Source organism: Streptomyces sp. IBSBF 2435 (genome assembly GCF_036815005.1).
Lineage (GTDB): Bacteria > Actinomycetota > Actinomycetes > Streptomycetales > Streptomycetaceae > Actinacidiphila.
Map to the genome: position 1 here is coordinate 1 of NZ_JAJSYW010000026.1, position 43,484 is coordinate 43,484.

Consider the following 43,484-nt stretch of genomic DNA (forward strand, 5'->3'; position numbering starts at 1 on the left):
CAGGGGTGCGGGTTTCGGGGGACCGCGAACGCTCGCCCCGGGCGCGCACAGCAGACTGGCCGCAGCTGGGAGGGGGCGCTGCGGTCAGTTTGCTGTGCATAGGTGCGCGTGGCCGCGGGGGCGGAGGCGCGGAGAATCGCGCGCGACCGTCGTGTGCCAGCGCAGCCGCACATCTCCACGGGCGCCGAGATGGCGCGCGCGACCCGCCACGACCGTCGCGTGCGAAGGCGCCGCCGCCCCACAGGCGCGGAGACTGCGCGCCCCGCCACAAGGCACCGCCGCGTGACAATGCACCGCGGCCGTGCACCCCGGGCGCGTCGCCCTCGCGTGGCGAGAGCCCGGTTCGCGGCGTAACCTCGGCCCCGAGGGGGCTGAGTACGCGAAAGAGGCGGTGCCGCCAGATGCTCCGCAACATCTCCGGCTCACTCCTCGCGCTCATCGGAGCGGTGCTCGCCGTCCAGAGTCCCTTCCGTGTCTGGTATGGCGGGCGTCACGGGTCCGACATCCGGGTCGACGACCTCTTCACCGGGGTCGGCGTCACCCCGGCAGCCGCGGCCCTGCTCGGCTCCCTCTTCCTTCCGCTGGGCTTCGCCGCCCTGCTCGCCCTGCTGGGCGTACTGCTGCGGTCCCGGTCGGCCGTCGGCGCGGCGGGCGTCCTGGTCCTGGGCGTCACCGTGCTGTGGATGGTCCGCCAGGGCCAGTCCGCCGGATCGCTCACCGCCGGCGGCGACGGCCTCGACATCGGTGTGGCGGCGGCGGTCGGCGGCGGCACCCTGCTGCTGCTCGGAGCGGCCATGATGCCGGGCCGCACGACGCGCCACATCGAGCCGTCCCCGCCGTGGGAGCAGCCGTACAAGAAGCCGTACGCCGACGCCCCGACCGCCGCACCGCCCGAGCCCGGCTACCGCCCGCAGGACGACGACACCCTCACCCTGCGCCCGCTGTCCGACCGGCCCCCGGACTGACCGGGGAGGGCGGGCAGAGGCGCGGCCACGGGCGCGGGGCAGGCGCTACGCCCGGCGGACCGACGCCCCGGTCCCCTTCGTCGCGTCGAGCGCGTACACGCAGCGGTCCTTGGAGCACGCGTAGATGACGCCGTCTGCGCTGACCGGCGAACCGGTGATCTCGCCGCCCGTCTCCAGCCGCCAGCGCAACTGCCCGCCCTGCGCGTCGACGGTGTAGAGGCAGTGGTCCTTGGACCCGAAGTGCACCCGGCCGTCGGCGACCGCGGGCGACCCGACGATCTCGCCCTGTGCCGCGAACCGCCAGCGCGGTGTGCCGCTGACCGCGTCCAGCGTGTAGAGCGCGCTCCCCGCGCCCAGGTGCACGGAGCCGGCCGCCACGACGACCGGCTCGACGGACTGCCGCGGCTCGGTGGCGACCCGCCACCGCTCCCGCCCGCCGGCCGGGTCGAGCGCGTAGACCGTACCGAGGTGGTCGGCCACGTAGAGGCCGCCGCCGGACGTCCCGGGCCCCGGAACGTGCGCGGGCGGCGCGAACATCACGGCCGGTGCGTCGAAATGCCAGCGTTCGGCGCCGCTGCGGGCGTCGAGCGCGAGCACCCTGGTGCCGGCGGTGACATGCACGACGCCGTCCGCGACCACCGGCCTGGTGGGCACCGAGCCGGCCGCGCCGGACTCGCCGACCGGATACGACCACATCTCGGCGCCGGTCAGCGCGTCCACCGCGTGCAGGTGGCCGCCGCCCTGGTAGTAGACGGCCCGGCCGACGACGGTGGGTCCCGAGTCCGGCGACTCGAACTCCGTCTGCGCCCCGCCCCGCTCCCACCGCAGCATCCCGCGGCCCGCGTCCCACGCCTGGACACCGCCGCCGCGGGTCCCGGTGACGACGGTGCCCGCGTCGGCCCGTACCGCGTAGACCCATCCGTCGATCTGTGTACGCCACCGGTCGGCGCCGTCCTTCGCGTCCAGCGCGAACAGGCTCGGGCCGTCCGAGGCGTGGATCCGCCCGCCGTCCACCGCCATCGTCCAGGCGACGTCCCTGGTCTTGAACTCGCGGCGCCCGCTCGCCACGTCCAGCGCGTGCACCTCGAAGGAGGTGACGTACAGCAGCCCGCCGGCCACCACCGGGGTGCCCCACACGTCGTTCGACATCCGGAACCGCCACGGCCGCCACTCCGCGGGCGGCGCCACCGCTCCCTGCGAGGGGACGGGCGCCGGCACCGGATCGCCCGCCCGGTGCGCCCCCGCTCTGCGGCGGACCCACTCGGTGCCGGGTGCGGCCCCGCTCGCCGCCTTGTGCTCGGCGGCCTCTGCGACCCGCAGGCCGGGGCCGATCGGCGCGGACCCGGCGAGGTGCACCGCCTCGCCCGACCGGTCGGCGCCGTGCCGGTTGCGGTTGTTGTCGCCCGGCGCGTGCGCGGGGATCGGCGGCGGCTGCGCCGGGCGGGGCGGCAGCAACCGGTCGGCCTGCGGTGTCCGCGGCCGGCCTGCCGCGTGCGCGCCGCGCCCCCTGTCCACCGCGGCGGGGAGCCGACCGCTGCGGCGCTGCTCTATCAGTGCGACCGCGCCGGGCGGCAGCCAGGCCGACGCGGTCCCGGTGTCGTCGCTGCCGGTCGAGAACAGGTGCGGGGCCAGCTGGGCCTGGAGGTCGGCCGGGGTGGGCCGGCCCTCCGCCTCCATCCGCATGCAGGACTCGATGAGCGGGCGCAGCTCGTCGGGCAGCCCGTTCAGGTCGGGACCCTCGCGCAGCAGCATGAAGACGGTCTCCACCGGGTTCGCACCGTGGAAGGGCGCGTGCCCGGTCGCGGCGAAGACCAGCGTCGAGCCGAGCGAGAAGATGTCGCTCGCGCCGCGCACGCTGCGGGAGTCGCGTGCCTGCTCGGGCGACATGTAGGCGGGGGTGCCGACGGCGACGTTGGTCATCGTCAGCCGGGTGTTGGACACTCCGGAGGCGATGCCGAAGTCGATGACCCGCGGCCCGTCCTCCACCACCAGCACATTGGACGGTTTCATGTCGCGGTGCACGAGGCCCGCGGCGTGGATCGACTGGAGGGCTTCCGCGATACCGGCGGCGAGCCAGCGCACCGCCTGCGCGGGCATCGGCCCGGCCTCGTTGACGATCTCCTCCAGCGACGGCGCCGGAACGTACGCGGTGGCGAGCCAGGGAACAGCGGCCCTCGGGTCGGCGTCCACGACGGCCGCGGTGTAGAAGCCGGAGACCGCGCGGGCGGCCTCCACCTCACGCGTGAAGCGGACCCGGAAGAGCTGGTCCTCGGCGAGCTCGGCGCGTACGGTCTTGATCGCCACCCGGCGGCCGGATGCCGAGCGTGCGAGATAGACCAGCCCCATGCCGCCGGCTCCGAGTCGTCCCAGCACCTCGAAAGGGCCGATTCGTCTCGGGTCGTGCTGCGTCAGCTGCTCCATCACTGCCCTGCCACCTCCCCGTACCCGCGTTGTTGCGGCCGTGCCCCGCGTCCGTACGCCCTGCCCTTCGCGGTCCGTTCCCCGCGCCCACGCCAGGGTACGAACACGATTGTTCCTGGGAAGGGCGCCGGTTGCGAACCCGGGGCCGTCACGACACGCCCAGGGAACGAACTCGTTATCATCCGCCACCTGCTGTGCCGGGAGCGGCACAACGCGCCGGAAAAGAACCGGCGTCCGTCAACTCCCGTCTACGAAACCCCCCTTGCGGCGGGTGTCGATGACCGTGAAACCTGCACCCTGGTCGTCGGTGACCGAGGCCACCCGGCCGAAAGGCGAGTCCGCCGGCTCCCCTGTCACCTGTCCGCCGAGCTCCCGCACCCTCGCCGCGGCGGCGTCGCAGTCGTCCACCGCGAAGTAGACCCGGAAGGTGGAGGGCTGCTCGTCGTGGAGGCCGGCGCCCAGCTTCAACCGGCCGCCGACCCGCTGTTCGGGCTCCGCGGCCGGCGACCACACCTTGTAGTCGAAGTGCTCCCCGTCGCCTATCTGCTCGGCCCGGTAGCCGAACACCGATGCGTAGAAGGGGTCGACGGCCGCCGTGTCCTGCGTGTGGTTCTCCGTCCAGCAGAAGGCGCCGGGCTGCTCGGTGATCTCGAAGCCCAGGTGGCCGTCCGCCTGCCAGATGCCGAAGAAGGAGCCTCCGGGGTCGATGGCGCCCACCATCACCCCGGCCTCCCCTGCCTTGTCGGGACCGAAGACGACCTGTCCGCCCGCCGCACCGATCCTGTCTGCGGCGCCGGTCGCGTCGGCCGACGCGAAGTAGACGCTCCAGGAGGTGGGCATCGCGGGATCCGGTTTGCCCATCAGGGCCGCCGCCCGCTTCTCGTCGCGGAACGCCAGGGTGTAGTGCCCGAAGTCCTCGCCCTGGTCCTCGAAGGTCCAGCCGAACAGCTCCCCGTAGAACCGCCGGCCGGCCGCCAGGTCGGGCAGGGACGCGTCGACCCAGCAGGGCGCGCCTTCGCCGAATGCGGACATGGTCCGGTCCTCCCTCTCGTGTGTGCTCGCCGCCTGCTCGACGGCCGCCTCCGCCGCCGCCGTCAGTGATCTTCCCCACAGCACAGCGGCCTAATTCGAACATATGGTCAATTCTTCCGGGGCGGCCCACTCGTGCACCACAAAAGTCAACAAAAGGTGCACAACAACCAGGCAAACGTCTCAGAAGCAGGTTCCGCTTAGCCGCTGGAAACCCTCATTGACCTGCGACTTCCGTACCACCAGACACCCCCTCCCCATTTGCACGCGGTCAAATCGCGCGCGGGTCACGCGTCGCTAAACTGACGGCATGACAGGACAAGTTCGCACCGTCGACGGACGTGTCGCGGGTCGCCGAGGGCAGGCGACGCGGCAGAAGCTGCTCGACTGCCTGAGCGAAATGCTCAGCACGTCGCCGTACCGGGACGTCAAGGTGATCGACGTCGCACGGATGGCCGGCACCTCGCCCGCCACCTTCTACCAGTACTTCCCCGACGTCGAGGGCGCCGTCCTGGAGCTCGCCGACGAGATGGCGAAGGAGGGTGCGAGCCTGACCGAACTGGTCGCGGGCCGCTCCTGGGTCGGCAAGTCGGGAGCCCAGGCGGCCGACGAACTCGTCGACGGCTTCTTCACCTTCTGGCGGAAGAACGACGCCATCCTTCGCGTCATCGATCTCGGTGCCGCAGAGGGGGATAAACGTTTCTCCAAGATCCGCACCAAGATCCTCACCGCGGTGACCGGCTCGCTCACCGAGTCCATCAAGGAGCTGCAGGGCAGGGGCCGGGTCGACAAGGACGTCAGCGCGCCCGCCATCGCCGGCTCGCTGGTGACCATGCTCGCCGGGGTCGCCGCCCACCAGAAGGGCTTCACCGGCGGCGTCAAGCAGGCCGACCTCAAGCCGAACCTGGCGCTGCTCGTTCATCTCGGTGTGACCGGCAAGAAGCCGCCGAAGTAGCCGCGAGGAGTGCGCCGCGCCCTGCGCGGCACGGGGTCGGAACGCGGCCCGGCACGGCAAGATGTCCCGCACGGCCCCGGATCCGCGGGACCGCGGCGGACGAGAGCCGGGCGTACGACCGGCGCGGCCCGCCACCGGCGGACCGCGCGGCCGCGACCCGCCCTCCGCCGCCGAAGGGGGCCGACCGCCCGTGCTGCGACACATGCTGCTGCCGCTGGCGTCCACCGCCCTGCTCGCGCTGCTGGCCGTACTGTGTCCGGCGCAGGGCTGCGTCCGTACGGCGCCGGGCTGGACCGCACAGGCGGCTGCCCGCTTCTGGACGCCCGAGCGGATGGCCGGCTCGATGCCGGCGTCGGGCCGCCGGCTGTCGCCGGTCGCGAAGGCCGCCGCCGCTTCCGCGGCGTCCGGGCCGCCTGGATCCGCCGTGCATTTCGCCGGGGTACCGACGGTGGGTGTGCTCTTCTCCATCGGCGACGACCTCGCCGCGCACTACTGCACGGCGAGTGTCGTCCACAGCCCCGGCCGCGATCTCATCCTGACCGCGGCACATTGCGAGCCGGGAGCCGACATCGGCTTCGTACCGCAGTACCGTGCCGGAGCGGATCGGCAGCCGCACGGGATCTGGGCGGTCGACAAGGTCTTCACCGACCCGCGCTGGGCGCCGGACGACGCCGCCGCCTCCGACTTCGACGTCGCCTTCGCCCGAGTGCGGCCCGACGGGCACGGGCGGCGCGTCGAGGACGTCACCGGCGCCAACCGCCTGGCCCGTACGCCCGGTTACCACAACCGCGTCACCGTCATCGGCTATCCGCAGCTCAGCAGCGACCCCGACGACCGGGCGATCACCTGCACGACCACCACGGAACGCCTGGACGAGCGGCACCAGCTGCGGCTGGCGTGCGACGGCTTCTTCGACGGCACCTCCGGCAGTCCCTGGCTGCTCGATTACGACGTCCGCACCGGAACCGGCACAGTGATCGGCCTGATCGGCGGCCTCGGCGGCGGCGGCCCCACCGACCGCATCTCGTACAGCCCCGTCTTCGCCGACCCCGTTCTCGCCCTCCTCCGTACTGCCAACCGTGCCTGAGGGTATCTGTCCGACCGGGCCGCCGCCGTCCCAGCGGCTACGCTCTCGACCGCAGCCAAGTACGACGCCCCACTACAGGAGTTCCGCATGTCCGACCCCACCTCACCTCCCGCGGCAGCGGGCCTGGCCGCGACGCCGGACGCGATCGTGATCGGGGCAGGCCCGGGCGGCCTGGCCGCGGCGGCGGCGCTGCGGCAGCGCGGTGTACGCCCCCTGGTCCTGGAGCGCGCGGAACAGCTCGGCACGTCATGGCGCGGCCATTACGACCGGCTGCATCTGCACACGACCCGGCGGCTCTCCGCCCTGCCCGGGCTGCGGATACCCCGCTCGTACGGCCGCTGGGTCGGCCGGGACGATGTCGTGCGCTACCTGGAGCAGTACGCGGAGCACCACGACCTGGAGATCGCGACCGGGATAGCCGTGGACCGGGTGGAGCGCGCAGGCGGCGGCTGGGAACTGCCCGCCACGGGCGGCCGGGTGCTCGCCTCGCCGGTGGTCGTCGTGGCCACCGGCCACAACCACTCGCCGCACACACCCGACTGGCCGGGCCGTGACACCTTCCCCGGCGAGCTGCTGCACGCCGCCGCCTATCGCAACGCCGCCCCTTATGCCGGCCGTGACGTCCTGGTCGTCGGGGTCGGCAACACGGGCGCCGAGATCGCCGTCGACCTGGTCGAGGGCGGTGCGGGCCGGGTACGGCTGGCGGTGCGCACCCCGCCGCACATCATGCGCCGCTCGACCGCGGGCTGGCCTGCCCAGGCGAGCGGCATCCTGGTACGCCGGCTGCCGCCGCGGCTCGTCGACCGGGTGGCGCCGTACATCGAGCGGGCGAGCGTGCCCGACCTGTCCGCGTACGGCCTGCCGCGGCCGGACAACGGGCTGTACGCGCGGGTGCTCGACGGCACGATCCCGGTGCAGGACGTCGGACTGATCAGTGCGGTGCGGTCGCGGCGCGTCGAACCCGTCGCCGCCGTCGAGGGGTTCGAGGACGGTCAGGTGCGTCTCGCGGACGGCTCGCTGATCGCGCCCGAGGTGGTGATCGCGGCGACCGGCTACCGGCGCGGACTGGAAACCCTGGTCGGCCATCTCGGGGTGCTGGACGGCCGCGGGCGTCCCGTTGTGCACGGGGCACACACCCCGCCGGGCGCACCGGGGCTGTTCTTCACCGGGTTCACCAACCCGATCAGCGGGATGTTCCGCGAAATGGCGATCGACGCCCGCCGGATCGCCGGGGCGGCGGCCCGCATCCACGCGTGACCTGCGACGACGCGGGGTTCGATCACTCGTGCGAGTGATCGTGGGCGGATGCGGAACCGGGCGCGTGCGGCGGTCCGTTCACACGACGACCGCCATCGCGGCAGGCGCGGCGACCGGCCGCCGGCGGATCACCAGGGACATCAGCGCGGCCACCGCGCACAACGCACCGGAGGTGTACCAGACGACGTCGTACGAACCGAACGCATCACGGGCCACACCGCCGAGGTACGCGACGAGTGCGGCACCTATCTGGTGGGCTGCCAGCACCCACCCGAAGACGATCGCGCTGTTCTCGCCGTAGTACTCGCGGCACACGGCGAGAGTCGGCGGCACCGTGGCGACCCAGTCGAGTCCGTAGAAGACGATGAACAGCACCATCGGCGGGTGGATGCTGTCGGTGAGCAGCATGGGGAGGAACATGAGCGAGAATCCGCGCAGGCCGTAGTAGACGGCCAGCAGCCGGCGCGGCGACATGCGGTCGGTGAGCCATCCGGAGGCCACCGTGCCCGCGATGTCGAAGACGCCGATGACGGCGAGCAGCGAGGCGGCAGCCGTCACGGGCATGCCGTGGTCGTGGGCGGCGGGCACGAAGTGCGTTTTGACGAGGCCGTTGGTGGAGGCCCCGCAGATCGCGAAGGAGCCCGCGAGCAGCCAGAAGGTGCCGGTGTGCGCGGCTTCGGCGAGTGCCCGCAGGGCGCGGGCCGCGGCACCGGTGGCCGGCGGCGGCTTGGGGACGAACTCCGCGGCGCCGTAGGGCGCCAGGCCCACGTCGGCGGGGTGGTCGTGCAGCAGGAACCAGACGAAGGGGACGACCGTGACCGCGGCGAGCGCCACGATCACGGCCGCGGGCCGCCAGCCGTGGTTCTCGGTGATCCAGGACAGCAGCGGCAGGAAGACCAACTGGCCCGACGCGCCGGCCGCGGTGAGGACGCCGGTGACCAGGCCGCGGCGGGCGACGAACCACCGGTTGGTGACGGTGGCGGCGAAGGCGAGGGCCATGGCCCCGCTGCCGAGACCGACCAGGACGCCCCAGCACAGGATGAGTTGCCACACCTGCGTCATGAAGACGGTCAGTGCCGCGCCGAGCGCGATCGTCAGCAGGGCGCAGGCGACGACCCGCCGGATGCCGAAGCGGTCCATCAGCGCCGCGGCGAAGGGGGCGGTGATTCCGTACAGCGCGAGGTTGACCGACACGGCCAGCCCGACCATGCCCCGCGACCAGCCGAATTCGGTATGCAGCGGGTCGATCAGCAGACCCGGGAGGGAGGCGAATGCAGCAGCACCGATCAGCGTCACAAAGGTGACGGCGGCGACGACCCAGGCGCGGTGCAGGCGCGGTCGGCGGCCGGGAGCGGGCGGTATACCGCCAGTGGCGGGCGCGAGGGTTTGAGATGTCTGCGTCACATGATCAGTCTCCGGCGGTCCGTTCCGGGCGACGACTGGCCCGATGGCCATCATGTGCAAGGATCGGGCCATGACCGTCGCAGCGCTGCCCCCGCAGCCCCGCCCGCATCTGCCCGCGGATCCGCCGGCCTCCCGGGCCGCGGCGCCTGCCGCCGTGCCCGGAGCCTCCGCCGAGGTCTTCCGGCACCCGGGGCGGCACCGTGTCGCGGTGTTCGCGCTGGACGGGGTGATCCCGTTCGAACTGGGCATCCCGCTGCGGATCTTCGGCGCTGCCGCGGGCGCCGAGGACGGTACGCCGCTGTACGAGATCGCGACGTGCAGCGTCGAGCCGGGTGAGGTGCGGACCGACGCGGACTTCCCGATCGTGGTGCGGCACGGGGCGGAGGCGCTGGCCCAGGCCGACACCGTGGTCGTGCCCGCGTCGCACGAACTCGGGTCGGTCTTCACCGAGGGGGCACTCACGCCGCCGCTCAGGGCCGCCTTCGCGGCGATCCGGCCGGGGGCGCGGGTGGTGTCGATCTGCACCGGCTCGTACCTGCTGGCCGCCGCGGGCCTGCTGGACGGTCGGCCGGCGACCACGCACTGGAGCAGTTCCGACCACTTCCAGCGGCTCTTCCCACGGGTCAGGGTCGACCCCGACGTGCTCTACGTGGACGACGGGGATGTGCTGACCTCGGCAGGAGTGGCCGCGGGCATCGACCTGTGCCTGCACATCGTGCGCCGGGACTGGGGGACGGCGGTCGCCAACGCGGTGTCCCGCCGCACCGTCGTGCCGCCGCACCGCGAGGGCGGTCAGGCGCAGTTCATCCGCCGGCCGCTGCCCGAGCCCCAGTTGGCCAGCACCGAAAGGGCCAGGGCGTGGGCGCTCGACCGGCTGGACCAGCCGCTCACCCTGCGGCAGTTGGCCGAGCGGGAGTCGATGAGTGTGCGCACCTTCACCCGGCGCTTCCGGGAGGAGGTGGGCATGAGCGCGGGCCGCTGGCTGACCCAGCAGCGGGTCGAACTGGCCCGGCAGCTGCTGGAGTCGACCGATCTGGGCGTGGACCTGATCGCCAGGAAGGCCGGCTTCGGCACCGGCGCCTCGATGCGGCAGCACCTCCAGCTGACGCTCGGGGTCTCGCCGTCCGCCTACCGGCGCACCTTCCAGCCGTCCGGGCAGCGCTGAACGCCGCCCCCTCCGGAGCAGGGCGGCTCGGACCGGCTCAGTTCAGGGCGGCGGCGCGGTCGACCTCGCACCAGATCTGCTTGCCCGCGCCCTCGGGCTGCCAGCCCCAGCGGTCGGCGAGGCCGTCGACGAGTTCGAGCCCGCGTCCGCCGGTCTCGTCGCGCCGGGCGTGCCGCGGGGCCGGCGGGGCCTCGCTGGTGTCGGCGACCTCGACCCGTACCGCCGCGGCGGGGGCGGCGGGGAAGAGCATGCGCAGGACCGCGGGGCACCCGGTGTGCACCACCGCGTTGGTGACCAGTTCCGAGATGAGCAGGATCAGAGTCTCGGCGACCGGCTCATCGGCACCTATTCCGGATCCGACCAGCCGGGACCTCGCCCAGCGGCGTGCCCGCCCCACTTCCGCGGGGTCGACGCCGACCTCCAGTTGCACCTGCAGCATCTGCACTGCTCACACCATCCGAACCGGCGGACACAAGGCTTCACGCCTGCCCGGGATCACCGAGCGTGATCCCGCCTTCACACAGCATGATTGACCGACAGTCACCGCACCAAGCGCTTCCGTCGTATTCCAGCGCAATGGACCACGGGTACTGCATACTGTGCGGCGCTTCGGGCGGAGCGTCGAACGCCCAGGCCTCGGCCCCACCCGGCTCGACCGGGCGGTACTTCCGAGCTGCCTTGAACGTACGCGCACCCGATGGAGCGTACCCGAGGTAGCTCCCGACTCCGCCGCGTAACAAGTCACACATCGGACACAACGCCGCGCGGACGCTCCGTAATCGGACGGAGCCGCAGGGCCGCCGCGGCCGCTCAGGCGCTCAACGGCTGGGCGGACTCGTCGGTCGCCGCGGCCAGGTCGGGGAAGACCTCGAACAGCCGGCGTACCCCGAGCGCGGCAAGCACCCGGTTGACGTGCGCGCCCTCGCTGGGGGCCGCGCCCCCCTCGGGCAGCACGATCCGCAGCCGCCCCGCGCAGGACCGCATGAGCCGGCGGGCACCGATCAGCACGCCCACCCCGCTGGAGTCGCAGAAGCGCACATCGGCCAGATCGAGCACCACGCTGCGCCGCCCCTCGGCGACCGCGTCATGGACCTTCTGCCGCACCGCGGGCGACGAGATCAGGTCCATCTCGCCCGCGACCGTCACCACCGCCCAGCCGTCTTGCTCGGCTCGGGTCACCAGCACGGGACCGCACCTCGCCTCGCTGTCGGGTTCAGCTTCGTCATCACAACGACCCTATGCCCGTTCTCAGCCGTAACTCTGCAATCTTCCGGTCACACCCGGATAACAGACCGACAGAACCGCTCACATGAGAGGCCAGGTTGGTACAAAGGGGCGCAGGCCGTGGGGGTCGGCCGGTACGGTCGAATGCAGTGGCCACCGGGCCGGTGAGACGGCCGACGACGCAAGGGGCGGCAGATGGCGACACCCGCACCACCGCGCTGGGACCGCAAGATGCAGCAGCGGCTCGCACGCGGCGAGGAAGCCGCGCTCGGCGAGCTGTACGACCGGTACGCCTCGCTCGTGCACAATCTGGCGTTCCGGGTGCTCGACGACGACGAGGCAGCCGACCTGATCACCCGCGAGGTCTTCGGGTACATCTGGGAGAATCCGGACGACTACGATCCCAAGCACGGCTCCCTGCGGTCCTGGATCGCCGCGCTCACCCAGAGCCAGGCGGTGCACAGACTGCGGCAGTCCGCGAGCCGCGGGCGCTCGTCGCCCACCGAGGTCGAGGCCAGGGTCCGCGAGGCCAGTACAGCGGCCAGAGCCGACTTCATCGTCACCTCGATGCCCGCGCCGCTGCGCGACGCGCTCGAACTCGCCTACCGCGAGCACCTGGACTACCGCGACGCCGCCGCCGGCCTCGGAGTGAGCGCCGACGAGTCGCGGCGCCGGCTGCGGCTCGGCCTGCAGCTGCTGTCCACGGCAATGGACCCGGCCGACGGCCAGGAGAGCCGCCCGCTGGAGAGGCGCGATCCGCACGACGTACGCGACCCCCGCGGCCAGAGCCGCCGAGGCCGGCCGTGAGCGGCCCCGCGTACCGCAACGGCGACGGCCCGCAGGACCAGGGCGACGGTCTCCCCCGGGTACCGAACCAGCGCGACCAGTCCGGTACCCCGCGCGGGCTCCCCGCGCCCGTCGACCCGCCCGCGCCGCCGCCGTCCCCACACCCGGGACTGCCGCCGTACGACCACGGCACTTTGAAGTCGCTGCTCGGCGCCTGGGCGCTGGCGGTCTGCTCGCGCGACGAGTCGCTGGCCGTCGAGGACCACCTCACCGACTGCGCCGCCTGCGCGGACGAGGCACTGCGGCTGCGCGACGCGGTGCGCCTGCTGCACCACGAGGACAGCCTGGACCTCGATCCGCTGCTGAGGGCCCGGGTACTCGAAGGCTGCCTGGGCCGCCGCCCGGCCCGTATCCCGGTGCCGGAGTGGGCGGGGCCTTACGATGCGGAGGCCGCCCGGCTGGACGCGCTGCTGCGCGACCTCGGCGACAACTACTGGCAGGAGCCGGTCGAACTGCGCTGGTACGACGGCGCCCCGGTGACCAGGAAGGTCACCGTCGGCCAGGTCATCGCCCATCTCGCCACGGTCGACGGCCTGCTCGCGGCGGCCCTCGACCTGCCCGGCACGGACCGGCCGGCGGGCCTCGACCTGCCGCTCGACCCCGCCGGGCGCACCGACGCCCTGTGGACGGCGCAGCGCACCGCCGCCGAAAAGGGCGCCGAGTTGCGCGACACCTGGCGCGGGCAGAGCCACGCCCTGCTGCGCACGGTGTCCTTCGCCGGTGGCGGCGCCGCCGCAATAGGCGTCGATTACGGGTCCTTCACGCTGCCGCTCAAGGACGCCTTCGTGGACCGCGCCTTCGAGTGCTGGATCCACGCGGGGGACATTGCCGAGGCCGTGGCATATCCCTACGACCCGCCCGCGCCGCGCAATCTGAACCGGATGATCGACCTGGCCGCCAGGATGCTGCCCACCGCGCTGGCCGTGCGGCGCAGGGACGGCCTCGCGGATTCGGCGGCCCGGCTCGCCGACGCGGGAACGCCCGGGCGTTCGCTGCTGCTGGACATCGAGGGCGCGGGCGGCGGCCGGTGGTGTCTGCCGCTCGACTCCCCAGGAGCGGTCGCCTCGCAGGACCATACGGTCGCGCAAGTGGCGCTGGACGGCGTGGAATTCTGTCAGCTCGCCGCCGGCCATCTGGAGCCGGAGCGGATCGCGGTCGGCCAGTCCGGCGACCGTGCCGTCATCCGGGACGTGCTCTATGCCGCGGCGTCGCTGTCCCGGCTCTGAGAGCGGGGGACGCTTCCGAGTCCCGCCGCTGACGGCCGCCGGTGGCACCCGCCGGGTGACTCCCGCTGCCCGCGGCACGGATCCGAGCCGCCCGGCGGCATCGGCCGGGATCAGTCGAAGACGACCGTACGCCGGCCGTTGAGCAGCACCCGGTGCTCGCTGTGCCACTTGACCGCACGGGCCAGCGCCTGGCACTCCACGTCCCGCCCGATGGCGACCAGGTGCTCCGGGGTGACCTCATGGCCGACCCGCTCGACCTCCTGCTCGATGATCGGCCCCTCGTCGAGGTCGGCCGTCACGTAGTGCGCGGTCGCGCCGATCAGCTTCACGCCCCGGTCGTGCGCCTGGTGGTACGGCTTGGCGCCCTTGAAGCTCGGCAGGAAGGAGTGGTGGATGTTGATGATCCGCCCGGACAGCTCGCGGCACAGGTGGTCGGTGAGCACCTGCATGTAGCGGGCGAGCACCACCAGTTCCACGCCCTCCTGGCGTACCAGGTCGAGCACCTGCGCCTCGGCCTCCTCCTTGGTGGCGCGGGTGACCGGGATGTGGTGGAAGGGGACGCCGTAGGAGCCGACCAGCTCGCGGAAGTCGGTGTGGTTGGACACCACGGCGGCGATCTCCACCGGCAGGGCGCCGATGCTGGTACGGAAGAGCAGGTCGTTGAGGCAGTGCCCGAACTTGCTGACCATGAGCATGATCCGCATGCGCTCGGCGGACGGATGTATGCGCCAGTCCATGTGGAAGGCGTCCGCGACCGCCGCGAAGCTGGCCCGCAGCTTGTCCACGGTGATCGGGGCCTCGGCGGAGAAGTGCACCCGCATGAAGAACAGCCCGCTGCCGCGGTCGCCGAACTGCTGGCTGTCAACGATGTTGCAGCCGGTGATGAACAGATAACTGGACACCGCGTGCACAATGCCCTGCTTGTCGGGGCAGGACAGCGTGAGGATGTACTGCGGCTCGGCAGGCAGCTGCGACAGTTGTTCGTTCACCCCGTCAGCTTGACACATATGGCCGCCGCGGCGCGGGGCTATCCGTCAAGCGGAACGCGTGTAGATCGCCAGCACCTCCAGCGAGCGCGGCGGGCTGTCCGGGTCCTCTCCGTCCGCGCCGGCCATCAGGACGTGCGCCTCACGTGCGGCGAGGACCGCGTCCGGCCAGCCGGGGTGTTCGAGGTACGCGGAAGCGGGCGCGTCGGCGCCCACCTGGTGCAGGATCTTCAGCACCCGCAGCACCGCGACATCGACCAGCGCCGCTTCCTGCGGGTCACGGAAAATGGTGCCGACGTATTTGTCGGCGGACCAGTTGTCGAGCCAGGTGTCCTCGACGAGGCGGTAGACGGCGTCGGTGACGTCGCCATAGCCCGGCCGCCCGGTCTGCCAGACCTCGCGCTGGAAGACCGGGTCGCTGATCATGTGCAGCGCCGAGCGCACATTGCTGCGCCAGCGCCACCACGGCATGTCGTTGAGCGGCATGCCCCCCATCGTGGAGGAGAGACGGCCGCGACGGGAAGACTTCTCCGAACCTTGCACGACGGGCAATCGTACGCAATCGAACGCCGGCACCTGTAATTCACCTGAAAGTGACCGCCCGTTCCCGCGGGGTCATCCTCGCGTTGGGCGTGGACCGGAATCTTCCGTACCTATGACTGAACGGCGCGTGTGCAGGGCCCGCAAAGCTGTTCTTCCGCTGCTGGCCGCAGGTGCGCTGGCCAGTGGCTGTGGTGCGATCCCGGGGGGCACGGGGGGCTCCCCGGGACCAGTCGTGGTGATGACCTGGGCGCCGGACGACACCAGGTCGACCAATATGCCGGGAATGCTCGCCATGGCGCAGGCCTTCGAGAGCTACGTCAACGACACCGGCGGACTGAACGGCCGCAAGCTCAAGGTGCTGACCTGCAACGAGCGCAACGACTCGGTCGCGGTGTCGATGTGCGTCCAGCGGGCCGCCGACGCCCACGCGGTCGCCGTCGTGGGCTCGTACAGCCAGCAGGGCGGCGCTTTTACCACGGCGCTGGAGTCAAACGACATTCCCTACATCGGCGGCTACGGCATCACGCAGGACGAGTTCCAGAGCCCGCTGTCGTATCCGGTCAACGGCGGGCTGCCCGCGCTGCTCGCCGGCTCCGGCGGGCAGCTGTCGGGCGCCTGCAAGAAGGTGGCCCTGGTGCGGCCCGACACCATTACCGGCGACCAGTTCCCGATCTTCCTCGACGAGGGACTCAAGACCGCCGGCCGCCCCGCCGCCCGCGACCTGCCCGCCCAGGACGACGCCTCGGACTACACCGAGGCGGCACAGCGTGCGGTCGGCGACAACAAGACCAGCACCTGCGTGTCCGCGGTGCTCGGCGACCACACCAGCACCTTCTTCGACTCCTTGCGCAGGCTCGGCGACAAGCCGCCGAAGGTCCGGCTGGGCTCGGTCATAGGCAGCGTCCAGCAGTCCCTGGTGGACGCCACCGGCGGCCCGCACAGCCCGCTGGAGAACGCCCTGGTCACCGGCTGGTACCCGCCGGCGTCCGACGCCAAGTGGAATCAGATGAAGTCGGTCGTCACCAAATACGCCTTCTCCGACGACCGTATCGACGTCGCCGACCCCGGGGTGCAGACCACCTGGATCGCCTACACCGTATTCACGAAGGTGGTCGAGGCGATGCAGAAGGAGAAGGGCGCGGAGATCACCTCCGACACCGTGCAGAAGGCGCTGGACCGCACCACGGGCCTGTCCACCGGCGGGCTCACCCCCGACCTCGGCTGGACCGACACCGACCTGCTCGACATACCCGACCACACCCGCCTTGTCGACTCCAAGGTCACCTACCAGGTGGTACAGCAGGGCCGGCTGGTGCAGCAGGGCTCGGGCTTCGTGGACGTGGCGGCGACCCTCAAGAAGGCCGCGAGCGTGAACTGAGGCACCCGGAGTGTGAGCCGAGGCACATCCCCGCCCGCGGGATGTGCCTCAGCGCCTCAGAGCTGGCTGTACTGGCGCTGGGTGAGGCCGTACTGGGTGGCGATGGTGTTCCACAGCTTCACCGCGGCCTTCTTCTGGGAGGTCGCCGTGCCGCTCTCCTTGTTGCCCTCCTGTGCCTCCGCGGTAGTGCGGGCGTGGCCGCCCTTGCAGACCTTGCCGCCGTTCGCCGCCTGGTCGGCCCATGCCGCGTAGTGGCCGTCGGCGGCCGAGGACGCCTGCCAGGCCTTGGTGAGGGCCGTGGTCAGTTCCGCGTTGTTGGGCAGCTTGTCGACGGCAAGGGCGCTGAGCTGGGTCACCAGGCCGGTGCGCTGGGCCGAGGCGGCCCGCAGGTCCGAGGCGGCACCGGGCAGGTTCTTGCAGTTCTTGATCGACTCGACCGCGCCGACCACCGAACTGCGGCTCGCGCCGCTGGTGTTCAGCAGCGAGTCCAGCGCCTTGGCCTGATCCTCCGCGCCGCCGTCCGCGGCCTTCGGACTGCCGCCCGCGGATCCCGTCGCCTTGTCCGTGGCGCTCGCGGACGGCTTGCCGTCCGCACTGTCCGTGCCGCTCTTGCCCCCGCTGTTCATCAGGGCGCCGACCACCAGGCCGGCCACCACGCAGCCGGCCACGACGATCCCGATCAGCACCTTGGGCGACATCCTGCGACCGCCGCCGCGCTCGTCGTCGTAGCCCTCCTCGGCATAGCCGGGCTCCCACGGCGGCCTGCCGTAGGCCTGCTGCTGGGCCTGCTGCTGTGCGGAGGGCGGCTGGATGATGCGCTGGCGCAGCGGTTCGGGGCCGGGGACGTCGGTCCTGAACAGATGGTCGTAGTCGCTGTCGTGCCCCGGCCCCTGCTGCACGGGCTGGTCGTACGCGGCCGGCGTCGCATATTGCTGCTGGCCGCCGTACAACTGCGGGTCGGCATGCACCTGCGGGTCCTGGTACTGCTGCGGCTCGGCATACTGCTGCTGCCCGGGGAATTCCTGCCCGGCATAGCCCTGCTGCGACGACTGCTGCTGGCCGTACGCGTCGTACGGCTGCTGCTCGTGGAAGATCGACAACGGCAGCGCCTGGGTGGCCTCGGCAGGAGCGGGCTCCGGCGCGGGGGCGCCCGGGTACGGCGGCAGCATCTGCGTGGCGTCGGCGACCGGGGCGACGGGTTGCTGAGGGGCCGGGGGTACGGGTTGGGGTCCTGCGCCGGGGTACGGCGGCAGCATCTGGGTGGCGTCCGCGGGCTCGACACCCTGCGGCGGATACGGCGGCGGCGCCTGCGGCGGTACGGGCGGCGCGCCGTCCTGCTGCGCGGGGTCGCCCCAGGGGGTGCCGCCGGCCGGGTGGACATGCTCGCCGTAGGCCGTGGACGGCTGCTGCTGCCCTGCCGGGAGGACGACGCCCCGGTACGGTTCGGGCGTTTCCTCGCCACGTCCGTTGCTGTGCATCGCCGTTGACTCCCGCCTTCACCCAGTGTCGGACGTCTGCACACGCTACCGGGTGAAGGGGGAGGGGGACCACGAACCCGAACGAGTGAACGCCGGGACATCGCGGTGACGTGCGGCCCGGGGCGCCGCGGAGGACGGCGCCGCCGGGTTTCTCCAGCGCTTTGCGTGCGTTGCACCCGAAGCGTGTCGGTCGGGTAACGATTCGGTGTGCACTTGCCCGTTGACCGTTCTACGCGGCGTCCTGCGCCTCCAGCCGCGCGCCGAATTCGCGTACCGACGGCTCCGCGGAGAACGGGTCGAGCCGGCGGCGGAAGTCCTCCAGATACTCCGCGCCCCGGTCGGAGCGCAGACCGGCCAGCAGGGCGACGGCCTGGGTGCCGGTGTGGCAGGCCCGTTCGATCTCGCGCTGCTGCACCAGGGCGTCGGCGAGCAGCAGCATGTCGATCGCCCGCCGCCTGGCGCGGGTGGCGGGGTGCGCGGCCAGTGCTTCCTCCGCCCGCCGGGCGGCGGGCACGGCCTGGCCCAGGTCGCGGTGGCAGTGCGCGAGTTCGTCGGCGAGATAGGCGTGGTCGAAGTGGGCGATCCAGGGCGGGTCCTGGTCCGGCTCCGAACGTTCCATCGCGTCGACGGCCAGCCCGGCGACGGTGGCGAAGGTGCGGGCGTCGCCGAGCAGCGCGTGGCCGCGCGCCTCGGCGGCGAAGAACATCGCCTCCGCGGTGTGGCCGACCTGTCCCCTGGCGCCTTCCTGCGCCGCGCGGGCGAGTTGGGCGATCTCCCGCGGATTGCCGAGGGTGGCGGCCAGATGGCTCATGCTCGCGGCCAGGATGTAGCCGCCGTAGCCGCGGTCGCCCGCCGCCTGGGCGAGCCGCAGCGCCTGGATGTAGTAGCGCTGGGCCAAGCCGGGCTGGCCGGTGTCCACCGCCATGTACCCCGCCAGTTCGGTCAGCCGGGCGACGGCGGAGAACAGCTCACGGCCCACCGACTCGCGGTAGCTGCCCGCGAGCAGGCCCGAGACCACGCTGTTCAGGTAGTGCACGACCACCGGTCTGACATGGCCGCTGCCGAATCTGTGGTCCAGTTCGGTGAGCGCCTGGGTGGTGGCCTTGACCGCCTCGACGTCGGAAGCGCCCACCCTTGCGCCGCCGTTGCGCGCCACGCCCTGGTCGGGGCGGGTGATCAGCCAGTCCCTGCTCGGCTCGACCAGGGCGGAGGCCGCGACCGTGGAGCCGGTCAGGAAGTCGCGCCTGCCGACATCGCTGCGCCACAGCTCGCAGACCTGCTCGATCGCGCCCAGCACGGTCGGCGCGAAGTGCAGGCCGATGCCGGTGGCCAGGTTCTTGCCGTCGGCCATGCCGATCTCGTCTATGGACACCGCACGGCCGAGCTTGCGTCCCAGCGCCTCGGCGACGATGCCGGGCGCCCTGCCCCGCGGTTGCTGGCCGCGCAGCCAGCGGGCCACCGACGTCTTGTCGTAGCGCAGATCGAGGCCGTGCTCCGCCCCGCACATGTTGACCCTGCGGGCGAGTCCGGCGTTCGAGCAGCCGGCCTCCTGGATCAGCGACTGGAGCCGTTCGTTCGGCTGCCGCGCCACAAGTGGTCGTGCCGCCATGGTGTTCCCCCTCGTCCTCGTCAACCCCATCCTGGTGACTGACGTCTGTACGGCCCAGCGTCTGTACGGCCTGTGGCCCGCGGTGCCGCGGCTCAACTGCGGCGTGCCCGGCGGCCGTACGCCTGCTGGGCGGTACGGCCGTACGACTGTGCGGCTGCTGCTGTGCGGATGCTTCCCACCCTTCGAGTGGAAAATGCCCCGCTTTGCCGTCGTTTCACCGGAGCCGCCCGGCGGGCCGCCCTCCACTGCTTACCCGCCCCGGACGCCGGCTGCCCGTACGCGCCCCCGGCATTGCATCCGTGCGCCCGCCATGAGCCGCGGATTCACCCCGTAACCCCCGAACGCAGGGGCAGTTGAGTACCGCGTGGAAGACAGCATCGGAGCCCCGCGCGACGTCACCGGACGGCTGCTCGACGCGGCGGTCGGCTACGCGGAGGCACGGCACTGGGCCGTGCTGCCGGGCTCCTGGCTGGAGACCGATGCCTTCGGCGCACCCCACTGCTCCTGCGGGGCGGCCGGCTGCGCCGCGCCAGGCGCACACCCCTCACGGCCGGACTGGACGACCTCGGCCAGCGGCAGTTCTCCGGCGGTGCGCCGGATGTGGCAGCACCAGCCCGAGTCCTCGATCCTGCTGCCCACCGGGCGCACTTTCGACGCCATCGACGTCTCCGAGGACGCCGGTTGCCTGGCGCTGGCCCGGATGGAGCGGATGAACCTGCCGCTGTGCCCGGTGCTGGGCACACCCGGCCGCCGCCTGCTCTTCTTCGTCATCCCGGGCGCGGCCGCGAAGATCCCGCGCCTGCTGCGCAGGCTCGGGTGGCTGCCCGAGTCGCTGGACCTGGCGGTGCTCGGCGAGGGCGGCTGGGTCGTCGCGCCGCCGACCAGGACCGCGCCGGGCGGCTGCGCCCAGTGGGCCCGCCGGCCGACCCCGGCGAACCGCTGGCTGCCGGACGCGGAGGAGCTGCTGAGCCCGCTCGCGTACGCGTGCAGCCGGGAGACGACCGCGGTCCGCGCCCAGTGAGCCCTCGCCGGTAACCGCACGCATTTTCTGCCGCACTCTCGTCACTGTCAGTGGTCGCCCTTAGGGTGGCGGCACGCGCGAAGGAAGCGCTGGCACGGGCACGGGGAGGGGTAACGGGACATGGCGGACGAGGCAGGACGGGCACAGACGCGGGCGGAACGGGGGGCGCCCGTTCCGTACTACGGGGCGGCCGGTGGCACCGGGCCGGCGCAGGGGGGCGCTGCGGCGGACGGGCCTGTCCCGGCGGTCCGGGTGCGCGGGCTGTGGAAGCGCTTCGGCGAGCAGGCGGCTGTCGCGGGCATCGACCTGGAATTGCCCGCGGGCCGTTTCATCGGCCTGGTGGGGCCGAACGGCGCGGGCAAGACCACCACGCTGTCCATGGTCACCGGTCTGCTGCGGCCCGACGACGGCCTGGTGCAGATCAACGGCCACGACGTGTGGTCCGACCCGGTCTCGGTGAAGTCCAGGATCGGCGTACTGCCCGAGGGCCTGCGGCTGTTCGAAAGGCTGTCGGGGCGCGAGCTGCTCGCCTACACCGGCCGGCTGCGCGGATTGCCCGGCGCCGAGGTCGACAAGCGGACCGCCCAGCTGCTCGACGTGCTCGACCTGACGGCCGCCCGGCACAAGCTGGTGGTGGACTACTCGACCGGCATGCGGAAGAAGATCGGCCTGGCCGCCGCGCTGCTGCACAATCCCGAAGTGCTCTTCCTCGACGAGCCGTTCGAGGGCGTCGACCCGGTGTCCGCGCAGGTCATCCGCGGTGTGCTGGAGCGGTATACGGCCGGCGGCGGCACGGTCGTCTTCTCCTCGCACGTGATGGAACTGGTGGAGAGCCTGTGCGACTGGGTCGCGGTGATGGCCGCCGGCCGGATCGTTGCGCGCGGCCCGCTGGCCGAGGTGCGCGGCGACGCGCCCACCTTGCAGGACGCTTTCCTGTCCCTGGTCGGCGCCGACCGCCGCACCGGTCAGGACCTGGACTGGCTGGGCGGCGGTCCCCGATGACCGCCACCGCGCCGCAGGCCGTACCGCCGGTGCTCGCGCCCGCCGGCGCGGCCCCCTCCGTGACCCGGGTCTTCATCCGGCTCAAGCTGTCGCTCATGCGCAACGGGCTGCGCCAGTCCCGCGGCCGCACGGTCGGCTGGAGCATCGGCGTCGGCCTGGCGATGCTGTACGCGCTGGGCAACGGCGCGGGCATGATCGCGCTGCGCCACAACCACTACGCGCCCGCCGTCTCCGTGACCGTGGCAGTGGTGCTCGCGGTCGGCTGGGCGGTGATGCCGCTGTTCTTCTTCGGCGGCGACGACACGCTCGACCCGACCCGGCTGGCCATGCTGCCGCTGCGCCCGCGCCCGCTGCTGACCGCACTGCTCACCTCGTCACTGATCGGCGTGGGACCGCTCTTCACCCTGCTGCTCGCGGCCGGCGCGGTGACCGCCGTGGCGGACGGCCCGGCGGCGGTCGCCGTCGCGGTCCTGGCCGTCGCCCTCCTGCTGGTGCTGTGCGTCGCCCTGTCCCGCGCGATAGCCGCGGCCAACACCCGGCTGCTGACCAGCCGCAAAGGCCGCGACCTGGCGCTGCTGAGCGGTCTGTTCGTCGCGGTCGGCGCCCAGCTGATCAACCTCGGGCTCAGTTCGCTGTCCGGCAACGACGGGCTGCACCGGGCCACCTCCGCCGCGTCCGTGCTGCGCTGGATACCCCCGGCCACCGCCGTGGACGCGGTCCGCTCCACCGGCCGGGGCGCGTACGGCCTGGCGGCCGTGCAGCTCGCCGTGACCGTGGCCGTGCTGGTCCTCGTACTGCGCTGGTGGCACCGCAGCCTGTTCCGGCTGATGGTCTCTCCCGACGCGTCCACGATCGCTGCCGCGCCCGAGCAGTCGCGGCAGCGCGGCCCGGCCGCCGGGCGGTCCCGGCTGCGCCTCCCCCTGCCCGAGGGCCGTACCGGCACGGTGATGCAGCGGCAGTTCCGCTACCTGTGGCGGGACCCGCGGGCGAAGGCGGCACTGGCGACCGGGCTCGCGGTCGGCCTGCTGCTGCCGCTGGTCGCGGTGGTCCAGCACGGCACCGTCTACCAGTGCCTGTGGGCCGCCGGGCTGCTCGGCGTGCAGATGTACAACCAGTTCGGGCTGGACGGCTCCGCGTTCTGGACCGTCATGGCCACGATCGGCGACCGCCGCGAGGCCGAACTCGAACTGCGCGGCCGCGCGCTGACCGTCGCCCTGATCGCCGTCCCGTACGTGACGGTGGTGACCACCGGCGCGGCCATCATCCTCGGCCGGGTCGACGCGCTGGCCGAGACGCTGGGCCTGGCCTTCGCCTTCGTCGGTGCCCTCGTCGCCACCGGCGGCTTCCTCAGCGTGCGATTCCCCTACGCGGTGCCGCGCGACAACCCGTTCTCCAATGCCGCGCCCGGTCAGAGCGGCCTGGTGCTGGTCAACGTCTTCGGCGGTACGGGCGCCGGGGCGGCGCTGTGCCTCCCGGTGCTGGGCCCGGTCATCGCCCTCCACCTCACCGGCCACCACGGCCTGCTGTGGCTCGCGCTCCCCGTCGGCGCGATATACGGCGCCGCCATTGCCATGGTGTCGCTGCGCCTGACGGCGCCGCGCCTGCTGGACCGCCTGCCCGAGATCCTGGCCACGGTCCGCGGCTGAGCCCTGGGCGGCCCGGCTCCCCGCTACAAGGGCACGCCTGTACAGGCCGGGGAATTGCGCTCTGGTCCCCGCCCCCTGGGCGGGGCGGCCGGAGGCGCACCTCCCGCGTCAGCCCCGGCGGGGAAAGGCGGTGGCGAGGGCCAGCAGGGGAAGGGCTGCGCCCAGGACGGTCACGGCAGGCCAACCGCCGAGGTGGTAGGCGGCGGAACCCGCCTGGGAGCCCACCGCTCCGCCCACGAAGAACGTCGCCATGAAGGCGCTGTTCAGCCGCGCCCTGGCGCCGCCGTCAAGTTCGTAGACCACGTGCTGCCCGAGGATCAGCGTGGTCTGGACGGCCATGTCCAGGAGTACGGCCGCGGCGCCGAGCGCCAGCACGCTGTGCCGCCCCACTCCCGCCACGCCGAAGGCGACCGCGGCGGCGACGAAGGCGACCGCCGTCATCGGCCGGACCAGGCCGCGGTCCGCCCACCGCCCGGCCAGCGGGGCGATCAGCGCACCGCCCGCGCCCGCGAGGGCGAACAGCCCGACCTGCCACTGGCTGTAGTGGAAGGGCGCGGAAGTGAGGACGAAGGAGATGGTCGTCCAGAAGGCACTGAAGGCCGCGAACATCGCCGCCTGGTAGAGCGCCCGCCGACGCAGCGCCGGGTGGACCTTGAGCAGCCGGACCGTCGACCGCAGCAGCGCTCCGTACCGGAGGGTGGCGGCGGGCCGCCGCCGGGGAAGGATCGAACGCAGCACCAGCGTCAGTACGGTCATCAGCGCGGCGGAGCCGAGGTAGACCACCCGCCAGCTCGTCGCGCCGGCGACCACACTGCCGACGGTGCGGGACAGCAGGATGCCGGTGAGCAGCCCGCTCATCACCTGTCCGACGACCCGCCCCCGGCTCGCGTCCGGCGCGAGGTCGGCGGCGAACGGCACGAGTATCTGGGCGACCGTGAGCGTGCACCCGACGATCAGCGAGGCGATGAGCAGGACGGCGAAGCCGGGCGCCAGCCCGGCGAGGACGAGCCCGCCGACGGTGAGCGAGAGCAGCAGCGTGGCGAGCCGCCGCTTCTCGGTGACGTCACCGAGCGGTACGACCAGCAACAGGCCCAGCGCGTAACCGAGTTGCCCGGCCGTGACCAGGCTGCCCGCGGTGACCGCGCCGATGTGGAAGGACTGCCGCAGCTCGCTGAGCAGCGGCTGGGCGTAGTAGAGGTTGGCGACGGTCAGGCCGCACGAGACGGCGAGCAGGATCACCAGCCGCCGCGGCGGCCCGGCCTGCGACGGCTCTGGCGTCTGCGGCACCGCCGCGCCGCCCGTGGCTGAGGCGGAATCGGCAAGGGGGGCGGGGCCGTTGGACTGGGACATCGACACCTCACTGCGCGGACGGGCGCGAACGGAACCGGTTAAACCGGTGCGACGACCGTACCAGTCAAACCGGTTCCGACAGTAGGCTGGCCGGCATGACGGACACCACCGCTCCCCCGCGTTTCCGGCAGGGCTCGGGACGGCTGTGCCTGGATTTCGTGCGGACCCTGCGCTACCGCGGAACTCCCGGCGTGGCAGAGGAGTTGGCCGACCCTGCCGCGCTCGTGGCCTGGGTACGCCAGTGCGGCCCGCCGGTCGACGGGCCGCGTTCGGCCGCGCCGCCCACGGCAGCCGATGTGCGCGACGCCCGGGCGCTGCGCGAAGCCGCCTACGCGCTGGTCTCCGCGGCGCTCGCGGCCGGCGGCCCCGCGGCCCCCACCGCCACGGCCAGGGTCCGGCTCAACCGGGCAGCCGCCGCGGCCGTGCCGGTGCCGTATCTCACCGCGGCGGGCGAGCTGCGGCGCCGCGCTGACGACCCGGTACGAGCGGTGCTCGCGCTGGTCGCCCGTGACGCCCTCGAACTGGCCGCCTCACCAGCCCTCCTGCCGCGCCTGCACGCCTGCGCCTCACCGGAGTGCGGCGCCCTCTTCCTCGACAACTCCCGTCCCGGCACGCGGCGGTGGTGCTCAATGGACATCTGCGGGAACCGGGCGAAGAAGTCCACGTTCCGGGCACGCAGCTGAGTCCTGTGCCCGGCGCGGCCACTCTCGGGCGCCGTCGCCATCGCATGCCCAGCGTCCAGCGCCCCGGGGTGACTGCCCCTCACGGGCCGCTTCCGGCCGGGGCATCTTTCGTGGCCTGGTGCGCAGTCCCCCGCGCTCCGGAGGGGCTGCTGCTTGCGGTGCGTACGTGGCGGCTGCACCGTCTCGGCCGGGCACGCAGTTCCTCGCGCCTTTGTGAGAGCGCCGCACACCCCCTGCGGAAGAGGGCGCCCTCTCGGCGGGGGATCACGCGGCCGGACACGCAGGAGCGGCGCCCGGGGCCGTCGCACGCCCGGGCGCGGGTCTGTCGGTCACGCTGTCACGCCCGGCGGTGCGGCTCGCCAAGGAGGGGGTCATGGCGGCCACAGCACACGCGGGGCGGACGTACCGTCAGCTGCTGGGCAGGCCGGTGCGGGAGAAGATATCGGTCGGGCCACCGGTCCACCGCACCGTGAGCGTCTTCCCGTCAGGCGCGAGCACACCATGGCCGCTGGTGCGCTCCGTGTCACCGTCCATGCACGTCAGCGTCAGGCCGATACCGTCCTGGCCGGTGTATCCGCCGCCGCACAAATGCGCACTGGTCAGGGCCGCCTTGCCCTCGCCCAGGACGAGCTGCACCTTGACCGAGCCCTGCGTGGCGAGCCATACGCCTTCCACGGTCCGCGTCGGGTCGCCGCTGGTCGCGGCCGACTCCACCGGGTTGGTCGTCGTGGCCGACGGATCGATCGCCGCGGTTGCGGACGGCGACACCGGCTGCCCCGTCGCGCTGACGGTCGTACCGACTGCCGGCTGCTTCTTCCCGTCGTTGTCGCTGCTGCCGCAACTGCTCAACGCCAGCGCGGCGGCGACCGCCACTGCTGCGATTCCCGCTCTTGCGAACGTAAGACGCACTGTGCTCCCCCATGACGCGATTACGAATCCAGCGACGGCAAGCTACCAGCAGGCCACGACCGCGTGTGCGCGCGAGGACCGGGCCGACCTGCGACGCGCCCCCGGGCGCCGCCCCCGCAGCACCCCGGCGCCGCCCGGTCCGACCGCCTTCGGGGCCCGGCCGCCGCGCCGTCCGCCGACGCCGCCATGTGTCACCGAGTCCTCACAGCACCCTCACGCCGGTCGCGCACCCCCGTCCGCCCCTGATTGCTGTCACGCCGGGGCCGCGCCCTCCGGTTCCCGCACCGCCTCCCGCAGAAACCGTTCGACCGCGTCGCACCACGCGTCGGGCTGGTCCCACGGGACGAGGTGGCCCGCGTCGGCTATCTCGGCGTAACGGCCGCGGGGCAGTACCCGGACCATCTCCTGGGCCTCGGCCCGCCCCAGCTTCCCGTCGAGTCCGCGGACCACCAGCGCGGGGCACTCGACACCGGCCAGCTCGTCCCAGTGCGCGTCACGTATCCAGGTGTCGCGCGAGCGCAGCAGATGCTGCCGGGCGTACTGCGGACGCCATCCGTCGTCGGCCTCCGCCATGACCTCGGCGAAGAAGTCGCCGCGCACCGGGTTCGGCGGATCGGCCCAGGCATCCTGCTCCCCGAACCAGTGGCGGGCGTCGCCGAGGGTGGCGAAGGGCAGCGGCCAGGACCGGATCCAGTCCTCCCACTCGCGCTGCCCGGCCTCGCCCAGCGCGGCGGCCCGCATGTCGCAGATGACGACGGCGGCGACAAGGTCGGGACGGCAGGCCGCCAGCTGCCAGGCGGTGAGCGCGCCCATGGAGTGGCCGATCACGGTGACCGGTGCCAGGCCGAGCTGCTCGACGGCGGCGATGGCGTCGTCGAGATACGCCTCCGTCGAATACGGCCCTTCGGGGCGCTCGCTACGGCCGTGCCCGCGCTGGTCGAGTGCCAGCGCCCGATAACGCGGTGCGAGCCGCCGCGCGGTCGCCGCCCAGTGCGAGGCCCGGCCGAGCAGCCCGTGCAGCAGCAGGACGCCGGGGCGGGTGTCGGCGCCAGGTCCGGGTCCTGGGCAGCCTCCCGGCCGGGCCGGGGGGACCGGCGCGGGCCCGGCCGCATCACCCGCGGTGGCGGCAGCCGCCGCGTAGTCCCAGGCCGCGAGGCGGATGCCACCGGCTCCCGTGACTTCGAAGCGCCTGGTGATGTGCTGGTCCACGTGCTGCCTCATGTGCCGCGCCCCCTTCCTTCCGGTCGTCGTCCGTCCTGGTGCTGTCTCCTTGCGTCTTCCCGGCCCACGCTATCGAACCTTTATTCGAACAAGGGCTTCACGCGCCCAACACCGCTCGTTCGAGTGACAACCCTCAAGGATTGGCGGCCCGGGCCCAGGGGAGATCTTCAGCGGGGCGCGGCGCGGGGGAAGCCGGTCGCGCGGAGGTCCCGGGAAGCTCGGGGTCCCGGCTCCTCCACAGGGGTCCGACGGGGAGGGACAAGGGAGGGGAAAGGCCGCCCCGGCGCCGTCGTAACGGCGCCGGGGCGGCCTCTCGTCCAGTGCGGTGGCCGATCGCCGGCGGGAGTCCTACCGCTTGGCGACGAAGACGTGCGAGGCGACGTCCGCGTCCAGCTCGGCGGCCTCGCCGCCGCTGCCGACCAGCACACCCCCGGGCGAGTTGGTCACGCTCACCACCGCGCCGGGCTGCACGCCGGCCCGCCGCAGGGTGTACATCACCTGAGCGTCGGTCTGGATCGGCTCGCCGATCCTGCGCACGACCACACTGGCCGCGACCGAGCCCGGCTTGAGGTCGTTCAGGCTCACCATGCCGTCCTCCAGGAACGGATCGGCCTGGCCCTCCTCGCCCAGCTCCTCAAGCCCCGGGATCGGGTTGCCGTACGGCGACTCCGTGGGGTGCTGCAGCAGTTCGAGCACCCGCCGCTCGACGGCCTCGCTCATCACGTGCTCCCAGCGACACGCCTCGGCGTGCACCTGCTCCCATTCGAGGCCGATCACGTCGACCAGCAGACACTCCGCGATGCGGTGCTTGCGCATCACGCGGGTGGCCGTGCGGCGGCCCTCCTCCGTCAGTTCCAGATGGCGGTCACCGGCCACGTGCAGCAGCCCGTCCCGCTCCATGCGCGCCACCGTCTGGGAGACCGTCGGGCCGCTCTGGTCGAGCCGCTCGGCGATTCGGGCGCGCATGGGGACCACACCCTCCTCCTCCAGCTCCAGGATGGTGCGGAGATACATCTCCGTCGTGTCGATCAGTCCGGACATGCGCGCCCCTCGTCAACTCGTGCGTGGCCCTGTGGACAATTGTGACGCATGGCACCGACAACCGGCCCCGCTGTGAGCACCCGCACCACTGGTGAACCCGGCACTTCGGGCGCCGGGCGGCCCGGGAAATCCGGGAAAGCGGCCCTGAGCGGGCACGGAGCGGCGACGGTGCCGCCCGGCCCGGCGCAGGGAACCCGCCACGACAGTTGTCATGAGCCGCCCCACGCGTCCACAGTGTGGACCATCGGGCGGCTCCGGGCCCCGCACATGACTTCTCCGGGATCCGCCACCGCCGGTTTCTTGACACCGGCCGCGCCCTGGCACCACGGTGATCCGCATGACTGAGCCCCGCGAGGACCTGGCCGACCGGTATTTCGACGCCGCGATCGGCTTGCTGCGCCGGGTGCGCGACGAGGAGGCGCCTGCCATCAAGGCCGCCGGGACCGCTGTCGCCGACGCCATCGCCTCCGGCGGGCGGGTCTTCGTCTTCGGCGCGGGACACTCCTCGCTGCCCGCCCAGGACGTCGTCTACCGGGCCGGCGGCCTCGCCCTGATCAACCTGCTGGCCGTGCCGGGAGTCGTCGGCGTGGACGTCATGCCCGCCACCCTGGGGAGCGCCCTGGAGCGGGTCGACGGCCTCGCGGGGGTGGTCCTCGACACCAGTCCGGTCCAGCGCGGCGACGTGCTGTTCGTGATCTCGCTGTCCGGCCGCAATTCGCTGCCGGTCGAGATGGCGCAGAACGGCCGGGCGCTCGGCCTGACCGTCATCGGGGTCACCTCGGTCGCCTATGCCGAGCAGACCACTTCGCGGCACGTGTCCGGCACCTTCCTCAAGGACCACTGCCACATCGTGCTCGACTCCAAGATCGCGGTCGGGGACGCCGAACTGTCCGACGACGCCATTCCCGCGCCGTTCGGCCCGGCGTCCACCGTTGTCACCAGCGCCCTGATGCAGGCGGTCGTCGCCACCGCCGCCACCGATCTGGCGGAGCGCGGCCTCACCCCGCCCATGCTGCGCTCGGGCAATGTGGACGGCGGCCACGACTGGAACGGCCGGATCTTCGAGCAGTACCGCGACCGGATCTTCTTCCGCCACTGACCGCGGCCGCGGGTCACCGCTCGCCCGCGAGCCCCGCCAGGTCCAGCGCCATCGCGACCCGCGCGGCCACATCCTCCGCATAGGCCGCGTCCGCGCGGTCGAACAGGCGGCGCCCCGGGCCGCGGAGAAAGGTCAGCGCCCCGACCGTACGGCCGCGGCTGCGCAGCACCGTGACCAGCCCGTGCACCGTCCCCGGCGGCCAGCGCCTGTCCGCGGCCCATTCGTCGATCCGCAATTCCGCGGCATTCTCCGCCGCGGGCCGGGCCCCGAAACTCGTCCGTACGGTGCCGGCCCTTTCGAGCGCCTGGAGCGCCGGGTGGGCGAGCGGGTAGCCCACCGGGATGCCGCTCTCCGCCGCGCCCGGCTCCAGCTCGCACGGGCCCGGCTCGCCCGTGGGGGTGGCCGCGATCCGTATCAGGCGTTCGGCGCCGTCGGCGAGGTCGAGCAGCGCGTGGTCGGCGAATCCGGCCAGCGCGAAGTCCAGGTGCAGCGCCGCCGCCTCCAGGGCGGTGCCGCATTCGGCCGCGGCACGGTCGGCGCGGTGGAGCTGCTGATAGCGGAACCTGACCTGTGCGCCGTCGGTCTCCACCGACTTCTGCCGGGTGATGTCGATGAACAGCCACCCGACGCCCAGCGGCACCGGTTCCTCACCGAGCGGCGAGCCGAGCCGGACGAATCCGCTGCGCCAGCAGCGGCGCTTGTTCTCCTGGTCCGCGCTCAGCGCCAGCCACAGGTCGGTGGTGGCGGGCGGTGCCCCCTCGGCGAGGACGTGCTGCAGGGCGTTCTCCAGCTCCTCCACGCCCAGGGTGAGCAGATCGCGCAGCGGGCGGCCCAGCAGCTCCTCCCGGCCGGTCTGGAGCAAGCGGGCGGCCTTCGCATTGACGACGGCCGGGCGCAGGTCCGCGTCTATCACCACCACGCCCCAGGACGCGTCCGTGAAGAGCGCCTCGCTGAGCGCGATGGAACGCTCGAGGTCGATCTGCACATGGACCTCGGAAAAGGCGCAGTAGGCCCCTGCGGGGCGCCCGTCAGCGCCCTGCACCACCGCGGACTGGGTGCGTACCAGCACCCGGCGTCCGTCCTTGGTCAGCAGGGCGAATTCGTGCACCTGGCGACCGGCGGAATCCATCACGCCCAGCAGCCTCTGCTCGGCCTCGGCCGCGTCGGAGGAACGCGCCGCCCATCCGGCGAAGCCGCGCCGCCCGACCGCGTCGTCCGCGCTCCAGCCGAGGATCCGGGCCGCCTCGGCATTCCAGTGCGTGATCACACCCGTGCGGTCGAAGGCGCACAGGCCCGCCTCCATGCCGTCGAGCAGCGCAGCGAGCAGCTGCTCGTCGCCCTCGTGCCTTACGGCGCCCGCCGGAGCCGGAACCTCTGCCGAGCCGCCGGTGTCGTCATCGCTGCTGCCGTCGCCCAGCGGTTTGGGTTGCGCATCGAAAGGCTGCACGTCACCACATTCAACCCCCGTGTGGGCTGCGTCACACGCTCTTTGCATAAATCGGTTGTGCTGTTCCCTGGCGTCTTCCTAATGTTGCGGCACACACGAAGGGAGGTGGTCTGAAGCATGAGTTGCAGTCGGACACGTGAGGTGACTGCGGGCTAGCTCCGCACGCTGGGCGTGCGCGATGCGCGCCAATCCCACGCAGTTCACCCGACCCGCGGGCTCGTCGGACTTGTCCGGCCGGTGCTCGGAGCCGCCAGGCTCCGGGGAGCAGCCCGCGGGTCGTTCGCGTTCACGCGCGGCAGGCGGCCCGCGGCAATGCGCCCGGCCCGGCCGCCGTACGCGATGGCCGCGGCAATATGCGACGGGGTACGCCGCAGCCCGCCGCCGTACGACGAAGGCGCCGCGCTACGGCGCCAGCCGCTCCACCGACCACCCGTCGGCCTCGCGTACATACCGCAGCCGGTCGTGCAGCCGGTTCTCCCGGCCCTGCCAGAATTCGACGGTGGCCGCCTCGACCCGGAAGCCGTCCCAGGACGGCGGCACCGGCACGGCGGCGCCCTCCGGCCAGCGGGCGGCCATCTCGGCGTAGCTCTTCTCCAGCACCGCCCGGGAGCCGACCACGCTGGACTGCTCGCTCGCCCATGCGCCGACCTGCGAGCCGTGCGGACGGCTGTGGAAATAGGCGGCGGTCTCCTCCGGCGACACCCTTGTGACGTCCCCGCTGATGATGACCTGGCGGGCGATGGGGTGCCACGGGAAGAGCAGCGAGGCCCGCGGGTTGGCGGCGAGCGCGCGGCCCTTGCGGGATTCGCGGTTGCTGAAGAAGACGAATCCGCGCGGGTCGTACGCCTTGAGCAGGACCGTGCGGGAGCTGGGCAGGCCGTTTGCGTCGGCGGTCGACAGCACCATGGCGTTGGGTTCCGTGATGACGCCCGCCTCGGTGGCGGCGACGGCGTCCGCGAACCAGCGGGCGAACTGGGCGTACGGTTCGGCCGCCAGGTCGTCCTCGGTGATACCGGTCGTCCGGTAGCGCTTGCGCATGGCGGCCGGGTCGGACCCGACCGGCTGGTCGTCATCTGGTTCTCGCACGCGTCCATCTTCCCAGCGCACGGGAGGTGCGCTGCACGCACGCGCCGGTCGCGCAGGTGTGCGGCATCTCACGCTTTCTGACATGTCCACATGCCGCGAGAATGGCTGGTCCGAATGGAGCAGGGTGCGCGCTCCGGTGACGGGGCATGACCGGAGAGCCGTACTGCCACGAGCATCGACCCCATCAAGAGGAGCCGCCGCATGTCCGACTTCGTACCCGGACTCGAAGGAGTCGTCGCGTTCGAGACGGAGATCGCCGAACCCGACAGGGAAGGCGGATCACTGCGCTACCGCGGTGTCGACATCGAGGAGCTGGTCGGGCATGTGAGCTTCGGCAATGTGTGGGGCCTACTGGTCGACGGGAGGTTCGACCCGGGGCTGCCGCCTGCCGAGCCGTTCCCGATCCCCGTGCACTCCGGTGACATCCGGGTGGACGTGCAGTCCGCGCTGGCCATGCTCGCCCCGGTCTGGGGGCTGCGCCCGCTGCTCGACATCGACGCGGACGAGGCCCGCGACGATCTCGCCCGGGCCGCGGTCATGGCGCTGTCCTATGTCGCCCAGTCCGCCCGCGGACAGGGGCTGCCGATGGTGCCGCAGCAGGAGATCGACAAGGCGCGGTCCATTACCGAGCGCTTCATGATCCGCTGGCGCGGCGAACCGGACCCGCGGCATGTCGCCGCGGTGGACGCGTACTGGACGTCGGCGGCCGAGCACGGCATGAACGCCTCGACCTTCACCGCCCGCGTCATCGCCTCCACCGGCGCCGATGTGGCCGCGGCCCTGTCCGGCGCCGTCGGCGCCATGTCGGGACCGCTGCACGGCGGCGCTCCGTCCCGCGTCCTCGGCATGATCGAGGAGATCGAGCGCACCGGCGACGCCAAGGCCTACGTGAAGGCCGCGCTCGACAGGGGCGAGCGCCTGATGGGCTTCGGCCACCGCGTCTACCGCGCCGAGGACCCGCGGGCCCGCGTCCTGCGCCGCACCGCCCGCGAACTGGGCGCACCGCGCTTCGAGGTGGCGGAGGCGCTGGAGAAGGCGGCGCTCGCCGAGCTGCACGAGCGGCGCCCGGACCGCGTCCTGGCCACGAACGTGGAATTCTGGGCCGCGATCGTGCTGGACTTCGCCGAGGTGCCCGCGCAGATGTTCACGTCGATGTTCACCTGCGCCCGTACGGCGGGCTGGTCGGCCCACATTCTGGAGCAGAAACGCACCGGCCGCCTGGTCCGCCCCTCGGCCCGCTACACCGGCCCCGGCACCCGCAGCCTGCACGACATCGAGGGGGATCCCACCGTCGCGTCCTGATCCGTCGGCCGCATACCCGGCGGGCTGGTCTCGCCGGGTATGCGGCCGCGGCACATGGCCGCGGATTGCGCACTCCCGCGCTCAGGGCGCCCGGGCGCTCCACGCCGTTCCGGCCGGCGGATCAACCGCCGTCCGGGCTCGCCGCATTGCCGCAGACTCCGTCGTCCGGTGCGCGGACCGTCCGTCAGGTGCCCCGGCGCTACCCGGCCGGACGGTCACCGCGTGCCCGGTCGTCCAGCCCCTCCGCGAGGACTTCGGCGAGGTGGCGCGCGGTCGGGCCGCCGGCGAGCTGGGCGATCTGGGTGCGGCAGGAGAAACCGTCCGCCAGCACGACCGCGTCCGGCCCGGCGGCTTCCAGCGCCGGCAGCAGCGCCTCCCGCGCACAGGCCGCCGACACCTCGTAGTGCCCTTCCTCGAAGCCGAAGTTGCCGGCGAGTCCGCAGCAGCCGCCGGTCAGCTCACCGGTCAGGCCCGCGCGTTGGCGCAGCCGGCGGTCGGCGGCGTCGCCGAGCACCGCGTGCTGGTGGCAGTGCGTCTGACCTACCGCCGTACGGTCCAGGCGCGGCGGGTCCCAGCCGGGCGCGTATTCCTCCAGCGCCTCGGCGAGGGTCCGCACCGAGGCGGCGAGCCGGGCGGCCCGCGGATCGCGGGCACCGAGCAGTTCCGGCAGGTCGGCGCGCAGGGCGGCGGCGCAGCTCGGTTCGAGCACGACCAGCGGCAGGCCCGCGTCGAGGACCGGCGCGAGCCGGTCGAGGGTGCGCCGCATGACGGTACGCGCGCGGTCGAGCTGACCGGTGGAGACCCAGGTCAGACCGCAGCAGACCGCGGCGGGCGGGATCGAGACGCGCAGTCCTGCCGCCCGCAGCACCCGCACCGCGGCGCGTCCGGCCTCGGGCGAGAGGTGGTCGGTGAAGGTGTCGGGCCACAGAACGACCGCGCGCGGCCCGGACGGCGAACCGCCGGAGGGGCCCCGCCGTCCCTCGTCCGTGTCGTCGGTGTCCCACCATCGAGTGAATGTCTCGGGCGCCAGTTCGGGCAGTTCGCGCTCATTCGCGATTCCGGCGATACGTTTCGCCAGCCAGGCGGTTGACCGAATCCTGCCAAGGAAATTGAACGGCCGGGCGAACTTTTGGGCGATATTCAGCCACACCGGGAGCCAGCCCATCGAGTAGTGCGCCCGCGGCCGCAGCCGCCCCCGATAGTGATGATGAAGGAATTCCGCTTTGTACGTGGCCATGTCCACCTCCACCGGGCAGTCCGACCGGCAGCCCTTGCAGGACAGGCACAGATCCAGTGCTTCCTTGACCTCCGGGGACTTCCAGCCGTCGGTGACGACCTCCCCCGCCAGCATCTCGTGCAGCAGTCTGGCCCGGCCGCGGGTGGAGTGCCGCTCCTCCCCGGTGACCCGGAACGACGGGCACATGACAGCCGAACCGGCGTCACCGACGTCCGCCGAGGTACGACATTTGGCCACTCCCACGCAGCGGCGGACGGCGGCAACGAAATCACCGCCGTCACCCGGATAAGTGAATTCCACATCGACGGGTCCTGAGGTGGCGGACGGCAGCGCCGCGAAGCGCAGGTTGCTATCAATGGGATCGGGACGCACGAGCGTTCCCGGATTCATCCCGCCGTCCGGATCCCAGAGATCCTTGAAATCTGAAAAGAGTGCGATCAGCTCCGGGCCGTACATCTTCGGCAGCAGTTCGGCGCGCGCCCGGCCGTCGCCGTGCTCGCCGGAGAGCGAGCCGCCGTGCGACACCACTAGGTCCGCGGCGGCCCCGGAGAAGCGGCGGAAGCGTGCGACGCCCGCCGGATCGACGAGGTCGAAGTCGATCCGTACATGCACGCATCCGTCGCCGAAGTGGCCGTAGGGCGCGCCGCGCAGCCCGTGATCGGCCAGCAGGGCCCGGAAGTCCCGCAGGTAGGCGCCCAGCCGGGCGGGAGGAACCGCGCAGTCCTCCCAGCCCGGCCATGCCTCGGTGCCGTCGGGCATGCGTGTGGCGGTGCCGGCCGCGTCCTCCCGGATCCGCCACAGGGCGCGCTGCCGCGCGGGGTCGGCGACGACGGCGTGACCGGTCACGCCGTCGGCCGCCCGGCAGATCTCCCGGGCCCGGGCCTGGGCCTGGGCCCGGCTGTCGCCGCCGGTCTCCACGAACAGCCAGGCACCGCCGCGGGGCAGTTCCGCCGCCGCGGCCTGCCCCACCAGGTCGGCGGCCATCCCCTCGACCGTCAACGGCCGCAGCGGCAAGAGCAGGTGGGCGGCCTGCGCCGCGGCGCTCTCGTCGGTGTAGCCGAGCACCGCGAGCGCCCGCGCACCCGGCGTGGGCACCAGCTCCACGGTCGCCTCGGTCAGGACGCCCAGCGTCCCCTCACTGCCGGTGAAGGCACGCGCCGCGTCCCTGCCGTGCTCGGGCAGCAGCCGGTCGAGAGCGTATCCGGAGATGCGGCGCGGCAGCTGCGGGAAGCCGGTGCGCAGCAACGCCAGATTGCCGTCCGCCAGCCCGGCGAGCCCGTCCCGCAGCCGGTCCGGCAGACCGGCACCGCCGGCAGGGGCGCCGAGCCGGGTTGCCTCGCCGCGGTAGGTGAGGACGTCCAGCGCGCGCACGTTGTCGGCGGTGGTCCCCCAGGCCACCGAGTGCGAGCCGCACGCGTTGTTGCCGATCATGCCGCCGAGGGTGCAGCGGCTGTGGGTGGACGGGTCGGGCCCGAAGGTCAGGCCGTGCGGGGCGGCGGCCCGCCGCAGATCGTCGAGCACCAGGCCGGGCTGTACCCGGGCGGTCCGCGCGTCGGCGTCGATCTCCAGCAGCCGGTTCATGTGCCGGGTGAAGTCCATGACGACGCCGGTGCCGATGGCCTGCCCGGCGATCGACGTCCCGCCGCCCCGCGCGGTCACCGGCACGCCGTACTCACGGCACACTCCGAGCGCCGCGGCCACGTCCGCCGCGTCCACGGGCGCCACCACCCCCAGCGGCACCTTGCGGTAGTTGGACGCGTCCATCGTCATCACCGCCCGCGCCCCCGCGTCCCATTCGACCGCCCCGCGCACGGCCCCCCGCAGCGCCCGCTCCACCTCGCCGACCCGAGCATCCGTCATACCCATCACCTTGCCCGACCCCCCGCTCCTGGGCGCCCCGGCACGAGAAACCGCGCGACGTGGTGGACGAAGCCGCGGCCGGCAATCCGCCCCGTCCAAGGTCACGGACGGGGCGTCTCACCGGATGGAACGCCCGCGGAAACGGCCCCGTAACGGGCTACGCTGCGCTCGTGGCCGATATCCAGATTCCCGCTGACATCAAGCCCGCCGACGGTCGATTCGGGTCGGGCCCCTCCAAGGTGCGGACGCAGGCGCTCGACGCCCTGGCCGCCACCGGGACGTCCCTGCTCGGCACCTCCCATCGGCAGGCGCCGGTGAAGAACCTGGTCGGACAGGTCCGCGAGGGCGTCAAGCAGCTGTTCTCCCTGCCGGACGGCTACGAGGTGGTGCTCGGCAACGGCGGGTCCACCGCGTTCTGGGACATCGCGACCCACGGCCTGATCGGCAACAAGTCCCAGCACCTGTCCTTCGGTGAGTTCTCGTCGAAGTTCGCCAAGGCGTCCCAGCTCGCGCCGTGGCTGGACGAGCCGACGATCGTCAAGTCCGAGCCCGGCACCCACCCGGAGCCGGCCGCCGAAGCAGGCGTGGACGTCTACGCCCTGACGCACAACGAGACGTCGACGGGTGTCGCCGCTCCGATCCGCCGGGTCGCGGGCGCGGACGCCGGGGCCCTGGTCCTGGTGGACGCCACCTCGGGCGCGGGCGGCCTGCCGGTCGACATCGCGGAGACCGACGTCTACTACTTCGCGCCGCAGAAGTCCTTCGCGGCCGACGGCGGCCTGTGGATCGCCGCGTTCTCCCCCGCCGCTCTGGAGCGCGCCGCATCGATCGCCGCCTCCGGCCGGCACATCCCGGCGTTCTTCGACCTGCCGACCGCGATCGACAACTCGCAGAAGAACCAGACGTACAACACCCCCGCGCTGACCACCCTCTTCCTGCTCAAGGAGCAGCTGGAGTGGATCAACGGGCAGGGCGGCCTGAGCTGGGCCACCGAGCGCACCGCCGACTCGTCGTCGCGGCTGTACGGCTGGGCCGAGAAGGCGTCCTACGCGACGCCGTTCGTGACGGACCCGGCGCAGCGTTCGCAGGTCGTCGGCACCATCGACTTCGAGGACGGGATCGACGCCGCCGCGGTGGCAAAGGTGCTGCGGGCGAACGGCATCGTGGACACCGAGCCCTACCGCAAGCTGGGCCGCAACCAGCTGCGGGTGGCGATGTTCCCGGCCGTCGACCCGGCCGACGTCGAGGCGCTGACCGCCAGCATCGACTACGTCATCGGCCGGCTCTGACCGGCTGACCGGCCCGCACCGCACCGCACCGGCCCCGCCGCCGGGCCTCAGGCCCGGCGGCGGCGTATCGCCCGGCGCAGGCCGAGGCCCAGCACGCCGACGAGCGCGAGCGCCCCGAAGCCCAGCGTTTTGCCATTGCCGCCACCGGACGACGGCGGCGGGTCCTGGGCCGCCGCACCGCCCTGGCCTTTTCCGCCCCCCTGCGTGCCCCCGGCGCCCTTCGTTGTGCCGGCAGAGGCGGCCGGCACGCTGTCGGGCAGTTCCGCGCCGGACAGCGGCGCTCGCCACACCTGGCTGCTCCTGCCCTCACTGCCGTACATCAGCGCCCTGCCGTCCGGCGTGAAGGTCACCGCCTCGCCCTGCCGCTGCATGGGCACGGTGAGGTCGGTGAGCTTGTGCGGGGCGCCGCCGACCCAGCGGTATTCGGCGGCCCAGAAATAGCCGCGCAGCACCAGGCGGCTGCCGTCGGGCGAGAACGCCCCGTCGGTCACCCACGGCACATCGGCGATCCGGCGGAAGACGTTGACGCCGTGGGTGCTCAGCTCGGCCGGACCGCGGTAGAGGCCGCCGCCGTCCTCGTTCTTGCTGGCGATGTAGACCCGGCCGGTCTTCGGCTGCACCATCAGCGCCTCGGCATTGCGCGGCCCGGCGTCGTAGCGGACGGTGTAGCGGGTGACGTCCACGGTCTGGTCTTGCAGCCGGGCGGGCTCGTGGAAGCGGTAGATCCACACCTCGTGCCAGGCGCCGCCGAGATTGTCGCCGATGTCGCCGACGTAGAGGTCGCCGTTCGGGCCGAGTGATATGGCCTCGACGTCCCGGGGGTGAATGCCGCGCATCGTCACCCTGGCGACGGTCTTGCCGGTGGCCGAGTCGACGGCGTAGACGTAGGGGCCGTCGCTGCTGTCGTTGTGCGTCCAGTACACACCGGGGTGCAGGTGGCTGGCGGCCAGGCCGCTGGACTCGGTGATGCGGGGGTCGGTGATCGTGAAGGCCGTGGACGGCCCGGCGTCCGCGGCGGCGGGCAGCGCGCAGCCCCAGGCCAGGGCGAGGGCGGCGCAGGCGGCGGCTGTCGGGAGGTGGACGCGCATGCCCCCCAGTGTCCCCGGTCGGCGGGCGGTCGGGGATGATGCCCGGCATGCGTTACCTCTTCGTCGGGGACTCCATGACCGTTGGCGCCGCCGGCGACTACACCTGGCGCTACCGGATGTGGCAGCACCTGTGCACGCTAGGCGAGCCCTTCTCCGTGGTCGGCCCGCGCGACGGGCTCTACGAGCCGGCGGCGGACGCCGCGGTGTCCGCCGACTACGCCGACCCGTCGTTCCCGCCGCGCGCCAGGCGCCATCTGGCGGGCTGGGGTGAGGGCTGGACGCACCTGGCGCCGGTGATCGGCGACGTCGTCCGCGAGCACCGGCCCGACGTGCTGCTGGTGTCGCTCGGCCTGATCGACCTCGGCTTCTACACCGACGCCGGGCAGACCGCCGCCAATGTGAAGCGCTTCATCACCACGGCCCGTACCGCGGCGCCGCGGCTGCGGATGGTGCTGCTGCCGGTGATCCCCAACACCCGCGCCGACCTGGACCCGGGCTTCGCCGACCAGTGCGCCGAGCTGAACGCCCTGATGGCCAAGGCGGTCGCCGACCACGACTCGCCCACCTCGCCCCTGCTGATGGCCTCACGCCCCGAGGGCTACGACATCCTGCTCCACACCTACGACGGCACCCATCCCAACGCGGCAGGGGAGCACAAGTTGGCGGCGGCCTTCGCCGACGCCATGTACCAGGCCTGGGACATCGGGACGCCTTACGCCGGGTGCTGACGCCGTTCGTGCCGACCGCCGCCATGTCCTCTTGATTCGAGCGCACTCGAAGGGCTTGGCTGGAAGCCATGGAGTACACACAGCTCGGACGTACGGGTCTCAAGGTCAGCCGTCTGGTGCTCGGCACCATGAACTTCGGTCCGCTGACCGATGAGGCGGACAGCCACGCGATCATGGACGCGGCGCTCAGCGCGGGCGTCAACTTCTTCGACACGGCCAACGTCTACGGCTGGGGCGAGAACAAGGGCCGCACCGAGGAGATCGTCGGCAGCTGGTTCGCCAAGGGCGGCGCCCGCCGCGACAAGACCGTGCTGGCCACCAAGGTCTACGGCAGCATGGCCGCCGAGGGCGATCCCTGGCCCAACCAGGACAAGCTCTCCGCCCTGAACATCCGCCGGGCGGTGGACGCCAGCCTCAAGCGGCTGGGCACCGACTACATCGACCTGTACCAGTTCCACCACGTCGACCGGGACACCCCCTGGGACGAGATCTGGCAGGCCATCGACGTCCTGGTCACCCAGGGCAAGATCCTCTACGCCGGGTCGAGCAACTTCGCCGGCTGGCACATCGCCCAGGCCAACGAGGCCGCCAGGCGCCGCGGCTCGCTCGGGCTGACCTCCGAGCAGTGCCTGTACAACCTGGCGGAGCGGCGCGCGGAGATGGAGGTGGTCCCGGCGGCGCAGCACTACGGCCTCGGCGTCATCCCGTGGTCGCCGCTGAACGGCGGTCTGCTGGGCGGTGTGCTGCGCAAGCAGCGCGAGGGCGGCGGGTCGCGCTCGGTCGGCGGACGGGCCGCCGACGCGCTGGCCGACCAGGCGCAGCGCGCCAAGATCGAGGCGTACGAGGACCTGTGCGACAAGCACGGGCTGCAGCCGGGCGATGTGGGCCTGGCGTGGCTGCTCACCCGCCCCGGCGTGACCGGGCCGATCGTCGGCCCGCGCACCGCCGACCAGCTGGAGTCCGCGCTGCGGGCGGTGGAGCTGGAGCTGTCCGGGGAATTCCTGGCGGCCCTGGAAGACATCTTCCCCGGCCCGGGTCCGTCCCCCGAGGCCTTCGCCTGGTAGCGGCGCCCGGCCTGCCGGTCGGCCGTACCAGGGGTCGCCGCCGCGGTCAGCGCACCGCGGCGGCGACGACCACCACGACGAGCATCAGGACGAAGGCGGCGGTCATCACACGGGTACGGGTCTTGGGGTCCACCCTCCGAGGTTAACCGGCCGCGGCCGGTGCCCCGTGCCCGGGCACCGGGGCGGCGGGCCCGCCCAGCGGCCAGGCGTCCACCACGGTGTAGACCGGCTGGGCCCCTGGCACCCCGGAGCGCGGCAATGTACTGGCGACCAGGCTGAGGGTGTCCGCGGTCCACGATGTGCCGCGGAAGCCGGTGAGCGCGGCGGCGAAGGGGCGCAGGTCGACGGGCGCGTTCTTCGGGGCGCGGGCCAGCGTCAGATGCGGCCGGAAGCCGTGCTCCTCGTCGCTGGGCGCTCCGGCCCTGCGCGCCGCCGCCCGTACGGTGTCGGCGAGGCCGCCCAGTTCCCGCAGGTCGCCTTCCGCGCCCGTCCACAGCGCCCGGTCGCCGAAGCGCCCGCCGCCGGCCGTACGCAGCGCGCAGGGCTCGTGGCGGTAGGCGGCGCGGGCGAGCCGTTCGCCGAGGTCCGGGCGCACGGCGTCCGGCACCTCACCGAGAAAAGCCAGGGTGTAGTGCCAGCCGGCGGGTGCCGTCCAGCGCAGTTGGCGGGCGCCGGGCAGCCGGTGCAGCCCGTCCAGCGCCGCGGCCAGCCCGGTGACCGCGGCGGGTGGCGGCAGCACCGCCACGAACAGCCTCATACGGCCGGGGTCAGCCGTGGCGCGGCCTCGTCGGTACCGCTCCCGCCGGAGCCGGAGCCGGAGCCGGAGCCCGAACCAGCGCCGGAGCCGGAACCCGGATCCGAGCCCGCGACCGGGTCCGGCCCGCCCTCGTGGGGCACGCGGGCACCGTCCGACGTCGCCGTGTCGTCGTCGGCGGAGGCGGAGGCGGAGGCGGAGGCGGGCAGGGCCTGCCGGCCGGCGCGGGGGACGAAGGAGACCAGCGGCCGGCCATTGTGGCGCCGGAGGTCGAGCCGGGGGCGCAGACCTGCCGCCCTGGCCAGTACGAGGCCGACCGTGACGGCCGCGGCGGCGGAGATCAGGCCGCCGGACAGGAAGCCGACCCGGGCGCCGTAGGTGTCGGTGACCCAGCCCATGACCGGGCCGCCGATGGGGGTGCCGCCGACGAAGACCATCATGTACAGGCTCATCACCCGGCCGCGCATGACGGGCTCGGTGGCGAGCTGCACGGTGGCGTTCGCGGTGGTGTTGAAGGTCAGCCCGAAGATGCCGATCGGCACCAGCAGCAGGGCGAACAGCCAGAAGACCGGCGCGACGGCCGCGGCGCCCTCCAGCAGGCCGAAGACCGCGGCGGCGGCCACCAGCATCCGCAGCCGGGTGCGGCTGCGCCGGGCGGCGAGCAGCGCGCCGAGCAGGGAGCCGGCGGCCATCAGGGTGTTGAGCAGGCCGTAGGTGCCGGCGCCGCTGTCGAAGACCTTGTTGGCGAAGGCGGACAGCCAGATCGGGAAGTTGAAGCCGAAGGTGCCGATGAAGCCGACCAGCACGATCGGCCAGATCAGCTCGGGCTTGCCCGCGACGTAGTGCAGGCCCTCGCGGAGCTGGCCCTTGCCGCGCGGCGCCCGCTCGATCTTGTGCAGTTCCGCGGTGCGCATCAGCAGCAGGCCGGCCAGCGGGGCCATGAAGGACAGGCCGTTGATCAGGAAGGCCCAGCCGCTGCCGACCGCGGTGATCAGCACACCGGCGACGGCCGGGCCGACCAGCCGGGCGGCTTGGAAGTTGGCGGCGTTCAGGGAGACGGCGTTGCGCATCACGTCGGGGCCGACCATCTCGGCCACGAAGGTCTGCCGGGTGGGGTTGTCCACGACGGTGACGACGCCGAGCAGGAAGGCGATCGTGTAGACGTGCCAGACCTGGACGACGCCGCCCAGGGTCAGCCCGGCCAGCAGCAGGCCGAGCACGCCGAGCGCGGCCTGGGTGCACAGCAGGATCTGCCGCTTGGGGTAGCGGTCGGCGAGCACTCCGCCGTAGAGGCCGAAGAGCAGCATCGGCAGGAACTGCAGCGCGGTGGTGATGCCCACCGCGAACGAGGATCCGGTGATGCTGAGCACCAGCCAGTCCTGGGCTATTCGCGACATCCAGGTGCCGGTGTTGGACACCACGGCGCCGGTCGCGAAGAGCCGGTAGTTGCGGATCTTGAGCGAGCTGAAGGTGCCCGTCCTCTTGTCCGCGGGACGGTCAGGTTCGGTTGCGGTGTCCGGTCCGGCTGCCGAACTCAATCGGTACTCGCCTCCCCCTCGTCGGGTCCTGGTGTTCGGGTCACAGGTGCGCGAGCTTTTCGAGGACGGGAGCCGCCTGGCGCATCACGGCCAGTTCCTCCTCCGTGAGGCCTTCGGCGAGCTTGGCCAGCCAGGCGTTCCGCTTGGCGCGGCTCTCGATGAGGATCGCCTCAGCCTGTTCCGTGCGGCTCACCACGACCTGGCGGCGGTCGTCGGGGTGCGGTTCCCTGCGGACGAGCCCCTTGGCCTCCAGCATCGCCACGATGCGGGTCATCGACGGGGGCTGCACATGCTCCTTGCGGGCCAGCTCCCCCGGGGTGGCGGAGCCGCAGCGGGTCAGGGTGCCCAGCACCGACATCTCGGTCGGGCTGAGCGTCTCGTCGACGCGCTGGTGGCGCAGACGGCGGGAGAGCCGCATCACTGCGCCCCGCAGCTCGTTCACTGCGGTGCGGTCGCCCTCGGACAGTTCGGTCACGTTCTTTAGTCTAGCTCATTAGCTAGCCTAAGTACACTCTGCACGCACCCCCCGCCTGGGAGACCCCGGCC

At 72.7% G+C, this 43,484-nt stretch carries 37 protein-coding genes; 17 read left to right on the plus strand and 20 right to left on the minus strand.

Annotation, left to right across the window (positions count from 1 at the left end; genetic code table 11):
• Nucleotides 1–401 precede the first annotated feature (401 nt).
• Nucleotides 402–965 carry a hypothetical protein gene (locus V7E46_RS07555; RefSeq protein WP_333767683.1) on the plus strand — a complete coding sequence of 188 codons (564 nt, stop codon included), beginning with the start codon at nucleotides 402–404 and terminating at the stop codon, nucleotides 963–965.
• Between the two features lie 45 nt (nucleotides 966–1,010).
• On the opposite strand, the gene V7E46_RS07560 is transcribed toward V7E46_RS07555, so the two are convergent.
• Together V7E46_RS07560 and V7E46_RS07565 are read right to left on the minus strand one after the other, a co-directional pair.
• Nucleotides 1,011–3,386, minus strand: coding sequence for a serine/threonine-protein kinase (locus V7E46_RS07560; protein WP_333767684.1), 2,376 nt, complete (start codon nucleotides 3,384–3,386; stop codon nucleotides 1,011–1,013).
• A 237-nt stretch (nucleotides 3,387–3,623) separates the two neighbouring features.
• On the minus strand, nucleotides 3,624–4,418 hold the full coding sequence (locus V7E46_RS07565; protein WP_333767685.1) for a VOC family protein: 795 nt from the start codon (nucleotides 4,416–4,418) through the stop codon (nucleotides 3,624–3,626).
• 307 nt (nucleotides 4,419–4,725) lie between these two features.
• On the opposite strand from V7E46_RS07565, the gene V7E46_RS07570 reads away from it, so the two are divergent.
• From V7E46_RS07570 to V7E46_RS07580, 3 genes are all read left to right on the plus strand, one after another.
• Nucleotides 4,726–5,370 carry a TetR/AcrR family transcriptional regulator gene (locus V7E46_RS07570; protein WP_333767686.1) on the plus strand — a complete coding sequence of 215 codons (645 nt, stop codon included), beginning with the start codon at nucleotides 4,726–4,728 and terminating at the stop codon, nucleotides 5,368–5,370.
• 190 nt (nucleotides 5,371–5,560) lie between these two features.
• Nucleotides 5,561–6,457 (plus strand): trypsin-like serine peptidase, encoded by an 897-nt coding sequence (locus tag V7E46_RS07575; protein ID WP_333767687.1) that lies wholly within the window; start codon nucleotides 5,561–5,563, stop codon nucleotides 6,455–6,457.
• A gap of 87 nt (nucleotides 6,458–6,544) precedes the next feature.
• Complete coding sequence (locus V7E46_RS07580) at nucleotides 6,545–7,714, plus strand: flavin-containing monooxygenase (protein WP_333767688.1); 1,170 nt, start codon at nucleotides 6,545–6,547, stop codon at nucleotides 7,712–7,714.
• Between the two features lie 78 nt (nucleotides 7,715–7,792).
• Here V7E46_RS07580 and V7E46_RS07585 read toward each other — a convergent pair whose 3' ends face one another.
• The gene (locus V7E46_RS07585; RefSeq protein WP_443054067.1) at nucleotides 7,793–9,169 is read right to left on the minus strand and encodes an MFS transporter; all 1,377 of its coding nucleotides are present in this window, start codon (nucleotides 9,167–9,169) and stop codon (nucleotides 7,793–7,795) included.
• A 19-nt stretch (nucleotides 9,170–9,188) separates the two neighbouring features.
• Between V7E46_RS07585 and V7E46_RS07590 the strand changes: the two genes are divergently transcribed.
• A complete protein-coding gene (locus V7E46_RS07590; RefSeq protein ID WP_333767690.1) occupies nucleotides 9,189–10,283 on the plus strand; it encodes a GlxA family transcriptional regulator in 1,095 nt (364 codons plus the stop codon).
• Between the two features lie 37 nt (nucleotides 10,284–10,320).
• Here the strand turns inward: V7E46_RS07590 and V7E46_RS07595 are convergent, their stop codons facing one another.
• Entirely contained in the window at nucleotides 10,321–10,728 is a 408-nt protein-coding gene (locus V7E46_RS07595) for an ATP-binding protein (protein ID WP_329178227.1), read from the minus strand.
• Nucleotides 10,729–11,093: 365 nt separating this feature from the next.
• Nucleotides 11,094–11,468: an STAS domain-containing protein gene (locus V7E46_RS07600; RefSeq protein WP_443054069.1), complete on the minus strand. Its 375-nt coding sequence runs from the start codon at nucleotides 11,466–11,468 to the stop codon at nucleotides 11,094–11,096.
• Nucleotides 11,469–11,702: 234 nt separating this feature from the next.
• On the opposite strand from V7E46_RS07600, the gene V7E46_RS07605 reads away from it, so the two are divergent.
• Nucleotides 11,703–12,314 (plus strand): sigma-70 family RNA polymerase sigma factor, encoded by a 612-nt coding sequence (locus tag V7E46_RS07605; RefSeq protein ID WP_333767691.1) that lies wholly within the window; start codon nucleotides 11,703–11,705, stop codon nucleotides 12,312–12,314.
• Nucleotides 12,311–13,579 carry a maleylpyruvate isomerase N-terminal domain-containing protein gene (locus V7E46_RS07610; RefSeq protein WP_333767692.1) on the plus strand — a complete coding sequence of 423 codons (1,269 nt, stop codon included), beginning with the start codon at nucleotides 12,311–12,313 and terminating at the stop codon, nucleotides 13,577–13,579. The genes V7E46_RS07605 and V7E46_RS07610 overlap by 4 nt, the downstream gene beginning before the upstream one ends.
• Before the next feature lie 110 nt (nucleotides 13,580–13,689).
• Here V7E46_RS07610 and purU read toward each other — a convergent pair whose 3' ends face one another.
• Both purU and V7E46_RS07620 read right to left on the minus strand, forming a co-directional pair.
• Nucleotides 13,690–14,586, minus strand: a complete 897-nt coding sequence (purU, locus tag V7E46_RS07615) for a formyltetrahydrofolate deformylase (protein WP_333767693.1) — start codon at nucleotides 14,584–14,586, stop codon at nucleotides 13,690–13,692.
• A 27-nt stretch (nucleotides 14,587–14,613) separates the two neighbouring features.
• Nucleotides 14,614–15,060, minus strand: coding sequence for an SCO4402 family protein (locus V7E46_RS07620; RefSeq protein ID WP_329178221.1), 447 nt, complete (start codon nucleotides 15,058–15,060; stop codon nucleotides 14,614–14,616).
• 160 nt (nucleotides 15,061–15,220) lie between these two features.
• On the opposite strand from V7E46_RS07620, the gene V7E46_RS07625 reads away from it, so the two are divergent.
• Nucleotides 15,221–16,486: an ABC transporter substrate-binding protein gene (locus V7E46_RS07625; RefSeq protein WP_443054071.1), complete on the plus strand. Its 1,266-nt coding sequence runs from the start codon at nucleotides 15,221–15,223 to the stop codon at nucleotides 16,484–16,486.
• 56 nt (nucleotides 16,487–16,542) lie between these two features.
• On the opposite strand, the gene V7E46_RS07630 is transcribed toward V7E46_RS07625, so the two are convergent.
• Together V7E46_RS07630 and V7E46_RS07635 are read right to left on the minus strand one after the other, a co-directional pair.
• Nucleotides 16,543–17,964, minus strand: a complete 1,422-nt coding sequence (locus tag V7E46_RS07630; RefSeq protein WP_333767694.1) for a hypothetical protein — start codon at nucleotides 17,962–17,964, stop codon at nucleotides 16,543–16,545.
• A gap of 229 nt (nucleotides 17,965–18,193) precedes the next feature.
• Nucleotides 18,194–19,573 carry a transcriptional regulator gene (locus V7E46_RS07635; protein WP_329178219.1) on the minus strand — a complete coding sequence of 460 codons (1,380 nt, stop codon included), beginning with the start codon at nucleotides 19,571–19,573 and terminating at the stop codon, nucleotides 18,194–18,196.
• Nucleotides 19,574–19,937: 364 nt separating this feature from the next.
• On the opposite strand from V7E46_RS07635, the gene V7E46_RS07640 reads away from it, so the two are divergent.
• The 3 genes from V7E46_RS07640 (at nucleotide 19,938) to V7E46_RS07650 (ending at nucleotide 23,242) form a co-directional block, all read left to right on the plus strand.
• Entirely contained in the window at nucleotides 19,938–20,594 is a 657-nt protein-coding gene (locus V7E46_RS07640; RefSeq protein ID WP_333767695.1) for a bifunctional DNA primase/polymerase, read from the plus strand.
• A 120-nt stretch (nucleotides 20,595–20,714) separates the two neighbouring features.
• Nucleotides 20,715–21,596 carry an ABC transporter ATP-binding protein gene (locus V7E46_RS07645; RefSeq protein ID WP_333767696.1) on the plus strand — a complete coding sequence of 294 codons (882 nt, stop codon included), beginning with the start codon at nucleotides 20,715–20,717 and terminating at the stop codon, nucleotides 21,594–21,596.
• Nucleotides 21,593–23,242, plus strand: a complete 1,650-nt coding sequence (locus tag V7E46_RS07650; protein WP_333767697.1) for a transporter — start codon at nucleotides 21,593–21,595, stop codon at nucleotides 23,240–23,242. Before V7E46_RS07645 ends, V7E46_RS07650 begins: the two co-directional genes overlap by 4 nt.
• A gap of 108 nt (nucleotides 23,243–23,350) precedes the next feature.
• On the opposite strand, the gene V7E46_RS07655 is transcribed toward V7E46_RS07650, so the two are convergent.
• On the minus strand, nucleotides 23,351–24,592 hold the full coding sequence (locus V7E46_RS07655) for an MFS transporter (protein WP_333767698.1): 1,242 nt from the start codon (nucleotides 24,590–24,592) through the stop codon (nucleotides 23,351–23,353).
• Between the two features lie 95 nt (nucleotides 24,593–24,687).
• Between V7E46_RS07655 and V7E46_RS07660 the strand changes: the two genes are divergently transcribed.
• Nucleotides 24,688–25,275 carry a CGNR zinc finger domain-containing protein gene (locus V7E46_RS07660; RefSeq protein WP_329178211.1) on the plus strand — a complete coding sequence of 196 codons (588 nt, stop codon included), beginning with the start codon at nucleotides 24,688–24,690 and terminating at the stop codon, nucleotides 25,273–25,275.
• 408 nt (nucleotides 25,276–25,683) lie between these two features.
• Here V7E46_RS07660 and V7E46_RS07665 read toward each other — a convergent pair whose 3' ends face one another.
• The 3 genes from V7E46_RS07665 to V7E46_RS07675 form a co-directional block, all read right to left on the minus strand.
• Nucleotides 25,684–26,148 (minus strand): hypothetical protein, encoded by a 465-nt coding sequence (locus tag V7E46_RS07665; protein WP_333767699.1) that lies wholly within the window; start codon nucleotides 26,146–26,148, stop codon nucleotides 25,684–25,686.
• A 288-nt stretch (nucleotides 26,149–26,436) separates the two neighbouring features.
• The gene (locus V7E46_RS07670) at nucleotides 26,437–27,381 is read right to left on the minus strand and encodes an alpha/beta fold hydrolase (protein WP_333767711.1); all 945 of its coding nucleotides are present in this window, start codon (nucleotides 27,379–27,381) and stop codon (nucleotides 26,437–26,439) included.
• 372 nt (nucleotides 27,382–27,753) lie between these two features.
• The gene (locus V7E46_RS07675; protein WP_329178208.1) at nucleotides 27,754–28,446 is read right to left on the minus strand and encodes a metal-dependent transcriptional regulator; all 693 of its coding nucleotides are present in this window, start codon (nucleotides 28,444–28,446) and stop codon (nucleotides 27,754–27,756) included.
• Between the two features lie 337 nt (nucleotides 28,447–28,783).
• Here V7E46_RS07675 and V7E46_RS07680 point away from each other — a divergent pair, with 337 nt between their 5' ends.
• Nucleotides 28,784–29,545 carry an SIS domain-containing protein gene (locus V7E46_RS07680; RefSeq protein WP_333767700.1) on the plus strand — a complete coding sequence of 254 codons (762 nt, stop codon included), beginning with the start codon at nucleotides 28,784–28,786 and terminating at the stop codon, nucleotides 29,543–29,545.
• A gap of 13 nt (nucleotides 29,546–29,558) precedes the next feature.
• On the opposite strand, the gene V7E46_RS07685 is transcribed toward V7E46_RS07680, so the two are convergent.
• Nucleotides 29,559–31,040, minus strand: coding sequence for a PAS domain-containing protein (locus tag V7E46_RS07685; protein ID WP_443054073.1), 1,482 nt, complete (start codon nucleotides 31,038–31,040; stop codon nucleotides 29,559–29,561).
• 354 nt (nucleotides 31,041–31,394) lie between these two features.
• The gene (gene pdxH / locus V7E46_RS07690) at nucleotides 31,395–32,030 is read right to left on the minus strand and encodes a pyridoxamine 5'-phosphate oxidase (RefSeq protein ID WP_333767713.1); all 636 of its coding nucleotides are present in this window, start codon (nucleotides 32,028–32,030) and stop codon (nucleotides 31,395–31,397) included.
• A 249-nt stretch (nucleotides 32,031–32,279) separates the two neighbouring features.
• Between pdxH and V7E46_RS07695 the strand changes: the two genes are divergently transcribed.
• Complete coding sequence (locus V7E46_RS07695; protein WP_333767701.1) at nucleotides 32,280–33,380, plus strand: citrate synthase 2; 1,101 nt, start codon at nucleotides 32,280–32,282, stop codon at nucleotides 33,378–33,380.
• Between the two features lie 199 nt (nucleotides 33,381–33,579).
• Here V7E46_RS07695 and V7E46_RS07700 read toward each other — a convergent pair whose 3' ends face one another.
• Entirely contained in the window at nucleotides 33,580–36,477 is a 2,898-nt protein-coding gene (locus tag V7E46_RS07700; RefSeq protein ID WP_333767702.1) for an FAD-binding and (Fe-S)-binding domain-containing protein, read from the minus strand.
• A gap of 170 nt (nucleotides 36,478–36,647) precedes the next feature.
• Between V7E46_RS07700 and serC the strand changes: the two genes are divergently transcribed.
• Complete coding sequence (serC, locus tag V7E46_RS07705; RefSeq protein WP_333767703.1) at nucleotides 36,648–37,766, plus strand: phosphoserine transaminase; 1,119 nt, start codon at nucleotides 36,648–36,650, stop codon at nucleotides 37,764–37,766.
• A gap of 47 nt (nucleotides 37,767–37,813) precedes the next feature.
• Here serC and V7E46_RS07710 read toward each other — a convergent pair whose 3' ends face one another.
• Entirely contained in the window at nucleotides 37,814–38,854 is a 1,041-nt protein-coding gene (locus V7E46_RS07710; RefSeq protein ID WP_333767704.1) for a hypothetical protein, read from the minus strand.
• Nucleotides 38,855–38,901: 47 nt separating this feature from the next.
• On the opposite strand from V7E46_RS07710, the gene V7E46_RS07715 reads away from it, so the two are divergent.
• Both V7E46_RS07715 and V7E46_RS07720 read left to right on the plus strand, forming a co-directional pair.
• The gene (locus V7E46_RS07715) at nucleotides 38,902–39,582 is read left to right on the plus strand and encodes a GDSL-type esterase/lipase family protein (RefSeq protein ID WP_333767705.1); all 681 of its coding nucleotides are present in this window, start codon (nucleotides 38,902–38,904) and stop codon (nucleotides 39,580–39,582) included.
• A gap of 68 nt (nucleotides 39,583–39,650) precedes the next feature.
• Nucleotides 39,651–40,646 carry an aldo/keto reductase gene (locus V7E46_RS07720; protein ID WP_333767706.1) on the plus strand — a complete coding sequence of 332 codons (996 nt, stop codon included), beginning with the start codon at nucleotides 39,651–39,653 and terminating at the stop codon, nucleotides 40,644–40,646.
• A gap of 142 nt (nucleotides 40,647–40,788) precedes the next feature.
• Here the strand turns inward: V7E46_RS07720 and thpR are convergent, their stop codons facing one another.
• The 3 genes from thpR to V7E46_RS07735 are packed head-to-tail and all read right to left on the minus strand — an operon-like array spanning nucleotide 40,789 to nucleotide 43,356.
• Entirely contained in the window at nucleotides 40,789–41,403 is a 615-nt protein-coding gene (gene thpR / locus V7E46_RS07725; protein ID WP_333767707.1) for an RNA 2',3'-cyclic phosphodiesterase, read from the minus strand.
• Nucleotides 41,400–42,938, minus strand: coding sequence for an MFS transporter (locus V7E46_RS07730; RefSeq protein WP_333767708.1), 1,539 nt, complete (start codon nucleotides 42,936–42,938; stop codon nucleotides 41,400–41,402). Before V7E46_RS07730 ends, thpR begins: the two co-directional genes overlap by 4 nt.
• Before the next feature lie 40 nt (nucleotides 42,939–42,978).
• Nucleotides 42,979–43,356: a MarR family winged helix-turn-helix transcriptional regulator gene (locus tag V7E46_RS07735; protein ID WP_329182516.1), complete on the minus strand. Its 378-nt coding sequence runs from the start codon at nucleotides 43,354–43,356 to the stop codon at nucleotides 42,979–42,981.
• Nucleotides 43,357–43,484 lie beyond the last annotated feature (128 nt).

Coding starts and splice junctions, on each gene's coding strand:
- V7E46_RS07555 (WP_333767683.1), top strand. CDS start 402: ATGCTCCGCAACATCTCCGGCTCACTCCTCGCGCTCATCGGAGCGGTG.
- V7E46_RS07560 (WP_333767684.1), bottom strand. CDS start 3,386: ATGGAGCAGCTGACGCAGCACGACCCGAGACGAATCGGCCCTTTCGAG.
- V7E46_RS07565 (WP_333767685.1), bottom strand. CDS start 4,418: ATGTCCGCATTCGGCGAAGGCGCGCCCTGCTGGGTCGACGCGTCCCTG.
- V7E46_RS07570 (WP_333767686.1), top strand. CDS start 4,726: ATGACAGGACAAGTTCGCACCGTCGACGGACGTGTCGCGGGTCGCCGA.
- V7E46_RS07580 (WP_333767688.1), top strand. CDS start 6,545: ATGTCCGACCCCACCTCACCTCCCGCGGCAGCGGGCCTGGCCGCGACG.
- V7E46_RS07585 (WP_443054067.1), bottom strand. CDS start 9,169: ATGGCCATCGGGCCAGTCGTCGCCCGGAACGGACCGCCGGAGACTGAT.
- V7E46_RS07590 (WP_333767690.1), top strand. CDS start 9,189: ATGACCGTCGCAGCGCTGCCCCCGCAGCCCCGCCCGCATCTGCCCGCG.
- V7E46_RS07605 (WP_333767691.1), top strand. CDS start 11,703: ATGGCGACACCCGCACCACCGCGCTGGGACCGCAAGATGCAGCAGCGG.
- purU (WP_333767693.1), bottom strand. CDS start 14,586: ATGTGTCAAGCTGACGGGGTGAACGAACAACTGTCGCAGCTGCCTGCC.
- V7E46_RS07620 (WP_329178221.1), bottom strand. CDS start 15,060: ATGGGGGGCATGCCGCTCAACGACATGCCGTGGTGGCGCTGGCGCAGC.
- V7E46_RS07625 (WP_443054071.1), top strand. CDS start 15,221: ATGACTGAACGGCGCGTGTGCAGGGCCCGCAAAGCTGTTCTTCCGCTG.
- V7E46_RS07630 (WP_333767694.1), bottom strand. CDS start 17,964: ATGCACAGCAACGGACGTGGCGAGGAAACGCCCGAACCGTACCGGGGC.
- V7E46_RS07635 (WP_329178219.1), bottom strand. CDS start 19,573: ATGGCGGCACGACCACTTGTGGCGCGGCAGCCGAACGAACGGCTCCAG.
- V7E46_RS07645 (WP_333767696.1), top strand. CDS start 20,715: ATGGCGGACGAGGCAGGACGGGCACAGACGCGGGCGGAACGGGGGGCG.
- V7E46_RS07650 (WP_333767697.1), top strand. CDS start 21,593: ATGACCGCCACCGCGCCGCAGGCCGTACCGCCGGTGCTCGCGCCCGCC.
- V7E46_RS07655 (WP_333767698.1), bottom strand. CDS start 24,592: ATGTCCCAGTCCAACGGCCCCGCCCCCCTTGCCGATTCCGCCTCAGCC.
- V7E46_RS07660 (WP_329178211.1), top strand. CDS start 24,688: ATGACGGACACCACCGCTCCCCCGCGTTTCCGGCAGGGCTCGGGACGG.
- V7E46_RS07675 (WP_329178208.1), bottom strand. CDS start 28,446: ATGTCCGGACTGATCGACACGACGGAGATGTATCTCCGCACCATCCTG.
- V7E46_RS07680 (WP_333767700.1), top strand. CDS start 28,784: ATGACTGAGCCCCGCGAGGACCTGGCCGACCGGTATTTCGACGCCGCG.
- V7E46_RS07685 (WP_443054073.1), bottom strand. CDS start 31,040: ATGCAAAGAGCGTGTGACGCAGCCCACACGGGGGTTGAATGTGGTGAC.
- pdxH (WP_333767713.1), bottom strand. CDS start 32,030: ATGCGCAAGCGCTACCGGACGACCGGTATCACCGAGGACGACCTGGCG.
- V7E46_RS07695 (WP_333767701.1), top strand. CDS start 32,280: ATGTCCGACTTCGTACCCGGACTCGAAGGAGTCGTCGCGTTCGAGACG.
- V7E46_RS07700 (WP_333767702.1), bottom strand. CDS start 36,477: ATGACGGATGCTCGGGTCGGCGAGGTGGAGCGGGCGCTGCGGGGGGCC.
- V7E46_RS07710 (WP_333767704.1), bottom strand. CDS start 38,854: ATGCGCGTCCACCTCCCGACAGCCGCCGCCTGCGCCGCCCTCGCCCTG.
- V7E46_RS07715 (WP_333767705.1), top strand. CDS start 38,902: ATGCGTTACCTCTTCGTCGGGGACTCCATGACCGTTGGCGCCGCCGGC.
- V7E46_RS07720 (WP_333767706.1), top strand. CDS start 39,651: ATGGAGTACACACAGCTCGGACGTACGGGTCTCAAGGTCAGCCGTCTG.
- thpR (WP_333767707.1), bottom strand. CDS start 41,403: ATGAGGCTGTTCGTGGCGGTGCTGCCGCCACCCGCCGCGGTCACCGGG.
- V7E46_RS07735 (WP_329182516.1), bottom strand. CDS start 43,356: ATGCGGCTCTCCCGCCGTCTGCGCCACCAGCGCGTCGACGAGACGCTC.